Origin of the sequence: Yeosuana marina, from assembly GCF_011762485.1 — a bacterium.
Classification (GTDB): domain Bacteria; phylum Bacteroidota; class Bacteroidia; order Flavobacteriales; family Flavobacteriaceae; genus Yeosuana; species Yeosuana marina.
The window spans coordinates 288,356-346,026 of record NZ_JAAKGI010000001.1 but is presented as its reverse complement, the minus strand read 5'-3'; the positions used below and the strand labels follow the sequence as shown (position 1 = coordinate 346,026).

60 protein-coding genes (2 of these 60 running past the window's edge) are annotated in these 57,671 nt (G+C 32.8%); 23 read left to right on the top strand and 37 right to left on the bottom strand.

All coding sequences use genetic code 11. The features are described from left to right. The 6 genes from G5V56_RS01490 to G5V56_RS01465 all read right to left on the bottom strand — a co-directional run. Positions 1–540, bottom strand: partial view of a sensor histidine kinase gene (locus tag G5V56_RS01490; protein WP_166960197.1) — the 5' portion only. The gene continues 915 nt to the left of window position 1, outside the view; the window shows 540 of its 1,455 coding nt (coding positions 1–540); the start codon lies at positions 538–540; its stop codon lies beyond the left edge, outside the window. Between the two features lie 50 nt (positions 541–590). Beyond that, positions 591–1,139 (bottom strand): CopD family protein, encoded by a 549-nt coding sequence (locus tag G5V56_RS01485; RefSeq protein ID WP_166960194.1) that lies wholly within the window; start codon positions 1,137–1,139, stop codon positions 591–593. 25 nt (positions 1,140–1,164) lie between these two features. Beyond that, on the bottom strand, positions 1,165–2,514 hold the full coding sequence (locus G5V56_RS01480) for an MATE family efflux transporter (RefSeq protein ID WP_166960191.1): 1,350 nt from the start codon (positions 2,512–2,514) through the stop codon (positions 1,165–1,167). A gap of 14 nt (positions 2,515–2,528) precedes the next feature. Further along, positions 2,529–3,542, bottom strand: coding sequence for a ferrochelatase (gene hemH, locus G5V56_RS01475; RefSeq protein WP_166960188.1), 1,014 nt, complete (start codon positions 3,540–3,542; stop codon positions 2,529–2,531). A gap of 78 nt (positions 3,543–3,620) precedes the next feature. After that, complete coding sequence (locus tag G5V56_RS01470) at positions 3,621–3,782, bottom strand: hypothetical protein (protein WP_166960185.1); 162 nt, start codon at positions 3,780–3,782, stop codon at positions 3,621–3,623. Between the two features lie 7 nt (positions 3,783–3,789). Then, positions 3,790–4,713, bottom strand: coding sequence for an AraC family transcriptional regulator (locus G5V56_RS01465; protein WP_166960182.1), 924 nt, complete (start codon positions 4,711–4,713; stop codon positions 3,790–3,792). A 170-nt stretch (positions 4,714–4,883) separates the two neighbouring features. On the opposite strand from G5V56_RS01465, the gene hemA reads away from it, so the two are divergent. From hemA to G5V56_RS01405, 12 genes are all read left to right on the top strand, one after another. Next, positions 4,884–6,143 carry a glutamyl-tRNA reductase gene (hemA, locus tag G5V56_RS01460; RefSeq protein ID WP_166960179.1) on the top strand — a complete coding sequence of 420 codons (1,260 nt, stop codon included), beginning with the start codon at positions 4,884–4,886 and terminating at the stop codon, positions 6,141–6,143. Further along, on the top strand, positions 6,136–7,713 hold the full coding sequence (gene hemC / locus G5V56_RS01455; RefSeq protein WP_166960177.1) for a hydroxymethylbilane synthase: 1,578 nt from the start codon (positions 6,136–6,138) through the stop codon (positions 7,711–7,713). Before hemA ends, hemC begins: the two co-directional genes overlap by 8 nt. Before the next feature lie 15 nt (positions 7,714–7,728). Next, entirely contained in the window at positions 7,729–8,757 is a 1,029-nt protein-coding gene (hemE, locus tag G5V56_RS01450; protein ID WP_166960174.1) for a uroporphyrinogen decarboxylase, read from the top strand. A 108-nt stretch (positions 8,758–8,865) separates the two neighbouring features. Next, positions 8,866–9,405, top strand: coding sequence for a GNAT family N-acetyltransferase (locus G5V56_RS01445; protein WP_166960171.1), 540 nt, complete (start codon positions 8,866–8,868; stop codon positions 9,403–9,405). Continuing rightward, entirely contained in the window at positions 9,395–10,297 is a 903-nt protein-coding gene (gene hemF / locus G5V56_RS01440) for an oxygen-dependent coproporphyrinogen oxidase (RefSeq protein WP_166960168.1), read from the top strand. The genes G5V56_RS01445 and hemF overlap by 11 nt, the downstream gene beginning before the upstream one ends. Positions 10,298–10,362: 65 nt before the next feature. Then, entirely contained in the window at positions 10,363–11,355 is a 993-nt protein-coding gene (gene hemB / locus G5V56_RS01435; RefSeq protein ID WP_166960165.1) for a porphobilinogen synthase, read from the top strand. A gap of 85 nt (positions 11,356–11,440) precedes the next feature. Next, entirely contained in the window at positions 11,441–12,736 is a 1,296-nt protein-coding gene (locus G5V56_RS01430; protein ID WP_166960162.1) for a serine hydrolase domain-containing protein, read from the top strand. A 74-nt stretch (positions 12,737–12,810) separates the two neighbouring features. Next, positions 12,811–13,899, top strand: coding sequence for a CNNM domain-containing protein (locus G5V56_RS01425; protein ID WP_166960159.1), 1,089 nt, complete (start codon positions 12,811–12,813; stop codon positions 13,897–13,899). After that, positions 13,899–14,372, top strand: a complete 474-nt coding sequence (locus tag G5V56_RS01420; RefSeq protein WP_166960157.1) for a methylated-DNA--[protein]-cysteine S-methyltransferase — start codon at positions 13,899–13,901, stop codon at positions 14,370–14,372. Before G5V56_RS01425 ends, G5V56_RS01420 begins: the two co-directional genes overlap by 1 nt. A 70-nt stretch (positions 14,373–14,442) precedes the next feature. Further along, positions 14,443–15,594, top strand: a complete 1,152-nt coding sequence (locus G5V56_RS01415; protein WP_166960155.1) for a serine hydrolase domain-containing protein — start codon at positions 14,443–14,445, stop codon at positions 15,592–15,594. Further along, positions 15,591–16,304, top strand: a complete 714-nt coding sequence (locus tag G5V56_RS01410) for a 3'-5' exonuclease (RefSeq protein ID WP_166960153.1) — start codon at positions 15,591–15,593, stop codon at positions 16,302–16,304. Before G5V56_RS01415 ends, G5V56_RS01410 begins: the two co-directional genes overlap by 4 nt. 521 nt (positions 16,305–16,825) lie before the next feature. Further along, positions 16,826–18,790 (top strand): acetoacetate--CoA ligase, encoded by a 1,965-nt coding sequence (locus G5V56_RS01405; RefSeq protein ID WP_166960151.1) that lies wholly within the window; start codon positions 16,826–16,828, stop codon positions 18,788–18,790. On the opposite strand, the gene G5V56_RS01400 is transcribed toward G5V56_RS01405, so the two are convergent. The 6 genes from G5V56_RS01400 to trhO form a co-directional block, all read right to left on the bottom strand. Beyond that, on the bottom strand, positions 18,787–21,126 hold the full coding sequence (locus tag G5V56_RS01400) for a penicillin-binding protein 1A (protein ID WP_166960149.1): 2,340 nt from the start codon (positions 21,124–21,126) through the stop codon (positions 18,787–18,789). The two genes, G5V56_RS01405 and G5V56_RS01400, sit on opposite strands and share 4 nt — an antisense overlap. Positions 21,127–21,189: 63 nt before the next feature. Continuing rightward, complete coding sequence (locus G5V56_RS01395) at positions 21,190–21,690, bottom strand: gliding motility lipoprotein GldH (protein WP_166960147.1); 501 nt, start codon at positions 21,688–21,690, stop codon at positions 21,190–21,192. Next, positions 21,680–22,861 (bottom strand): PSP1 domain-containing protein, encoded by a 1,182-nt coding sequence (locus G5V56_RS01390; protein ID WP_166960145.1) that lies wholly within the window; start codon positions 22,859–22,861, stop codon positions 21,680–21,682. The genes G5V56_RS01395 and G5V56_RS01390 overlap by 11 nt, the downstream gene beginning before the upstream one ends. A gap of 120 nt (positions 22,862–22,981) precedes the next feature. Further along, on the bottom strand, positions 22,982–23,212 hold the full coding sequence (locus tag G5V56_RS01385) for a ferredoxin (protein WP_166960142.1): 231 nt from the start codon (positions 23,210–23,212) through the stop codon (positions 22,982–22,984). Next, on the bottom strand, positions 23,212–24,456 hold the full coding sequence (locus G5V56_RS01380) for a peptidase U32 family protein (RefSeq protein WP_394366198.1): 1,245 nt from the start codon (positions 24,454–24,456) through the stop codon (positions 23,212–23,214). The genes G5V56_RS01385 and G5V56_RS01380 overlap by 1 nt, the downstream gene beginning before the upstream one ends. A gap of 7 nt (positions 24,457–24,463) precedes the next feature. Continuing rightward, complete coding sequence (trhO, locus tag G5V56_RS01375) at positions 24,464–25,540, bottom strand: oxygen-dependent tRNA uridine(34) hydroxylase TrhO (RefSeq protein ID WP_166960135.1); 1,077 nt, start codon at positions 25,538–25,540, stop codon at positions 24,464–24,466. Positions 25,541–25,821: 281 nt separating this feature from the next. On the opposite strand from trhO, the gene recA reads away from it, so the two are divergent. The 4 genes from recA (at position 25,822) to G5V56_RS01355 (ending at position 29,401) form a co-directional block, all read left to right on the top strand. Beyond that, a complete protein-coding gene (recA, locus tag G5V56_RS01370) occupies positions 25,822–26,829 on the top strand; it encodes a recombinase RecA (protein ID WP_166960132.1) in 1,008 nt (335 codons plus the stop codon). A 96-nt stretch (positions 26,830–26,925) separates the two neighbouring features. Next, complete coding sequence (locus tag G5V56_RS01365; protein WP_166960129.1) at positions 26,926–27,333, top strand: hypothetical protein; 408 nt, start codon at positions 26,926–26,928, stop codon at positions 27,331–27,333. Positions 27,334–27,368: 35 nt separating this feature from the next. Next, positions 27,369–27,914 carry an RNA polymerase sigma factor gene (locus G5V56_RS01360; RefSeq protein WP_166960126.1) on the top strand — a complete coding sequence of 182 codons (546 nt, stop codon included), beginning with the start codon at positions 27,369–27,371 and terminating at the stop codon, positions 27,912–27,914. Beyond that, the gene (locus tag G5V56_RS01355; RefSeq protein WP_166960123.1) at positions 27,911–29,401 is read left to right on the top strand and encodes a hypothetical protein; all 1,491 of its coding nucleotides are present in this window, start codon (positions 27,911–27,913) and stop codon (positions 29,399–29,401) included. The genes G5V56_RS01360 and G5V56_RS01355 overlap by 4 nt, the downstream gene beginning before the upstream one ends. A gap of 87 nt (positions 29,402–29,488) precedes the next feature. Here G5V56_RS01355 and G5V56_RS01350 read toward each other — a convergent pair whose 3' ends face one another. After that, on the bottom strand, positions 29,489–30,217 hold the full coding sequence (locus G5V56_RS01350) for a lysophospholipid acyltransferase family protein (RefSeq protein WP_166960120.1): 729 nt from the start codon (positions 30,215–30,217) through the stop codon (positions 29,489–29,491). A 64-nt stretch (positions 30,218–30,281) separates the two neighbouring features. Between G5V56_RS01350 and G5V56_RS01345 the strand changes: the two genes are divergently transcribed. From G5V56_RS01345 to G5V56_RS01335, 3 genes are all read left to right on the top strand, one after another. Then, positions 30,282–30,524 (top strand): GlsB/YeaQ/YmgE family stress response membrane protein, encoded by a 243-nt coding sequence (locus G5V56_RS01345; RefSeq protein ID WP_166960117.1) that lies wholly within the window; start codon positions 30,282–30,284, stop codon positions 30,522–30,524. Between the two features lie 89 nt (positions 30,525–30,613). Then, entirely contained in the window at positions 30,614–31,582 is a 969-nt protein-coding gene (gene trpS / locus G5V56_RS01340) for a tryptophan--tRNA ligase (protein WP_166960114.1), read from the top strand. A 91-nt stretch (positions 31,583–31,673) separates the two neighbouring features. Next, positions 31,674–32,837: an ATP-grasp domain-containing protein gene (locus tag G5V56_RS01335; protein ID WP_166960111.1), complete on the top strand. Its 1,164-nt coding sequence runs from the start codon at positions 31,674–31,676 to the stop codon at positions 32,835–32,837. A 248-nt stretch (positions 32,838–33,085) separates the two neighbouring features. On the opposite strand, the gene dprA is transcribed toward G5V56_RS01335, so the two are convergent. Beyond that, a complete protein-coding gene (dprA, locus tag G5V56_RS01330; protein WP_166960108.1) occupies positions 33,086–34,189 on the bottom strand; it encodes a DNA-processing protein DprA in 1,104 nt (367 codons plus the stop codon). A gap of 104 nt (positions 34,190–34,293) precedes the next feature. On the opposite strand from dprA, the gene G5V56_RS01325 reads away from it, so the two are divergent. The 3 genes from G5V56_RS01325 to G5V56_RS01315 all read left to right on the top strand — a co-directional run bounded on the left by G5V56_RS01325 (position 34,294) and on the right by G5V56_RS01315 (position 36,114). Then, the gene (locus G5V56_RS01325; protein WP_166960105.1) at positions 34,294–35,232 is read left to right on the top strand and encodes an HU domain-containing protein; all 939 of its coding nucleotides are present in this window, start codon (positions 34,294–34,296) and stop codon (positions 35,230–35,232) included. Positions 35,233–35,341: 109 nt separating this feature from the next. Further along, positions 35,342–35,851, top strand: a complete 510-nt coding sequence (locus tag G5V56_RS01320) for an acyl-CoA thioesterase (RefSeq protein WP_166961096.1) — start codon at positions 35,342–35,344, stop codon at positions 35,849–35,851. A 50-nt stretch (positions 35,852–35,901) separates the two neighbouring features. Continuing rightward, positions 35,902–36,114, top strand: a complete 213-nt coding sequence (locus tag G5V56_RS01315) for a DUF6515 family protein (protein WP_166959330.1) — start codon at positions 35,902–35,904, stop codon at positions 36,112–36,114. 9 nt (positions 36,115–36,123) lie between these two features. Here the strand turns inward: G5V56_RS01315 and G5V56_RS01310 are convergent, their stop codons facing one another. The 23 genes from G5V56_RS01310 to G5V56_RS01200 form a co-directional block, all read right to left on the bottom strand. Beyond that, the gene (locus tag G5V56_RS01310) at positions 36,124–37,350 is read right to left on the bottom strand and encodes a murein hydrolase activator EnvC family protein (RefSeq protein WP_166960102.1); all 1,227 of its coding nucleotides are present in this window, start codon (positions 37,348–37,350) and stop codon (positions 36,124–36,126) included. Then, positions 37,350–38,129 carry a DUF4292 domain-containing protein gene (locus tag G5V56_RS01305; protein WP_166960099.1) on the bottom strand — a complete coding sequence of 260 codons (780 nt, stop codon included), beginning with the start codon at positions 38,127–38,129 and terminating at the stop codon, positions 37,350–37,352. Before G5V56_RS01305 ends, G5V56_RS01310 begins: the two co-directional genes overlap by 1 nt. 10 nt (positions 38,130–38,139) lie before the next feature. After that, the gene (locus G5V56_RS01300) at positions 38,140–39,501 is read right to left on the bottom strand and encodes a tetratricopeptide repeat protein (protein ID WP_166960096.1); all 1,362 of its coding nucleotides are present in this window, start codon (positions 39,499–39,501) and stop codon (positions 38,140–38,142) included. 55 nt (positions 39,502–39,556) lie between these two features. Then, positions 39,557–40,576 (bottom strand): sugar phosphate nucleotidyltransferase, encoded by a 1,020-nt coding sequence (locus G5V56_RS01295; RefSeq protein WP_166960093.1) that lies wholly within the window; start codon positions 40,574–40,576, stop codon positions 39,557–39,559. A gap of 132 nt (positions 40,577–40,708) precedes the next feature. Continuing rightward, a complete protein-coding gene (dut, locus tag G5V56_RS01290) occupies positions 40,709–41,143 on the bottom strand; it encodes a dUTP diphosphatase (protein WP_166960090.1) in 435 nt (144 codons plus the stop codon). A 1-nt stretch (position 41,144) separates the two neighbouring features. After that, positions 41,145–42,605 carry an oligosaccharide flippase family protein gene (locus tag G5V56_RS01285; protein ID WP_166960087.1) on the bottom strand — a complete coding sequence of 487 codons (1,461 nt, stop codon included), beginning with the start codon at positions 42,603–42,605 and terminating at the stop codon, positions 41,145–41,147. Between the two features lie 97 nt (positions 42,606–42,702). Then, entirely contained in the window at positions 42,703–43,176 is a 474-nt protein-coding gene (locus G5V56_RS01280) for a hypothetical protein (protein ID WP_166960085.1), read from the bottom strand. A 117-nt stretch (positions 43,177–43,293) separates the two neighbouring features. Further along, on the bottom strand, positions 43,294–44,154 hold the full coding sequence (gene atpG, locus G5V56_RS01275; protein ID WP_166960082.1) for an ATP synthase F1 subunit gamma: 861 nt from the start codon (positions 44,152–44,154) through the stop codon (positions 43,294–43,296). Between the two features lie 69 nt (positions 44,155–44,223). Next, positions 44,224–45,804: a F0F1 ATP synthase subunit alpha gene (atpA, locus tag G5V56_RS01270; RefSeq protein WP_166960079.1), complete on the bottom strand. Its 1,581-nt coding sequence runs from the start codon at positions 45,802–45,804 to the stop codon at positions 44,224–44,226. Positions 45,805–45,811: 7 nt separating this feature from the next. Further along, the gene (atpH, locus tag G5V56_RS01265; RefSeq protein ID WP_166960076.1) at positions 45,812–46,348 is read right to left on the bottom strand and encodes an ATP synthase F1 subunit delta; all 537 of its coding nucleotides are present in this window, start codon (positions 46,346–46,348) and stop codon (positions 45,812–45,814) included. Between the two features lie 6 nt (positions 46,349–46,354). Continuing rightward, positions 46,355–46,855, bottom strand: a complete 501-nt coding sequence (locus G5V56_RS01260) for a F0F1 ATP synthase subunit B (protein ID WP_166960073.1) — start codon at positions 46,853–46,855, stop codon at positions 46,355–46,357. Between the two features lie 84 nt (positions 46,856–46,939). Then, complete coding sequence (atpE, locus tag G5V56_RS01255) at positions 46,940–47,134, bottom strand: ATP synthase F0 subunit C (protein ID WP_166960070.1); 195 nt, start codon at positions 47,132–47,134, stop codon at positions 46,940–46,942. A gap of 74 nt (positions 47,135–47,208) precedes the next feature. After that, complete coding sequence (gene atpB / locus G5V56_RS01250; protein WP_166960067.1) at positions 47,209–48,312, bottom strand: F0F1 ATP synthase subunit A; 1,104 nt, start codon at positions 48,310–48,312, stop codon at positions 47,209–47,211. A 116-nt stretch (positions 48,313–48,428) separates the two neighbouring features. Beyond that, positions 48,429–48,815 carry a hypothetical protein gene (locus G5V56_RS01245; protein WP_166960064.1) on the bottom strand — a complete coding sequence of 129 codons (387 nt, stop codon included), beginning with the start codon at positions 48,813–48,815 and terminating at the stop codon, positions 48,429–48,431. Then, positions 48,815–49,045 (bottom strand): AtpZ/AtpI family protein, encoded by a 231-nt coding sequence (locus G5V56_RS01240; RefSeq protein WP_240911191.1) that lies wholly within the window; start codon positions 49,043–49,045, stop codon positions 48,815–48,817. Before G5V56_RS01240 ends, G5V56_RS01245 begins: the two co-directional genes overlap by 1 nt. Beyond that, complete coding sequence (locus G5V56_RS01235; protein WP_166960061.1) at positions 49,005–49,424, bottom strand: bactofilin family protein; 420 nt, start codon at positions 49,422–49,424, stop codon at positions 49,005–49,007. The genes G5V56_RS01240 and G5V56_RS01235 overlap by 41 nt, the downstream gene beginning before the upstream one ends. Before the next feature lie 12 nt (positions 49,425–49,436). Continuing rightward, entirely contained in the window at positions 49,437–52,001 is a 2,565-nt protein-coding gene (gene porW, locus G5V56_RS01230; protein ID WP_166960058.1) for a type IX secretion system periplasmic lipoprotein PorW/SprE, read from the bottom strand. Positions 52,002–52,118: 117 nt separating this feature from the next. Further along, positions 52,119–52,814: an ABC transporter ATP-binding protein gene (locus tag G5V56_RS01225; protein ID WP_206285854.1), complete on the bottom strand. Its 696-nt coding sequence runs from the start codon at positions 52,812–52,814 to the stop codon at positions 52,119–52,121. Positions 52,815–52,839: 25 nt separating this feature from the next. Next, positions 52,840–54,312: a DUF5687 family protein gene (locus tag G5V56_RS01220; protein WP_166960055.1), complete on the bottom strand. Its 1,473-nt coding sequence runs from the start codon at positions 54,310–54,312 to the stop codon at positions 52,840–52,842. Between the two features lie 177 nt (positions 54,313–54,489). After that, positions 54,490–54,897, bottom strand: coding sequence for a DUF2059 domain-containing protein (locus G5V56_RS01215; protein ID WP_166960052.1), 408 nt, complete (start codon positions 54,895–54,897; stop codon positions 54,490–54,492). Positions 54,898–54,967: 70 nt separating this feature from the next. Then, entirely contained in the window at positions 54,968–55,657 is a 690-nt protein-coding gene (locus G5V56_RS01210; RefSeq protein ID WP_166960049.1) for a hypothetical protein, read from the bottom strand. Continuing rightward, a complete protein-coding gene (locus G5V56_RS01205) occupies positions 55,654–56,370 on the bottom strand; it encodes a hypothetical protein (RefSeq protein WP_166960046.1) in 717 nt (238 codons plus the stop codon). The genes G5V56_RS01210 and G5V56_RS01205 overlap by 4 nt, the downstream gene beginning before the upstream one ends. Then, complete coding sequence (locus G5V56_RS01200) at positions 56,370–56,708, bottom strand: PadR family transcriptional regulator (RefSeq protein ID WP_166960043.1); 339 nt, start codon at positions 56,706–56,708, stop codon at positions 56,370–56,372. The genes G5V56_RS01205 and G5V56_RS01200 overlap by 1 nt, the downstream gene beginning before the upstream one ends. A 109-nt stretch (positions 56,709–56,817) precedes the next feature. On the opposite strand from G5V56_RS01200, the gene G5V56_RS01195 reads away from it, so the two are divergent. Next, positions 56,818–57,671: the 5' portion of a ferredoxin--NADP reductase gene (locus G5V56_RS01195; protein ID WP_166960040.1), read on the top strand. It continues 205 nt past the right edge of the window; 854 of the gene's 1,059 nt are visible here — the first part of the coding sequence; it begins with the start codon at positions 56,818–56,820; its stop codon lies beyond the right edge, outside the window.

Here is a 57,671-nt window from a genome sequence, read left to right as displayed (position 1 = left end):
GTTTAATTCATTAGATAGAAAATTGTCATTCTCTAAAAAAGGCAGATTTAATATGGCTATAGGTTTAAACTTTTGATCTAATATATACGAATATGAAGATTGAAATGTTTCTCCGTTTTCTTTACTTTTTTCAATATACCGATGCTCTGCTTTATTGGAAAGTTCGTTTAAAACCTCGGTACGCATACATATTTGTAAAGTATCTAGCGTAAGTGTGGCTCTTGATGTTTTTAAAAGAGATCCATCTAAATCATAAATATTTAATTGAAGTGAATGAACTTCGGCAATTTTATAAATCTCGTCTTTAAATATTAACGGAATTTTTTCGGTAGTAACCGGATAGGATGTCTCTCTTAAAACATAGTTAATATGCCTTTGTATAGCTATTTCTTTACGCTCAAGTCGCTGTTTATGATAATCTTCTGTTTCCCCTTTATATTGATATATGGCAACACCTGCAATAAGAATGGAAGCTAAAAGCACCAAAATAATCATCCCTAAAAAAATACGTGTACGAAGCGACAACTTTTTTAATTTCATGCTTTAAAATGTAAAGAGTATTAAATATAGCAATAATCAAACCAATATTATCACGCATCAGGATTTTTAGCTCTTATAGTTTTATAGAGCTTAAAACCTATCATAATTAGGAGTGCTAAAAGGATAAGACCAATAAGTCCATAAATCCAATTAATAGCATTTTTTAAAATTACCAAAAAGACAACTGCAAATAAAATAAAAGTGGCCCCTTCATTCCAAATACGCATAAAACTAGATGTTTTTTTAACCACATCATTTTGTAATTGTTTAAAGTATTGATGTGTTTTAAGATGATACAGTATAAGAAGAATAACAAATGCTAATTTAACATGCATCCAAGGTTGTTGCAACCAATACGGTTGTAAAATAAGTAACCAAATAGCAAAAATAGTTGCTAAAATCGCTGAAGGCCAAGTAATAATATACCACAACCGTTTGGCCATAAGTTTAAGCTGTTTTCCTAAAATTTCCTTCTCTGGTGATGGTTTATGAAACGATTCTATTTGGTAAACAAACAATCTGGGAATGTAAAATAAGCCAGCAAACCATGTAATAACAAATATGAGGTGAAACGATTTTATATAATTATAAAACTCCATATAGTCTCCGTTTTTACAATATAAACTAGTCCTTATTGATTAACTCTTTTCTCACTTCTTTATTTAAAAAGTAGGCTGTCACCGCTGTAGATAATACATCTGAAATGGGGAATGACATCCAAACACCTAACTCTCCGTAAAATTTTGGCAGAATTAAAATTAAAGGAATAAAAAATAGTCCTTGACGCAATAGCGTTAAAAGTAGAGCAGGTATAGCTTTTCCTATAGCTTGAAAATAAGCAGCCCCAATAAGTTGAATAGCTATAATAGGAGTTGCAGCAAAAACCCAACGCATATCGCTTGGTGTTTTACTTAAAACAGCTACATCAGACGTGAACATTCTAGTTATTTCTTCAGGGAAAATCATTAACAAAATAAATACCAACGTAGCCATAATCATAGCGTATTTGATGGCAATATTAATGGTGTGCCTCACTCTAGTAAAATTCTGGGCCCCATAATTAAATCCTGCAATGGGTAAAAATCCTTGTGTTAAACCTAACACAGGAAACATTGCAAACATTAACATTCTTCCCACTATGGCATATGATGTTACTGAGGTTTCTCCGCCTAAATCATATAAGATATTATTCATAAATAAATAGGTAATACTCACTACAGCTTGTCTAGATAAGGTTACAAACCCAAGTGATCCTATTTCTGACACAATAGACTTACTTAATCCAAAATGCGAAAAGCTTATTTTTAACTCAGAATATTTGGATAGAAAAAACCAAACAATAAAACCCAAACAAAGCACATAGGAAATTGAGGTTGCCCAAGCGGCACCTTCCATTCCAAAGTCTAATACATTAATTAGAATATAGTCTAAAAGCAAGTTACTAACAGACGGAATCATCATGGCATACATCGCAAATTTGGGTTTGCCTTCTGCTCGAATAACCGTGTTTCCCATCATGCAAAGTGCTAAAAAGGGAACACCATAAAGGACAATAGTGTAATAAATTTTAGCAGGATTGAAAATAGCTCCTTTACCACCAAAAGACAAAATAATGCTGTCTCTAAACGTTAATCCTATAACAACCAAACTAATGGTTAGCAACAACGTAAGAGTTATTTGATTGCCAAAAGTTTTTAATGCTTTTTTATTGTTATTAGCCCCTAAAGCTCGCGAGATAATTGACGATCCTCCAATACCAATTGACATCCCTAACGCTGCAATAAAAAAGGATACTGGTAGCACAACATTAATGGCGGCTATAGCAATAGAACCTATCCAATTTCCAACAAAAATAGTGTCTACTAAAATATTTAGAGACATCACTAAAATCCCTATTGATGCAGGAACAGCTTGCTTAATAAGTAATTTGCTTATTGGTTGAGACCCCAAGTCTTGGGAAGATATTTTTGCCATTTATTATTTGTGGTTTAAACCCAGTTAGTAATCCATTTTGATACTAATGATACCCATTCGGCATCATCATTTAAGCATGGAATCGTGGTAAAATCTTTGCCTCCCATTTCGTGAAAAATTTCTTGTCCTTCCATAGCTATTTCTTCTAAAGTCTCTAAACAATCGCTAACAAAAGCAGGAGTTACAATAGCCATGTTTTTTATGCCTTGTTTTCCTAAACGCTCAATGGTTCTATCTGTATACGGTTGCAACCAAGGATCAAAACCTAGTCGCGATTGAAACGACGTAGAAAACGTTCCTTCTTTTAATTTTAAGGTTTCACCAACTAATCTAGTGACCTCATAACATTGATGTCTATAACAAAATTCATGCGCTTTTGAAGGTGTTGAACAGCAACTTCCATCTATTTTACAATGCGATTTAGTAATATCACTTTTTCTAATATGTCGTTCAGGAACTCCGTGATAGGAAAACAATAGATGTTCATAGGTTTTTCCTTCTAAGTGTTTTTTTATAGAATTTGAAAGTACTTTGATATAATCTGGATTATTATAAAAAGCTGGTAGTGATTCTATTTTTAAATTGGGAAACTGTGCTTTTTGAATCTCATCTGCCAACACAACAATGGTCTCGGTAGTTGCCATGGCAAATTGCGGATATAACGGAATTAGTAACACTTCTTCTACCCCTTTATCTACTAAATCCTGAAGTCCTTTTTGAATAGACATACTTCCGTAACGCATGGCTAAACCAACTGGAACCTCTACTTGTTTTTCAACTTTTTCCTGTAATCGTTCTGATAACACAATTAGCGGAGAACCTTCGTCCCACCAAATCTTTTTGTACGCCGCGGCCGACGCTTTGGGACGTGTTTTTAATATAATGCCTTTAACGAGTAATGTTCTTGCCCAAAGCGGCAGGTCAATTACACGTTCATCCATTAAAAATTCACCTAAATAGTTCTTAACATCTTTTGGTTCTGGACTATCTGGAGAACCAAGGTTTACTAGTAAAACACCCTTTTTCATTAACAATATTATTTTTTATTACGAAGATAACGCCATTACGTGTTATTTTGATTTATTCTTTATTTCTTTTCAAAAAGATTAACTTTTAGCTTGTTCTGTTTTTTGTTGATGGTATAATTTAGGTCGTTCTTCATTATAATCACAATCTTGAAAAATTCCGCAAGACACATTAGAACGCACTAAAGATTTCGAATTTTCGTATTTAGATAATGCCTCGATTTCTGGAGTTAGATATTTCATTTTTAAATTAATTTAAAGACATAATATATTTCTTTGGTGTTGTACCATACTTCTTTTTAAACGCTGCAATAAAATGACTCGATGTACTATAGCCCACTCTAAGACCAACTTCATTAACATTATTATCTCCAGACTCCAAGAGCTTTCTGGCTACTTCCATTTTATAATCAAATAAAAAACTAAAAACCGAGTCTCCATAAATTTGTTTAAATCCGTCTTTTAATTTTTTTAAACTTAGCCCAATTTCATCAGCCAATTCCTGTAAACTTGGAGGTTCGGCCATTCTAGAAATAATAATATCTTTAGCTTTCTTTATTTTAGTTACATTAGTTTCATCAACTAAAAAAGGGCACTGTTCAATATTGTAAGTATCTTCATTTCTATTGAAATACAAGCTTAAAATTTCATAAGCTTTTCCTCTAAAATATAATTGTTTTATAGATTGATTTAGGTTGTAATTGATTAATTGATTTAAAACAATAGCCATTGAGGGAGATATTTCTCCATCCTTATAATATTTTTTTTCTTTATTATCCTCGTTTAAAAACGAGATATAATTGGCTTCTAAAGAAAATAAGGAATGAAACTTTTTGATAGAAATTAAAACAGAAACAACCCATGAGTTTGGATTTATTTCAAGATTAATTGGTAAGCTCTTTTGTGGGTTATAAAGTAATAACGAATTTTCTTCAAGTATGTTTAAAATATAAGCGCCCTCATTAAAGACAAACTTACTTAGACCCTTTAAACAAAAATGAAACTGTATAAAATTATTTTGAACGCTTCGCTCTAAATTTATAACCCTTTCCTCATCATTCTTATAGGCTAGAACAAAAAAATCATCATCAACTGCCGTTTCTTCAAAATACCCTTTAGCGACATTTTTTTTGTTATTTTTATCTTGTAATAGATTGCTGTTATTTGGATTCATTCTAAATTACGATATAAAAAGTACGTTATTTGCCCCCAAAAATATGATAAATATCATTTACTCGTTAAAAAAACAGTTAAAAACCTCAAATCGACACTAAAAGTTCTTTTGGCGTTGTTTTTTTACATTTGAGCAACATACATTTGTTAAAAAAAAATTGAAAGCTATTTATGCATCAATATAATGTTTCTAAAAGTAGTTCTTTTTATGCCATTGGTTTAAGTTATAAAAAAGCTGATGCCGACATAAGAGGACACTTTAGTTTAGATGAAAATTCAAGGATAAACTTACTCAATCAAGCTAAAGAAGCCGGTATTGAAAGTTTGGTTGTTACATCTACTTGTAATAGAACCGAAATTTATGGATTTGCTCAACATCCATTTCAACTCATCAAATTATTATGCGATAACACTAAGGGAACTGTAGAGGAGTTTCAAAAAGTAGCATACATTTATAAAAACCAAGAAGCTATCTCACATTTATTTCGTGTTGGTTCTGGTTTAGATAGTCAAATTTTGGGCGATTTTGAAATTATTAGTCAAATAAAAAAGAGTGCCATTATTTCAAAAAAAATGGATTTACTTAATCCGTTTATAGAACGACTTGTTAATGCCGTTATTCAGGCCAGCAAGCGTATTAAAACTGAAACAGACATCTCATCTGGAGCTACATCAGTGTCTTTTGCTTCCGTACAGTATATATTTCATACCGTTGAAGACATATCACACAAAAACATCTTGCTTTTTGGTACAGGAAAAATTGGAAGAAATACTTGCGAAAACCTAGTCAAGCATACTAAAAATGAGCGCATTACACTCATTAATAGAACTAAAAATACAGCAGAACATATTGCTGGAAAATTTAACTTAGTTGTTAAGGATTATACCAATTTACAAGAGGAAATTAGCAACTCAGATATTTTAATTGTCGCTACAGGAGCACAAAGACCGACCATTGATAAGCATCTTATCCAGTCCGATAAACCATTATTAATTCTAGATTTATCGATTCCAAAAAATGTGCATGACAACGTTGAAGATTTACCTAATGTAATGCTGGTTCATTTAGATGATTTATCTAGAATTACAGATGAAACTCAAGAAAAAAGAAAAGAGCACATTCCTCTTGCTGAAACCATTATTGAAGAGGTAAAAAAAGAGTTTAATGACTGGTTAGAAACCAGAAAATTTGCTCCCACCATTAAAGCGTTAAAAAATAAGTTAATCGACTTTAAAAATGCTGAATTAGAATTACAACGCAAAAAAAATGCTGATTTTAATGAAGAACAAGCCGAATTAATTAGCAATAATATTATTCAAAAAATAACAAACCACTTTGCTCATCACTTAAAGGACGATAATATCTCTACAGATGACAGCCTTGAGCTTATAAAAAAAGTGTTCCAATTAGAAACTTTAATCGATGTCTGAAATCATACGAATTGGTACTCGCGATAGTGAATTAGCATTATGGCAGGCTAAAACTGTACAACAACAACTTGAAAATTTAGGCTACAAAACAGAATTAGTTCCTGTTAAATCAACCGGAGATTTAGTTCTAGACAAACCTTTATACGAACTAGGAATTACTGGTATTTTTACCAGAACCTTAGATATAGCTATGTTGAACGAAGATATTGATATTGCCGTTCATTCACTTAAAGATGTTCCAACCATCTTACCAAAAGGCATTATTCAAGCCGCCGTTATAAAAAGAGGTAATATTAACGACACCTTGGTTTTTAAAAATAACGAAGAGTTTTTATCGCAAAAAGAGGCCATTATTGCAACAGGTAGTTTACGAAGGCGCGCACAGTGGCTTAACCGATTTCCAACGCATACCATTGTTGATTTACGTGGAAATGTAAACTCGCGTATGCAAAAACTAAAAGACAATGACGATTGGAATGGTGCTATTTTTGCTGCCGCTGGTTTAGGTAGAATTGGTATACGACCGGAGGAAGCCATTAACTTAGATTGGATGATTCCTGCTCCTGCTCAAGGAGCAGTGATGATTACATCTCTTAAAGAAAATGAATACGCGGTAAATGCCTGTGCTGAATTAAATGATGAAGAAACCGAGATTTGCACTACTATAGAGCGTGAGTTTTTAAATCGGTTAGAAGGTGGATGCACTGCTCCTATTGGAGCTTTAGCTAAAATTAAAAACGAAGAAGTTTCTTTTAAAGGTGTTTTATTAAGTAGAGATGGCTCTAAAAAAATTGAGGTGACTCGTGTTGAAAAATTAGGTTCTCATCATACCATCGCAAAATTCTGTGCCGACTATGTTATAGAACGTGGTGGCAAACGTTTAATGGATGAATTGCTAAGATCGGAAAAACAAACCATGGTTTACTCTACAAAAACATTAACCGAAGATCAAAGGCATTTATTAAATCATAAAATATCTGTAAAAAGTGCTGACTTCATTAAAGTGAGCATTAACCGAATTCCAAAAACAATTTTAAAATCAAATCTTAAAAATATTATAATCACTAGTAAGAATGCTGTTGAATCTCTAATAACAAATTTTTCAGCAGAAGAGTTACAGTTTAATAGTATTTATTGCGTTGGAAGGCGGACAAAAAAATTAATAGAACAAAAAATTGGCAGCGTAACCCATTCAGAAAATAACGCTAAAAATTTAGCTAATTATTTAGTAGATTATATTGAAGGAACCGAAGTGACTTATTTTTGTAGCAATTTACGTTTAGATGAGTTACCAAAAATTTTAGAAGAAAATAACATCACTGTTAATGAAGTGGAAGCGTATCAAACAGTCTATTCATCTATAAAAGTTGATGACTCTACAGAAGGAGTTATGTTCTACAGCCCATCAACAGTGGAAAGTTATATATCTCAAAATAAACCAAAGAAAATAGCTTTTTGTATAGGTGAAACTACCGCAAAAGAAGCAAAAAAACACTTTAAAGATGTTCGTACAGCTAAGGTACCAACTGTTGAAAGTGTGATTGAATTAGTGAATGAATATTACGTGTAAAACACAACAACCAATATGATTAAGAACGATTTATTTTTAAGAGCTTTAAAAGGAGAAACTATTGAACGCCCACCAGTTTGGATGATGCGTCAAGCAGGCCGTTATTTACCAGAATTTATAGCTATTCGTGAAAAATATGATTTCTTTACACGCTGCAGAACTCCTGAGTTGGCTAGTGAAATTACAGTTCAACCTATTCGCCGATTTGGTATGGATGCTGCCATATTGTTTAGTGATATTTTGGTGATCCCACAGGCAATGAATATAGAAGTCCAAATGAAACCCAATTTTGGTCCGTATTTACCAAATCCCGTTCGTGATCAAAAAGGCGTAGATGCTGTTGTTGTTCCCGATGTAAACGTAGAACTAGGCTATGTAATGCAAGCTATAAAAGCAACTAAAGAATTGTTGAATGATGAAGTTCCACTTATTGGTTTTGCAGGCTCGCCGTGGACTATTCTTTGTTACGTTGTTCAAGGTCAAGGAAGTAAGACTTATGATAAAACCAAAGAATTTTGTTTTACAAACCCCATAGCAGCACACCAATTATTACAAAAAATTACAGATACTACGATTGCTTATTTAAAAGCTAAAGTAAAGGCTGGTGTTGATGCCGTACAGATTTTTGATTCTTGGGGAGGTATGCTATCTCCTGTTGATTATCAAGAGTTTTCTTGGCAATATATCAATCAGATCATAGAAGCTTTAAAAGACGAAGCACCCGTTATTGCCTTTGCAAAAGGATGTTGGTTTGCGTTAGAAGATATGGCACAATCGAATGCTTCTGCATTAGGGGTTGATTGGACATGCTCTCCAAAAATAGCGCGTGAATTAACAGGCGGAAACATTACTCTTCAGGGTAATTTTGATCCTGCGAGATTATTATCGCCACCATCAGAAATCAAAAAGATGGTACATCAAATGATTCGTGAATTTGGTAAAGACAAATACATCGCAAACTTAGGTCATGGTATTTTGCCTAATATTCCTTTAGAAAATGCCAAAGCTTTTATTGATGCTGTAAAAGAATATAAAGAAGTCTAGAGCTTTTAAATAAGCATGAATATTTAAAATTAAAAAGTAGGTTTATTGAATCTATTTTTTAATTTTAACATTCAGTCTTTAAACAACTTATAGACCAATTGCTATTAAATGAATTACCGTTCAGATACATTTTTTATTGAATACTTAAAACCCGAAGACGCTCTTAATCTTAATAAATTATTAGTATCAAATACTGAGCGTTTTAAACGCTATTTACCTAAAACACTGTCTGAAAACAGAACTCTGGACAGCTCCAAATCTTACATTGTTAAGCGTATTGATTTAATGGCTTCAAAATCAGAATATACCTTTACCATTAAAGACACTTTAACTAAAAACATCGCAGGCTTAATCATTTTAAAGTCTATCGATTGGAACAAAAATAAAGGCGAGTTTGCGTATTGCATTGGTAAATCTTACGAAAAAAATGGCTGGATGAGCCAAGCCATACGTGCAGTTTCAAAATTTGCATTTCAAGAACTAAAACTTGAAACACTTCAAATCATTTCGCATAAAACCAATAAAGCCAGTGTTAAGGTGGCTGAAAGAAACAATTTTGTTTGGAAAAAAACATTAAAACACGAATTTATTCCTTCTGGACAACCACCTCTGGATATGGAATTATACGAGTTGACATATGAAAGATAAATTTTACCAATATATTCAAGATTTACAAGATACCATTACTTCAAAACTTGAAGCTATTGATGGTAAAGCAACGTTTAAAGAAGATCTCTGGCAACGCCCTGAAGGCGGTGGCGGAAGAACTCGAGTGATTGAAAATGGAGATGTATTTGAAAAAGGAGGTGTGAATATTTCTGGTGTTCACGGAAAACTTCCAAAATCGATGCAATCCTATTTTAAAGTTGGTGATGTTGATTTTTTTGCCTGTGGATTAAGTTTGGTCTTGCATCCAAAAAACCCAATGGTGCCAACAGTTCATGCTAATTGGCGCTATTTTGAAATGTATGATAAAAACGAGAATATTATTGACCAATGGTTTGGTGGCGGACAAGATTTAACGCCCTATTACTTGTTCGAGGAAGATGCGAAACACTTCCATCAAACTTGTAAGATAGCTTGTGATAAACATCATCCTGATTTCTATACCGATTTTAAAGAAAAATGTGATTCGTATTTTTACAATACGCATCGCGAAGAAGCTCGTGGTATAGGTGGTTTATTTTTTGATTACTGCAAAGCATCAGAAGATATGAGCATGCAAAATTGGTATGATTTTGTAACTGAAGTTGGTGATAGTTTCCTTGAAGCTTATGTTCCTATTGTTGAAAAACGTAAAAATTTACCCTATTCAAAAGAGCAAAGAAATTGGCAAGAAATACGCCGTGGGCGTTATGTAGAATTCAATTTAGTTCACGATAAAGGCACGCTTTTCGGATTAAAAACGAATGGTCGTATTGAAAGTATTTTAATGAGTTTGCCACCACATGTACAATGGGTTTATAATCACCATCCAGAAAAAGGTAGCGACGAAGAAAAATTAATTCATGTATTAAAACATGCTAAAAATTGGGTTTAAATTATGACTTCAATAAGGTTTTAAAACCTTTTTACTTTGTATTTTTAACCTCCTAAAATAAGACTATGTATCCACTTAGAAGAAATAGACGTTTAAGAGCCAATGAAGCTATTCGCTCTTTAGTAAGAGAAACCATTATTACACCCAATGATTTTTTAGTACCGCTTTTTGTAGTTGAAGGTAAGGGTGTAAAAGAAGAAATTCCTTCGATGCCTAATTACTTTCGTTATAGTTTAGATTTGTTAGAAAAAGAAGTGAAGGAGCTTTGGGCAATGGGCTTGAAATCGGTTCTATTATTTGTAAAAGTGCCCGATAATTTAAAGGATAATAAAGGTACCGAAGCTTTAAATCCTAACGGATTAATGCAACGCGCTATTAAAACTGTAAAAAATGCTTGTCCAGATATGTTGGTGATGACCGATGTAGCAATGGATCCCTATTCATCTTACGGTCATGATGGTATTGTTCAAAATGGAATGATTTTAAATGATGAAACTGCTGATTTTTTAGCCAATATGAGTCTGTCACATGCCAAAGCAGGTGCTGATTTTGTAGCGCCAAGTGATATGATGGATGGTCGTATTATAACGATTCGCGAAGCTTTAGAAGATGATGGCTTTTTAAATACTGGCATTATGAGCTATTCTGCTAAATATGCCTCAGCTTTTTATGGGCCTTTTAGAGATGCTTTAGACTCTGCTCCTGTGGATATGGTGGATGTTCCAAAAGATAAAAAAACCTATCAAATGGATTATGCGAATCGCATTGAAGCCATTAGGGAAACAGAAATGGATATTGAAGAAGGCGCCGATATTGTGATGGTAAAACCAGGTTTGTGTTATTTAGATATTGTTAGAGAAATAAAAGATGCGGTCGACGTTCCTGTAGCTGTATATCAAGTGTCTGGTGAATATGCCATGATAAAAGCCGCTTCAGAAAAAGGTTGGTTAAATCATGATGCCGTGATGATGGAACAGGTTACTGCAATAAAGCGTGCTGGTGCCGATATCATTGCAAGTTATTTCGCTAAAGATGTCGTTAAACTTTTAAATCGTTAACGACTATCAAACAAACCTTTATGTTTTATCACCCTGAGCGCAGTCGAAGGGTCGCCAAAGATGTTGCAAAATTAATTCTGTACTTATGATGTTTAAGAGTCTTTCTTTTAAAGTTTCTTGTTTGTTTCTTTGTGTTCAATTAACGCAAGCACAATTACAATATGATACCCCAGAATCCGTAGGATTAGACTCTAAAGTTATTCAAAAAAGCGTTGATTCCATCATGCAAAAAGGCATCGAGGAACACGCATTTCCTGGCGCACAACTTTTAGTGGCTAAACAAGGAAAAATTATTTTTCATGAAGCCTATGGTTTTCATACCTATGATAGTATTCAAAAAGTTGGCTTAGATGATATCTATGATTTGGCATCGGTGACTAAAATAACGGGGCCACTTCCTGCTTTAATGAAATTGTACGAAGAAGGAAAGCTAGATTTAGATAAACCGTTTAGCTATTATTGGAAATCTTGGCGACATAAAAAAGACAAAAAGAATATAACCCTCAGGGAACTCCTGGCGCATCAATCTGGTTTGCAGCCTTATATTGTATTTTTAAGTGATGTTATAAAAGATGGCAAAATAAAAAGACGTTTTGTTAAAACTCAACCTAATAAACGGTTTTCAAACGAAGCTTTTCCAAATATTTACGTGAAAAACAGATTTAAAAATAAGGTTTTTAGACAAATAAAACGATCAAAAGTCAGCAAAGAAAAAGTATACAACTATTCTGGATTAGCCTCCTTAATATATCCGCAACTTATTGAAAATATTACGGGTGTTCCCTATCAAACTTATTTACAAGACAACTTTTACCGCCCTTTGACTTGTTATACTTTAGGGTATACACCTAGTTTAAAACACTTTAAAAATCCTATTGTCCCCACAGAATACGATTCTATTTTTAGAAAAACACTTACTAAAGGTTGGGTGCATGATGAAAATGCAGCCCTTTTAGGAGGCGTTTCTGGGAATGCGGGACTCTTTGGTACCGCTACAGATCTAGCAAAACTCATGCAAATGTATATGCAGAAAGGGACGTACGACGGCAAACAGTATTTAAAAGAATCAACCCTTAGTGAGTTTACTAAAATTCAATATCCTAAAAATGATAATAGGCGTGGTTTAGGGTTCGATAAGCCTTTAATTGGGAACGATACGCTTAGTTTAAAAGAAGCCTACCCGGCTCCAGAAGTGAGTGCTGAAAGTTTTGGTCATGCGGGTTTTACAGGAACATTTCTTTGGGCAGATCCCAAAAACGAGTTGGTTTTTATTTTTCTATCAAATCGTGTATATCCTACACGAGCAAACAGAAACTTATATAGTCTAAATATTCGTCCAGCTTTACAGGAAGTATTTTATACCGCATTAAAAAAAGATTAAGTTCTATATAGCTACTAGCTTTTACAAAGTGTTGTGAATTTAATTTTGTATTTTCACAATTAAAATAAGTTTTAATGAATGCACTAATTTTCTGGGCAACCATATCTATTTTCTTTTCCTTTTTATGTTCTATTCTTGAAGCTGTTTTATTAAGTATTACACCTACATTTATAAACGTAAAAAAACAAGAAGGAAAAGAGTATGCATTAACCTTAGAAACTTTAAAAAAAGATGTAGACAAACCTTTAATTGCGATTCTCACTCTAAACACCATTGCCCATACTTTAGGAGCTATGATGGTTGGTATAGAGGCTGAAAAACTACCGTATAAAATTGAACTTTTTGGTATTAATACCGTAGGCATAGTGTCGGCAATTATGACCTTTTTAATTTTAGTGGCCTCTGAAATTATTCCAAAAACCATTGGGGCAACCTATTGGAAATTCCTGGCTAATTTTACTTCAAAAGCACTAACCATTTTAATTTTTCCATTAAAATATACGGGGCTTTTATGGTTGCTTCAGCTAACCACAAAACTTATTGGAGGCAAAGGGCATCATGGCAGCGCCCTTAGTAGAGAAGATTTTCAAGCTATGACGAATCTTGCTGAAGAAAAAGGAGTGTTCTTAAAATCTGAAAGTAAGGTGATTAAAAATATGCTTACTTTTAAAGATGTTTTGGTTAAAGACATTATGACTCCGAGACCCGTCATGAAAATTGAAAATGAGAACGAATCTATTAAAGTCTTTTTCGATAAAAATTCAAACATTCGCTTTTCCCGAATTCCTATTTTCGAAAACGATTATGATAATATTACAGGATTAGTTTTAAAAGATGATGTTTTTAGAGAAATGGCTCTTGGGAACGGTCATAAAAAACTAGCAGATATTAAAAGAACTATTATTATTATTAATAGAGACATCCCCATTCCTAGCCTGTTTGAAGAACTGATAGAAAGTAAAAACCATATGGCTTTAGTAGTCGACGAATATGGTTCTGTAAATGGATTGGTAACTATGGAAGATGTTATTGAAACCTTATTGGGAATGGAAATTATGGATGAAAGTGACAATGTTCCCGATCTTCAATTATTGGCAAGACGGAGTTGGGAAACACGAGCCAAAAAGTTAGGATTAATTGAAGATGAAACTACCGAAGATTAATGGAAACCTGTATCATTAAATCACCTTTAGGTTTTACCAAAATTGTTGGTGATTTTAATGGTATCAGCTCTGTAACGGTTTTAAATTCTGAAGAAAAAATTACCGATATTATTCCTGTTGAACTTGAAGATTGTGCCATTCAACTTAAAGAATATTTTGAAGGAGAACGGAAACAATTTGATTTAAAATTAAACCCACAAGGTACTGATTTTCAAAAAAAAGTATGGGACAAACTTCTTGAAATTCCTTACGGAAAAACAATGTCATATTTAGAATTATCAAAACAATTAGGAGACGTTAAAGCTATTCGCGCCGTTGCCAATGCCAATGCCAAAAATCCTCTTTGGATTATTGTTCCTTGTCACCGCGTTATTGGTTCTAATGGCACTTTAACAGGTTATGCTGGTGGGCTACATAGAAAACAGTGGTTGTTAGAACACGAAAGTCCTTTCAAACAACAATCGCTTTTTTAAATTTCAAACCTTTCAAAATCAAAAACACATAAAATTTTTCCTATATTTATTTCAACTAAACTTTTTAAAAATGAAATTCTTAAAAAAGCTCTTTAAATGGATTGTTATTCTCATCGGATTACTAATTGTTGTCTTATACGCAACAGATACTGATTATTTAATAAAAGCAGTAAGAACTATTTATCTTACAGGACATTCCACTGCTTATTTAGAAGATTATAAAAAATTTGATAATGAACCTATTGCTATAGGAACCCCACAACCTTGGCCCGAACATAAAGATTATAACACGGTTGAAGAAACAGAAACGTTAAAAAAAATAAACAAAGCCAATGGTACTATTGCATATGTAATTATAAAAAATGACAGTATTTGGTTTGAAAACTACTATGATGGCTTTGGAGAAAATTCGAAAAGTAATTCATTTTCCATGGCAAAAAGTTATGTGTCTGGACTTATGGGAAAAGCAATTCAACAAGGGTATATTAAAAGTTTAGATCAACCAGTAAGTGATTTTTTACCCACTTTTAGTGAAGGCTTAGCAGCTAAAATGACTGTCGGCGACTTATCTAGTATGTGTTCTGGAACCAATTGGGATGAAGCATACTACTCTCCATTATCTATCACGACACGTGCTTATTTTGATGACGATTTAGAAAAAGTTATGTTAGGCTTAAAAGTAGTTGATGAACCAGGAAAAGTTTATAAATATGCCAGTGGAGACACTCAACTACTAGCCATGGTTATTGAAAAAGCCACTGGTAAAAAAATGTATAAATACTTAGAAGAAAGTTTTTGGAAACCTTTAGGTTGTGAAAACTCAACGCTTTGGCAAGTAGATAGTAAAGAAAATGATTTAGTAAAAGCGTATTGCTGTATAGCAAGCAATGCTAAGGATTTTGCTCGCTATGGAAAACTTTTTAAAGACCACGGGAAATGGAATGGCAAACAAATCTTAGATTCTGCTTTTGTAGCAAAGTCTATAAAACCACGCTTTAAAGAAAGTCCGGAGTATGGTTACGGTTGGTGGTTAAAACATCAAAATGGAAAAGACTTTTTTATGATGCGCGGGCATCTTGGGCAATATGTAATTGTAGAACCAGAGGACAACGTTATTATTGTAAGACTAGGGCATTCAAAAGGATCAAACGTTGAAGTAGCTTCGTTTACTGAAGATATTACTACCTATATTAATGAGGCTTATAAAATGCTTGAAAAATGATTTCAAAACTGAACCTAGAAAATATTTTGTTTTTGGATATTGAAACAGTTCCAGAAACACAATATTTTTCTGATTTAGACGAAACCAAACAACTACTTTGGGAGCACAAATCGCAATACCAAAGAAAAGACGAGTTTACTGCCGAAGAATTTTATGACCATGCTGGCATATGGGCCGAATTTGGCAAAATAGTCTGTATTTCGGTCGGCTATTTTACCTTTAAAGGAGACCTAAGAAATTTTAGAGTTACCTCTTTTTATGGTGATGAAATTTCCATTTTAATGGACTTTAAAAACCTCCTGATTTCTCATTTTAGTGAAACAAAACATCTATTGTGCGCGCACAACGGTAAGGAATTTGATTTCCCGTACATAGCGCGACGAATGATTATTAATAACATTGAATTGCCTTATAAACTAAATTTATTTGGTAAAAAACCATGGGAAATTCCGCATCTAGACACCTTAGATTTATGGAAATTTGGTGATTATAAAACTTATACTTCTTTAAAATTACTAACCAATGTTTTAGGCATTCCATCTCCTAAAGATGATATAGACGGTAGCGAAGTCTACAGCGTATTCTACGAAGAAAATAATATTGATAGAATTGTTATTTACTGTGAAAAAGACACCATTGCCGTAGCTCAAATATTTCTGCGCTTAAGAGGTGATGACATTCTTCATGAAAACGAAATAACTCATATATAAAAATACTTTGTATTGTATTTTATATATGAGTTATACTTGTTTACAAAAAAATTGTTAGTACTTTTTAAAAGTATCAAGAGTTAAATAACTTGACTAGTATACCTATTAAAAAAAGTTTTTATGCTGTATTACAGCATAAAAACTTTTTTTGTTAAATACAATACACTCTTTAAAAATCGCAAATTCTCTTTAAGTGTTTCTTTGAATTTGCTTTCAGTACTATTAGTAGGTTGTTCAGGTAGATTTGTTGCAATATTCATAAGTCGTAAGTTTATGGTAAATTTGGGATTCTATTAAATTAATTCAGTTTGTTTTGGGGATTATAAAAGTAGCAAAGTTTTTCAATTTATCGTCTAAAAAACATCAATAATCGACGAAAAGCATATATTTTTAACTTTTAGATGATATGTACTACAATTATTATGTATTTCAATTATTTATTAATTCTATATTTCCATTAAAAACATACACGTTCATTATTTATAGATTGCTTATATTTAAGAATCTTAAATTTTACAAAAATGTCTGATAATAAACTATGGGAAGGCTCAACATCTTTTAAAGAAAATAGTCACTTATTCAACTACCAAAAATGGTTAGCAGACAATCATAATTTGCATTTTACTACCTACGAAGATATATGGCAATGGTCGGTTACTAATGCCAGTGATTTTTGGAAAAGTATTTGGGACTATTTCAATGTTATTTCTCATAGCCCATATGAGTCTGTTTTAAAAATGACTACCATGCCAGATTTTGAGTGGTTTCATGGCGCACAACTCAATTATGCCGAACATATATTTAGACAGTCTCAACCTAATCAAACAGCTATCATTTTCAGTAACGAACAAGGTGAATATATAGAATTATCTTGGGCCGATTTAAAGCAAAAGGTAGCTTCAATGGCTGCTTATTTAAAATCAATAGGTGTAACAAAAGGTGATTGCGTAGTGGCTTTTTTACCAAACGTTCCAGAGGCAACCATTTCATTTTTGGCTGTAAACTCAATAGGCGCCATTTGGTCAAGTACGTCTCCAGATTTTGGAACCGAAAGTGTGATTGACCGCTTTGCTCAAATTAAACCCAAAGTTTTTATCACTACGGATGGCTATTATTATAACGGCAAACCTTATGATAAAACATCAGTCGCTGTTAATATTTCCAAGGCATTACCCACACTAGAAAAGGGTATTGTTCTACCTTATTTAAACAAAGAAGATATTTCAAAATTTCCAGAAGACTTTATAAATATTAACGCAGTATTTAAGACTATAGCAGATCAATTAGTTTTTGAACCTGTAGATTTTAGTCACCCTATTTGGGTTTTATATTCATCGGGCACTACAGGATTACCAAAAGCAATTGTCCACTCGCACGGAGGTATTTTATTGGAACATTTAAAATACATGGCATTTCATAATGATGTGCATCAAGGAGAACGCTACTTTTGGTATAGTACCACAGGATGGATGATGTGGAACTTTTTACAATCTGCTTTACTAATGGGAGCAACCATTGTGTTGTATGATGGCAGTCCAACCTATCCAAACTTCAACATGCTTTGGAAGTTTTCAGAAGATTTAAAAATCAATCATTTTGGAACAAGTGCGCCTTTTTTAGTGGCTAGTATGAAAAACAATATCAGACCAAAAAATGAATACGCCTTAACATCTTTACGTTCTATAAGTTCAACAGGAGCTCCTTTACCCCATGAAGCCTTTGAATATGTTTATAACAATATAAAATCTGATGTATGGCTATGCTCTATGGCTGGAGGAACCGATGTTTGCACCGCTTTTGTAGGCGGTACGCCGCTATATGCAGTTCACCCAGGTGAAATACAATGTAAAGCGCTAGGTGTGTCTCTTTATGCTTATGATGATAATGGACAAGCTGTTGAAGATGAATTAGGTGAAATGGTGATTGATAAACCCATGCCTTCAATGCCTATCTATTTTTGGAACGATGACAATAACCAGCGCTATAAAGCCAGTTACTTTGAACAATTCCCCCATAAATGGAGGCATGGTGATTTTATAAAAATCAACTCAAAAACGCATGGGATTGTTATCTATGGAAGATCTGACGCCACGTTAAACAGACATGGCATACGCATTGGCACCAGTGAAATTTACAGATGTATCAACAAAATAAATACTATCGAAGATTCTCTTATTGTTAATTTAGAACTTGAAGGCGGCCAACACTATATGCCTTTATTTGTAAAAATGAAACCATCATACAAGTTGACTGACGATGTGAAAACAGCCATTAATCAACAACTCAAAAAAGAATATTCGCCCAGACACGTACCAGACGATATCATTGAAGTTGCAGATATTCCGTATACTATTAGTGGTAAAAAAATGGAAGCTCCTATTAAAAAGATATTACTAAAAATGCCTTTTGAGAAATCAATTAATGTTGATTCTATGAAAAACCCGGAATCGGTAGATTTCTTTATTGAGTTTGCAAAAACGATTTAAAAATTCAAATCATCTGGGATTTCTTCAGGTTTTGAGGTGTTACTATTAGTATTTGTATCTGTATCATCAGAACAGTCTACCCTAATAGTAAGGTCTTTAGGAACATCAAAATCTTCTTGAGATATATTTAAGTCTTTATCAGCATAGCAACTTTTCATATATAAAGCCCAAATAGGCAATGCCATAGCAGCACCTTGTCCATAGGTAACAGTTGCAAAATGCACCGATCTATCTTCTGCACCTACCCAAACTCCTGTTACTAAATTGGGTACCATACCCATAAACCAACCATCACTTTGATTTTGAGTGGTTCCTGTTTTACCAGCAATAGGGTTTGTAAATTTATACGGATAACCAGTTACTATTTCTCTATAGTCAGCTCTGTAAGTCTCTGCTCCTGATGTTCTTAAGCGCACTCCTGAACCTGATTGCGTAACGCCTTCCATAAGTTTAACCGTTACATAGGCGGTTTCATCACTTAATACATCTCTAGTTTCAGGTTTTACTTGATATAGTACCGTATTGTTTTTATCAGTAATACTAGTTACCATAACTGGTTTTGTATACACTCCTTTATTGGCAAATGCCGAATAGGCTCCTACCATTTCATATACGCTCAAATCTGCTGTTCCTAGAGCAATTGAAGGAACTGGCAACACTTCAGATTCCACACCTAGTTTTTTCACTAAATCGACAACGGGCTTTGGTCCTACTTTATCCATAACTCTAGCCGTTACCGTATTTACAGAGTTTGCCAACGCATCTTTTAACGTCATATAACCTCCATATTCACCACCATTATTTTTTGGCGACCAAGGTTCTGGGTTTCCAAATTTACCGGCTTCAATAGTAATTTGAGAACGCGGAAGAGTATCACAAGGAGACAAATGCAATTGATCAATAGCTGTAGCGTACACAAACGGCTTAAAGGTTGAACCAACCTGACGTTTTCCTGTTTTCACATGATCATACTGAAAATATCTATAATTAATACCACCAACCCAAGCTTTTACTTGCCCTGTTTGAGGATCCATAGACATAAGTCCTGTATGTAAAAACGACTTAGAATAACGCATAGAATCAATAGGCTTCATAATAGTATCTATTTCACCTTTCCATGAGAAAACCCGCATTTGAATAGGTTTATAAAACGTTTCTTTAATTTCTTTATCAGACTTTCCTAAATCATATTTCATATGTCGCCAACGTTCTGATTGTTTCATAGAACGATTCATCAAGTCATCAATTTCACTTTTATCAAGTTCTAAAAAAGGCGCTGTGGGGTTTCTATCTGGTGTATTTTGATGAAAAAATTCAGCTTGTAACCTAGGCATGTGCTCTTGTACGGCAGCTTCTGCATATTGTTGCATTCTAGAATCTATGGTTGTATATACTTTTAAACCATCGCTATTTAAATTATAATAGGTGCCATCTGGCTTTGGATTGTTTTTAATCCAATCTTTCATAAATCCTCTGAGATATTCCCTGAAATAGGTTGCAAGACCTTCTCGATGTGATTCTGGTGAATAGTGTAAATCTAACTCTGTTTTTTGGAGTGAATCTTTAACTTTCTCTGTTATATATCCGTATTTTTTCATTTGAGCCAACACCACATTACGTCTGTTTCTCACTCCAACGGGGTTTCTGTCTGGCAAAGGGTTATACAGAGATGAATTTTTAAACATCCCAACCAACATAGCTGATTCTTTTAAATCTAAATTTTTAGGTTCTTTGCCAAAATAAATTCTTGATGCGCTACGAATACCGTCTGCAAAATTCCCAAAATCATAAATATTAAAATACTGAGCTAAAATTTCTTCCTTGGTATATTGGCGTTCTAAACGGATAGCAATAATCCATTCTTTTACTTTTTGCAATATTCTTTCAAACATATTAGTAGACCCTTCACCATGAAATAATTGTTTTGCTAATTGTTGTGAAATGGTACTAGCACCCCCACCACTACCTAATTTCACGATAGCTCGAAGCGTTCCTCTGGCATCAATTCCAGAGTGTTCGTAATACCTGGCATCTTCTGTTGCTACTAACGCATCAATTAATTGTTTTGGTAAGTCATCATAACCAACAGGGGTTCTGTTATCGTTAAAATAAAACTTACCTAAGGTTACTCCATCCGAAGAAATAATTTCGGTTGCTAAATGTGTTTCGGGGTTTTCAAGTTGTGTATGGTCTGGAAGCTCACCGAAAGCGCCCCAAGATGCTAACGAAAAAATTAATATTACAAAAAGAATACCTGCTGAAAAAAGTATCCAAAACCAACGCACGTATTTATCAAACTCTTGATTGTTGTTTTTAACTTGTTTTGTCTTTGCCATTTAATTTTAATATAAATTCATTTCGAGATTGTTTTTACAACTATTAAAAAACACTCGATAAGACTACTCCTTTAAATTTTTTTTGGTGTTTTCTATTCTAAACCCAACATCTGTAATTCCTTCAAGAGAAACAACACCATGTACCTTACCATTTTCTCTCATGGCATGTTGAATATTTACGGTATATTCTCCTGCTTCTTTAAACACCACATCTTCTTTATACCACAATTTATTTTCTTTAACATCCATAAGTCCCGTTCCTAAAAACTTACCACTTGGATCTGTCATTCTGTACTCTAACGTATCTTTTATCGTTCTACCATGTGGGAATACCATTTCAACAATTAAAAAGATATTACTATACTTATATTCATTTGTATTTCTTAAATCAACAAATAAATTATACGGTTTTATAGAATCTGGTGGATTTATTTTAAACGTAATTATTGAATCTTTATTCCATTCATTAGGAACGGATTTATATTCGTCATAAACTCTTTTTGAGTCACATGAAACAACTATTAAAAAGAGACCTAAAAAAAATAACAATAGATTATTTCGCATTATTTTTAGCGTTTTGTGAGTTTTGAGGTTTTCTTCTGTTTTTATTGTTCCTTCTCTTTTTACGTTTATTTGCGGGTTTTGGACTATCAAAGCGTGTTAAACTATCTTGACCCACAACGTTTTCAAACTGGTTTTTAGTATCCTCAACAATGGTAGCGGCATATTCTTCAAGGCTCGCCACCTTTGTTCTTTTTTTATTGAGACTGATAATTTCGTTGGCTTGATCGGTTGTTATTTTGTGCCAATTCATCCATTCGCCTTCGTAAGCATACCACATATGGCCTTTGAAAATATCTGTTTTTTGGCACACAGCAGTTCCTTTCTCGGTTTGCAGTTTTATATCTGTTGAAGGGAAACTTTTTAAGGCATCCAGATAGGTGTCTAACTCATAATTTAAACAGCATTTTAATTTTCCACATTGTCCTGCTAATTTTTGAGGATTTAGGGATAATTGCTGATATCGTGCTGCCGATGTGCTTACAGAACGGAAATCTGTTAACCATGTTGAACAACACAACTCACGTCCGCATGATCCTATACCGCCAAGTCTGGAGGCTTCCTGACGAAACCCTACTTGTTTCATTTCAATACGGGTTCTGAATTCTCTTGCGAAAACTTTTATAAGTTCACGAAAATCTACACGTTCTTCAGCTGTATAATAAAAAGTAGCTTTACTGGCATCACCTTGAAATTCGATATCCGAAATTTTCATTTGTAACTTTAAGTCAATTGCAAATTGGCGAGCTTTTACTTTCATTGGCTCTTCTTTGTCTCTTGCTGCCGACCAAATATCGATATCCTTTTGACTTGCTTTTCTGTAAATTTTTAAAATTTCTTCTCCTTCTTGGTCGATATTTTTACGTTTCATTTGAACGCGTACCAATTCTCCAGTAAGCGTCACCATACCAATATCATGTCCAGATTGAGCTTGTGTTGCCACAACGTCACCAATACTTAACGTTAGATTTTCGGTGTTTTTATAATAGTGTTTGCGTCCGTTTTTAAAACGAACTTCTACCCAATCAAATGGTTTTTCTCCACTAGGAAGCGACATATTTGCCAGCCAATCAAAAACCGTTAGTTTGTTACAACTATCGGTACCACAAGTACCATTGTTTTTACATCCTTTTGGTTGACCGTCTTTTTCAGTTGAACAACTGTTACAACTCATACATTTTATATATTGAATTCGTTAATAAAACTATTACGAATGAAGGTTTATAATTATTTTAAAAGGTAAAGATAAGATTATTATGTTTACTTTAAAATAGAAGTGTTATTATCATGAATACTAAATCATTTTAACACTTATAATCTTAACGGGGCACGCCTTGGAGGCATTATCGCACTCATCAAAAATGGTGTTTTCGTTTGATTTTAAAGTAAAAAATCCTTTTTTATCTTTGGAATGTAGCAAGACCGATTTCCCGTCTTTTTTTGACATTTGAAATTGGTTTGGCGCCAACTCAACACAATAATTACAGCCAATACATTTTTGGCGTTGCAAGGTTACAATCACCATTACGCCTCTACTTTATTTTCTACGATTTTATACAACTTATCAGATGGTCGTATTCTAAAACCTAACGGAATGGTTACAGAATCGCCTTTCTTTCCTTTTGAAGAATTTTTATCGTTTACCATCATCTCATTCACCTGCATTTCTTTTACCCCTGTGGTTGGTCCCGTAATTAAAATGGTATCGCCAACCGAAACATCATACGCTTCAATTTGAAACTCGCCAATTTTTGGTTTTGGAAAATAGTGAACACCTTTACCAATATACACTTTCTTTTGGGTAGCGTGCGACCCAGAACCTTCACTCCATTCTCCTAATTTCTGACCTAAATAATAGCCATTCCAAAACCCGCGATTATATACTTTTTCAAGGTCTTGCATCCAAGAAATTACTTTTTCTTTTTGGTAGGTTTTAGTTTCCAAACTATCAATAGCTGCTCTGTAACAGGAAATGACTTTGGCAACATATTCTGGCGCTCTTCCGCGTCCTTCTATCTTCAAAACCTTAATTCCAGAATCTGCCACTTGATCTAAAATATCAATCGTACACAAATCTTTTGGAGACATGATGTATTCATTATCAATCTCCATTTCAAAACCCGTTTCCTGCTCAATAACCGTATATTTTTTTCTGCAATTTTGTTTACAAGCACCTCTATTTGCAGACGAGTTATACGAGTGCAAACTCATATAGCACTTGCCTGAAACCGCCATACACAAAGCTCCATGACCAAAAATTTCAATTTCTATGAGTTTCCCCGAAGGTCCTTTAATTTGCTCTTTTTCTATTTGCTCGGTTATCTTTTTTACTTGTCTTAAACTAAGTTCTCTACTTAACACCATGGTATCAGCAAACAACGCATAAAATTTAACCGTTTCAATATTCGTGATGTTAATTTGGGTTGAAATATGAACTTCCATACCTACTTCTCTGGCGGTCATAATCACCGCTTGATCCATGGCAATAACGGCTGTAATATTTGATTCTTTAGCTTTGTTAATTAAGGCTTTTACAATCGATAAATCATGGTCGTAAATAATGGTATTTAAAGTTAAATAGGTTCTTACGCCTTTAGCCTGACAGCGTTTGGCTATTTCTGGTAAATCATCTAAGGTAAAATTAATAGATGCTCTCGCCCGCATATTAAGTTGTTCAACCCCAAAATACACAGAATCCGCGCCATTATCTAAAGCGGCTTGTAAGGATTCAAAATTTCCGGCTGGCGCCATTAATTCAATGTTCTGCATCATCAGCTTATTCTTTCTTATTGAGTTTTAGTGTCTCAAAAATATTTCTTAAATCCTTTTTATAAGACAAATGATCGGCACGTCCTTTTTTAAAAATATCATTGCTATTACCCTGCCCTTTTCTTAGTGCTTTCTGTTCTTCATACGGTAAGGCGTGAATCTCTTTGCAGGTTGTTGAACAGCAATTATCCATTTCCTCCTTACAGGCATCACATTGAATAAACAGTAAATGACAGGCATCATTAGCGCAATTGGTGTGCACATCAAAAGGGGCACCGCATTGGTGGCATTGTGCTATTACATCCTCACTAATACGTTCTGCTCGTCGATCATCAAAAACAAAATTCTGACCCAAAAATTTGTTTTCTAAATTCTTCTCCTTGACTTGTCTGGTATATTCAATAATACCGCCTTCAAGCTGATATACATTTTTAAAGCCTTTATGTTTAAAATAAGCGCTGGCCTTTTCGCAACGAATGCCTCCAGTACAATACATGACCAAATTTTTATCTTCCTTATGATCTTTTAAATCGGCTTCAATAATATCTAATGAATCTCTAAACGTATCTACATCTGGCGTAATGGCATTTTTAAAATGCCCTATTTCACTTTCGTAATGATTGCGCATATCAACCAAAACCGTTTTTTGGTCTTCAATAAGGACATTGAATTGCTCTGCGCCAAGATGAATACCTTTATTGGTTACATCAAAAGTGTCATCATTTAAACCATCGGCAACAATCTTATCGCGAACTTTAATTTTTAGTTTTAAAAATGATTTGTTGTCTTGCTCAATAGCTATATTTAAGCGAATCCCTTGCAGAAAAGAAATGCTATCAAGATGTTCCTTAAATTCATTAAACCTATCTGCAGGCAATGATAATTGCGCATTAATACCTTCATGAGCCACATAAATTCTGCCCAGAACGTCTAAATGATTCCAAGTTATAAATAAATGATCCCTTAATATTTGAGGATTTTCAATGTTGGCATATTGATAAAAAGAAAGTGTTAATCGATTTTTTCCTGCTTGATCGATTAATTGAGCTCTTTCTTTGGCACTTAATGTATTGTACAGTTGCATGCTATACTAATGTTTTAAGATTAAAGACTATTTAAGCGGCAAAGTTATGTTTTTTTTAAAAACCCGAGAATATAATGCATAGAAAAAGCACTTTACAAGTTGCAAAGTGCTTTCCCACTAGTTTGAGTTAGTCAACTTAAATGTTTTCTTAAATTTTATAGCAAAATTTTTCCCACTTTATTAAGTAGATGCAAAAAGAGCAAAAAGGTTGCGTGATAAAATTGTATTGTGACAAAAGAAGTATTAATTTAGCATACATAACTTCAGAAATAAAAAATTAGATGAGCAACGAAAAAGACGCAAAATTAAAAGCACTAAAACTTACTTTAGATAAATTAGACAAGGCTTACGGCAAAGGAACCGTAATGAAAATGAGTGACTCTGCTGTTGTGGATGTAGATGCAATTTCATCAGGTTCATTAGGATTGGATATTGCTTTAGGTGTTGGTGGTTATCCTCGCGGACGTGTTATTGAAATATATGGACCAGAATCTTCAGGTAAAACAACCCTAACATTGCACGCTATTGCAGAAGCGCAAAAGGCAGGTGGCATTGCTGCCTTTATTGATGCAGAACATGCATTTGATAGGTTTTATGCACAAAAATTAGGTGTTGATATAGATAACTTGATTATATCGCAACCAGATAATGGAGAACAAGCTCTTGAAATTACAGATAACTTAATTCGTTCTGGTGCTATTGATATTGTAGTTATTGACTCGGTAGCAGCTTTAACACCAAAAAGCGAAATAGAAGGTGAAATGGGCGATTCAAAAATGGGCTTACATGCCAGATTAATGTCTCAAGCCCTAAGAAAGCTAACCGGTTCTATTAGTAAAACAAATTGTACCGTTATTTTTATTAATCAATTACGTGAAAAAATTGGCGTTATGTTTGGAAACCCAGAGACTACTACGGGTGGTAATGCTCTAAAGTTTTACGCATCTGTGCGCTTAGACATCAGACGTTCAACTCAAATAAAGGAAACCAATGGAGATGTAATGGGTAACAAAACAAAAGTTAAAGTGGTGAAAAATAAAGTAGCCCCTCCTTTTAAAACAGCTGAATTTGATATTATGTATGGTGAAGGTATTTCGAAAGTTGGTGAAATATTGGATATTGCTGTGGACTTTGAAATTATCAAAAAAAGCGGCTCTTGGTTTAGTTATGATGACACAAAACTGGGGCAAGGGAGAGACGCTGTTAAAGCCCTTATAAAAGATAATCCAGAACTTCAAGATGAACTTGAAGTTAAAATAAAGGCCGCATTAAAAGCCGCCAAAGAATAAATTAAAATCCCGATGTTATCGGGATTTTTTCTTTTAATACGCAACCTTTTAAAAGTCTTCGCATCTTAAAGGAAAAACGTATTAAAAAAAATTGTAATGAAACGATTAATTATTCTCAGTTTAACATTAATTTTATTTGCCTCGTGTAGTGTTGATAATGGTGTAAATTATAATTTAGATATATTACCCATTGAAAGTGTTGATATGCCAGATTCTTTTACTTTAGGCGAAACCTATCCTATAACGGTTACCTATTTAAAACCTTCAACCTGTCACACCTTCAAAGAGTTTTATTATTTAAAAAATAATAATGAACGTACAGTAGCTGTTATAAATTATGCCTATACTGATGATAACTGTACCAACCTTGACAATGAATTGGTTGAAGCCACCTTTAATTTTATAGTTACTAGCAATGGTAGTTATATATTTAAGTTTTGGCAAGGTACAGATGAAAATGATGTAGATCAATATCTAACTATTGAGGTGCCAGTGACAAACTAAACTTAGTATTAATTAATTAATTCGGTTTTAAGAATTTGGGTTTAAAACAACTCATAGAAAATTGTAAGAATAACAATACTCAAGCTCAAAGCGAACTATATAAACTCTTTTCGGGTAAACTATTTTCGATTAGCTTAAAGTATTCCAGAAATTATGTGGAGGCGGAAGATAATTTGCAGGATGCCTTCTTAACTATTTTCAAAAAAATCGAGCAGTATAAACACAAAGGTTCTTTTGAAGGTTGGTTAAAAAGAATTACTATAAATACCGTTTTACAACGGTACCGAAATGAAAAGGTTTTTGACATTATTAACGAAGATATTACCGAAGATATTGAATTAGATATTGATGAAGATGATGTCTCTATTGATTATCTTTTAAAGATTATTCAGGAATTACCAGACCGTTACAGATTGGTTTTTAACCTGTATGTTTTGGATGATTATTCTCATAAAGATATTGCTGAGATGCTGAAAATAAATGTAGGTACCTCAAAATCGAATCTAGCACGAGCTAGACAGATATTGAAGAAAACCATTGAAGATTATAAAGTAACAAGACATTTACAATCGTTACAATGAAAGAGAAAAAACATATAGACAGAGTATTTCAGGAACACTTTAAAGATTTTGAAGTTGCTCCTAGTGATGCTGTTTGGGATACCATTGAAGCTCAATTAAACCAAAAGAAGAAAAAAAATAGAGTCATTCCTATTTGGTGGCGCTATGCAGGTGTTGCTGCACTATTGCTATTATTTCTAACAATAGGTGGTATTTATTTTAATGGCACAACTACTGTTACACCAACAAATCAAGTTGTAGATACTAAAGAAGCAACCCCAACAAAAACGAACAGCGCAGATGATTTTAAGCAAGCTGAACAAGAACATAATAATAATAATGATGATGCTAACACGAAAAACAATACGAAAGAAGCTGTTAAAAACATTAAAAAAGAACAAAATACACCAACTAACTCAGCTTCATCATCAGCAATTGCTCATACCTCATCAAAAGCATCAAGTTTAAATACAAACAACTCAAATACTGAAAAACCAAAAAAAGATGTAAATCAAGCACCTTTGATTGATAAAAACAATTCTATAGCAGTTGCTTCTAAAGAAAAAAGCAAGACAGAACCTAGCGTTGATAATTCAAATAATAGTATTGACATCACGACTAAAAAACAAGAAGTTATTACTAATAGCGTCTTAATTGCTGATGCAAAAAATAATCGTGTAGATTCTGCAACCGTTACAACTCCAGAAACAAAAACACGTTCAATTGAAGAAGTCTTAGCTGAAGTAAAAAACAGCGTTGAAGAAGAAAATCCATCAAATAATAAATGGAGTTTAACCCCGAATGCAGCACCTGTATATTTTAATAGCCTTGGAAAAGGATCGTCTCTGGATTCTCAATTTAACAACAACTCTAAAAGTGGTGAAGTTAACATGAGTTATGGCGTTATTGCTGGATATACTATTGCCAAAAATTTAAAAATTAGGTCTGGTATAAACAAAGTCAACTTAGGATATAATACAAATGACGTGGTTGTATTTGAATCTATTGGCGCCATAAGATCAAGTTCTTCAATTAAAAATATCGCACCTGCTGAGCCTGCTCTCTCTAACGATGGGGCTCCACAATTATCTATTGTTAGTGAAGAAAGCCTTAACGCTTCTAAAAGCAACTCATTTATTAAAACGTCCAATACGTCAATCAATCAATCATTAGGATACATAGAAATTCCTTTAGAAATTGAATACACTTTAATCAATAAAAAAATAGGCGTTAATGTTATCGGTGGATTTAGTTCGTTTTTTCTGAACAACAACAAATTATATTCAGAATTTAATGGTGAACGCACACTTATTGGTAAAGCAACTAATCTAAACACTATAAGTTATAGTGCTAATTTTGGTTTAGGACTTAATTATAAAATGACAAAAAAGTTTGAATTGAATTTAGAACCTTTGTTCAAATATCAAATCAATACTTTCAATAATACATCTGGTAACTTTAAACCTTACATTATAGGAGTTTATACTGGTATCGGATTTAAATTTTAGGTTTTTGGTTAGGCCTCGATATTTTTTTGAGTAAGTTCTTGAGAAATATCTAGAAAACTGCTCTCCCCAAAGAGCAGTTTTTGTTTTTTAAACTTTTAATTGGTTTAAAATAATCATTCTTGCTTTACTGTTTAAGATTTTTGTATCATTAACAGTTAAGTTTCCTGTCTCTAAAAATTTATGAATTTTCACGCGCATTTTTCCTGGTCCTCCACTAAAAAACGTATAGGAAAAACGTTTTTTATTATCTAAAAACACTAAAGGTACAACAGGAATATGGTGATTTATAGCCAATCTAAAAGCACCGTCTTTAAAGGTATCTAATTCAATATGTTCTTCAGGCACGCCTCCTTCAGGAAAAATACAAATGCTCAATCCTGATTTTAAGCGCTTTTGAGCTCGCAAAAAAACAGCTTGTCTACTTTTTGCGGAACTTCTATCAACCAAAATACAAGTACGCTTATAAAAAAAACCAAAAAGAGGAATTTTACCTAGCTCTTTTTTTCCAACAAATACAAACGGATTTTTTATTACAGCAAGCATGAGCATAACATCTGCCATAGAGGTATGGTTAGCTATAAACATATAGCTTTTGTCTTTTTCAGGAATTTGATGCGCTTCAACTTTAACCTTAAAGCCCATACCTATTAAAATAAATTGAGCCCAAAAACGCGCTAATTTAAAAAAGTAAGGATACCATGTTTCTTTTAATATAGAAATAAACAAAATAGGAAACAAAATTATAATCGGAATTATAACAAGTATATAAAACCAAACTCGGTATAGAACCCAAAATATGTATTTAAATATCTTCATGCCTCTCAAAAATACTATTATAAATTGATTATCTTTAATAGATATTAATTTTATAATTTTAAATATGGGTTTACTTTATTCGTTATTAATAGGTGCAATTACTGGTTGGCTAGCAGGTAAATTAATGAAAGGCGGCGGTTTTGGTCTCCTACTAAACATTATTATTGGTATCATTGGAGGTATCGTAGGAAACTGGTTGTTTGCTACCTTAGGTATTTCTCTTATGCACGGTCTTATTGGAGATATTTTAACGGGTGCTATTGGTGCATCGTTAATATTATTTATAGCAGGTTTGTTTAAAAAATAATCCTTTTTTATCTTTTTTATAAAAGTGGCTCATGCCACTTTTTTTTATTGCATAACTTATCTTTAAATTTGCGCATTATATAAAAAATTATGGCAAGAATACTTACAGGTATACAAAGTACAGGAACACCACATTTAGGAAATATTTTAGGCGCAATTCTTCCAGCTATTGAAATGGCTAATACCCCTGAAAATGATTCGTTCCTTTTTATTGCAAACCTTCATACACTTACACAAATAAAAGATGCTGAAACATTAAGATACAACACCTATTCTGTAGCTGCAACATGGTTAGCTTTTGGTCTAGATATAGAGAAAACAGTGTTTTACAGACAAAGTGATGTGCCTCAAGTAACGGAACTATCTTGGTATTTAAGTTGCTTTTTCCCATATCAACGTTTAACGTTAGCACACGGTTTTAAAGATAAAGCCGATAGATTGGATGATGTTAATGCAGGCTTATTTACCTATCCAATGCTTATGGCTGCAGATATTTTATTGTATGATGCTAATATTGTCCCCGTAGGGAAAGATCAATTGCAGCATATAGAAATGACACGAGATGTAGCATCTCGTTTTCATGCTAAAATGGGCGAAACCTTTGTGCTTCCCGAAGGAAAAATTCAAGAAAACACCATGCTAATTCCAGGAACAGATGGTGAAAAAATGAGTAAAAGTAGAGGAAACATCATCAATCTCTTTTTAGATGATAAAAAACTACGCAAGCAAATTATGTCTATTCAAACAGACAGTACGCCTCTTGAAGAGCCTAAAGACTGGAAAACGTGTAACTGTTTTGCTATATACAGTTTGTTGGCTAACACAGAACAAATTGAAACGATGAAAGCCAATTATGAAAACGGTAATTATGGTTATGGTCATGCTAAACAAGCGTTATTTGAGCTAATAGTTGAAAAATTTGCAAAACAACGTGAGCGTTATAACTATTACATGAATAACCTCAACGAAATTGATAAAGCCTTGACTTTAGGGGCTGAAAAAGCAAAATTAGTTGCTGATGATGTTTTAAAAAGAGTAAGAGAAAAAGCTGGCTATTAACATGTTGCTATCATTTTGGTAATTCCTAAATGACGTTTCCTAAAAACGACATATATTTTGTCGGAAAAATAACTACAAGCCTTAATAAAACATGATACTTATAGACAAACCATATATTTCAGATTTTCTTTTAAAAACTATTAAGGACAATAATTTCGAAATTATTTCTACTAAAGAAGCAAAGTCAATGATTAATGATGATGCTTTGAATTGGATTTCTGAAAATGATGCGAAACACAAAATTATAAACAATTCAAACCCTCTTATTTATACAAATTCTGAAAATGCATTAACATGGGTTTTCAACAATCTAAAAGAAACTAAGCTACCTAACCAAATAAGATTATTTAAGGACAAACTTAAATTTAGAGAACTAACTAAAGAGCTGTTTCCTAACTTCTTGTTTAGAAAAATTAAATTAGATGATATTCAAACCTTAGATATTGATGACTTAAAACTACCATTTGTTATTAAGCCATCATTAGGGTTTTTTAGTATCGGCGTGCATATAATACATAACAAATCCGATTGGTATGCCGCCCAAAAAGAATTAAACTATGATAATCTAAAAAGCATTTACCCTAAAGATGTTATGGATGCTTCTACGTTTATTATAGAGGAATTTATAGAAGGAGAAGAATTTGCCATAGATGCCTATTTTAATGCTAGTGGAGAAGTCGTTATTCTAAATATTATGCATCATGTATTTTCTTCTAGTACTGATGTAAGTGACCGCATTTATTCCACCTCTCAAAGCATCATTCGCAAGTATAAAGAACCCATTGAAACGTTTTTAAAACCTATAGGAGAAAAAGCTGATTTGAAAAACTTTCCTTTGCATGTTGAAGTAAGAATTGATGAAAAAGGAGTGATAAAACCTATAGAAATAAACCCACAGCGATTTGGAGGTTGGTGCACCACTGGAGACCTTTCGTGGTATGCTTTTGATTTTAACTCTTATGAATATTTTATTCAAAATAAAAAACCGAATTGGGATGAAATTTTCAAAACCAAGAAAGATAAAATTTACAGCATTATTTTGTTAGATAATAATTCAGGTATTAAACCCTCCGAAATTTCATATTTTGATTTTGATATGCTTCAACAAGATTTAGAACATGTTTTAGTTGTTAGAAAATTCGATTTTAACACATATCCTGCATTTGGATTGTTATTTACTGAAACAACTCTAGGAAATGAAAAAGAGCTAAAAGAAATGCTGAATTCTGATTTAAAGAAATATATTAGAGGTTAGAAATTACATAGGCTAACAACTAATTAATTATCAATACTACCCTCGTCAATAAATTAAATGCCTAACCACTTTCCAAACCATAAACAACTATGAAAAAGCTCGTTTGGTTTACCGTTTTAATGATTACCTCACAACTATTTATGATTATATCTCAGTTCCTTTCAGATAAAGGCAATAATTGGATTGTGATAATTGGATCTCTAATCATTGTCGCCTTGATCATTAACTTTTTTCTTGAGTATAAAAAGTTAAATAAGCTCAAATAGTTTACCCGGTAACGGCCTAATAACACCTTTAAGTTCCATATTCAATAACACGCCCGCTACTTTAAAAATAGGCATATTGCAATTTAAGGCAATGGTATCCAACTGTTGTTTATCATGCTCTTTAAGATACTTGTAAATCACCTTTTCTTGGCCGTCTAACTCCACAAACAATTGCTTTTGAACGCTCGGTTTTTGTTTATCTTCCAACTGCCAATTTAATATATACGGTACATCTAACGCATTGGAAAGTAAATGTGCTTTTTGATATTTAATGAGGTTATTACAACCTATACTTTGCGAATCTGTTGTTCTACCTGGAACAGCAAACACGTCTCTGTTATACGAATTAGCGATATCCGCAGTTACTAAACTGCCACCTCTTTCAGCAGATTCAATAACAATAGTAGCTTCACTCAAACCTGCAATAATTCTATTTCTTTTTAAAAAATTATTTTTATCGAACACATCACTGCTACAAAAATCTGTAAAAAATCCGCCGTTGTTTTCAATATCAGCCACATACTTTTTATGCACTTTGGGATATATTTGATTAAGACCATGTGCTAAACAACCAACGGTTTGAAGATTGTGTTTTAAAGCTGCCTTATGAGCGGCAATATCTGTTCCGTAGGCAAATCCAGATACAATAACAGGATTATAAGGTGTCAGTTGTTCAACCAAATTTTCGCAAAATGCGATGCCTTGCGTCGTTATTTTCCGTGTTCCGACAATACTTATTATGTGTTGTTGTTTTAAATTAATATTTCCCGATTGAAATAATACAACAGGTCCATCAATACAATGCTTTAATTTTTCAGGATAATCGTCGTCTTCAAAATAGAGCACTTTAATTTGATTCTCTTTAATATAATTTAGCTCATCATTTGCTACTTTTTGGTGATTCGATTCAAATAAATCATTAATCAATATGCTTCCAATGCCATCAATTTTTAAAAGATTTTGTCTTTTCTCTTTAAAAACTGCTTCTGCCGTACCACAATGTCTAATAAGTTTTTTGGCTGTAATATCACCAATTTTAGAAACATTTTGCAAAGCCAATGTATAAAGTAAATCGTTTTCTGTCATCCTAACATTTTCATTTTAAGCATACAAGTAAGTAATTTTTGCGCTGTTAATAAATAGTTTTGCTAAAATGTTATCTAAAAGTATAATTTTTTAACTTTGTTTCTATGCAACTAGAAACCTACATCAGCGATTTATTATACAGATACGAATGTGTTACCGTCCCAGAATTTGGTGCTTTTTTAACGCAACGCGTCTCTGCAAGTATTAATGATTCTACCCATGCGTTTTATCCGCCAAAAAAAACAATTTCTTTTAATGAACAAATTCAAAAGAATGACGGTTTACTAGCGCATTATATAGCTGATGTTGAAAAAATACCTTTTGAAGTCGCCTCTAAAAAAATTCACAAGCGCGTTAAAACATTAAAAGCTCTTTTAGCACAAGGCGAAACACTTACCTTTAAAAATATTGGTGATATTGTTTTGAATAGTGAAGGGAAAATTGTGTTTGAACCGTCTTATAATCTTAATTATTTAACGGATGCTTTTGGTTTATCGCAATTTGTATCACCTGCTATAACTAGAGAATTTTACAGCGACACCGTTGAAACTATTGAAAAAGAAACTACTATTGCGTTTACACCCGAAAAACGTAAATCAATTCCTTATTTAAAATATGCAGCCGTAGCTGTTATTGCTTTATCACTAGGCGGTTTTGCAGCGTCTCACTATTATGTGAATCAAATTGAAACGCATAATCAATTAGCCCAAGAGGAAGCCTTTCACCAATTAGATAATAAAATCCAGGAAGCCACTTTTGTTATTGATAATCCACTTCCAGCAGTTACATTCAATGTAAAAAAGCAAACAGGTAATTATCATATCGTAGCGGGAGCTTTTAGAATTGAAGAAAATTGCGATAAAAAAATCGAACAATTAAAAGCAGAAGGCTATAACCCTAGAAAAATTGGTGTTAACAAATATGGCTTGCATGAAGTTGTTTACGCTAGCTATGAAACTGGTGAAGAAGCACTTGTTGCCATCCGAAAAATTAGACAAACCAGTAATAAAGATGCTTGGTTGCTTGTTAAGGAATTAGATTAATCCTTCTTTTTCTTTTTTAAGGAAATTAGTTGCTAGCAATACTAGACTCCTTATAAATTATATTAAATCCTAAAATCGTTTTACCTTTGCACCAACATAAAAAAACATGATGCACGTAAAGACACCTGAACAATCCAAAACTATAATGACCGATTTGGTTCTTCCAGGAGAAACGAACCCTTTAAATAATTTATTTGGTGGCGAACTATTGGCTCGCATGGATAGAGCGGCTAGTATTTCAGCCAGAAGACACTCCAGACGCATAGTGGTTACAGCCTCAGTTAACCACGTAGCATTTAATAGAGCGGTTCCCTTAGGAAGTGTGGTTTCTGTTGAAGCTAAAGTGTCTCGTGCTTTTAAAACGTCTATGGAAATATTTATTGATGTTTGGATTGAAGATAGAGAATCTGGTGCCAGAACCAAAGCCAATGAGGCTATTTATACGTTTGTGGCTGTTGATGAGACTGGAAAACCAGTAGAAGTCCCAGAAATAACTCCTGAAACTAAACTTGAAAAGGAACGTTATGAAGCTGCCCTGCGCAGAAAACAATTAAGCTTGTTATTGGCCGGAAAAATAAAACCAAATGATGCGACAGAACTAAAGGCATTGTTCGTATAATTAAACTTTTTTATTCCTTAGAAGTCTTATAGTTAAAAATATTTAAACCTATGAGAACACTTCTTATTTTATTATCAGCTATTTGCATGATTAGTGTATCGTCATGTGCAACCAGAGTAGTTACTAGACCAGAAACCGTAACTGTTATTAAAACACGTCCTGCGAATTATAAAATTGTAAAAGTACGTGGAAAACGGTATTACTTTTGGAACGGAAACCACTATAGAAAAACACGCAGAGGATACGTGATAGTTAAACCCTAAACTTTAAAATCACATTTTATAAATCCATTCTGCTGGATTTTGTGGATCAACATTTTTGTAAATAATAAAGTTTAAAATGGTATCGCCGTTGGATGGGTTTGTAAAAACTTCGCCTATGTCTTGTTTTGTGCTCACCATATCACCTTCTTTCACATACACTTTAGATAGATTTTTATAAACCGTGATATAGTTACCGTGTTTAATCATCACCATAGGATTTGAGTTTTTTATAACGATAATTTTACTCACTTCGCCATTAAAAACAGCACGAACTTTGGCGTTTTTTTCGGTAGCTATTCGCACGCCGTTACTTTTTATGGTTAAGGACCTATCAATGGGAGAGGGTTGTGTACCATATCTAACAGTGACATATCCCTTTTCAACCGGCCATGGTAATTTGCCTTTATTTGATATAAAGTTTGATGCCAATTTTTCTTCTGCAGGCGTTAAAGCAAAATTTGAAGACGATTTTGAATTTCCTGCTTTTTTATTAGATTTAGCAATAGCTTCTCTAATGATGCGTTCAATTTCCCTGTCAATTCTATTGGCTTCTTGTTGTTTCTTGCTTATTTGAGCGGAATAAATATTGATGTTTTTCTTAATAGATGCCATCAAAATTTCATGTTCTTTTCGCTCTTTCTCTAATGTTTTTTGTACCTCTCTATTTTCTGCAACTAGTTTTTGTTTTTCTGCTTTTTGTTTTAATAGGTTGGCATTTATTTTTTGTAACTCCTCGCTTTTAGCCTTGATTTCCTGCCCTTGTTCCCTTTGATGATCGGAATACTGCTTCATGTACTGTAAGCGCTTATACGCCTGCTTAAAATCGTTTGAAGACAATAAAAACATAATCCTACTCTGCTGATTTTTGTTTTTATAAGATTTAACAATCATGGCAGCATAATCTTCCTTAAGTATGGTAAGATCTTCGCGAAGTTTAGTTATTTTCTTTTGGTTTGAATTAATTTCTCTTGTGATAAGATTCGCCTGTTGGTTGGTAACCGAAATTAAATTATTAAGAACACTAATTTTATAATTATAGTTTTCAATTAAGGATAATTGCGATTTTTGTTTCGATTTATTCTCTTGTTGTAATTGATTTATTTTCTGAATTTCTTGTCGCAACTCTTGTCTGCGCTCTTCTAATTCTTTCTGCTTATTACTTTGAGAGAAACTATTAGACACACATAAGAGCAGTGTAAAAACTACGAATTTAAATATGTTTTTTTTACTCGTCATTACAACTTAATTTCATGATATCCTGAAGGTATTTTAAAAGGAAAACGTAAATCTTCGTTCAAAGATACTGCTTTAAATTCCATCTCTAAAATCATTTCCTCTGCTCCTTCAACAGCTATTACTTTTATCTGTTTTGGTAGAATTTCCTTTTCAACTTCCTGATAAGACAAATAGTCTATTTGAAGGTGTCTTTGCTCCTGTGGCTGTGACAGTTGTTGGGAACTTATTTTAAAATGTGATGGGTTTATCAAATAAAATAGTTCAAAAAGTGGGTTTTGTTTTTTGGGCTGAACTACATACTCATTTTCATTAACTGAAACGGTAACGGATTCATTTTTTAAACCGTACAAAGCTTCGCCTAACAATAAATTTTGAACCTTCTGAAAATCTAAATCAGTTCCTAATAAATCACTTAAATAACTAAAATCGCCTTCAAAATAGGTGTTATCTAATTTATTATAAAAACTAACCTTCTCGGGTGTGATTAATGCTTTAACCACAGAAATGGGTGTAGACATTAACAGTATTTGTTTGTCTTTTTCCATTCTTAGATTAACCGTATAGCCACTTACTTTATCTTCCTGTGAAATATCAAGCTTTACGCGTGCCGATAAGGTTTTGAATTTAGGTTCTGTTTTAGTAGTTTCCCGAATAAGCTGTTTGGTAGACAACTTTAAATTTGCTTCATCTGATTGTAATGTTTTAGATGATTTACAGCCTATCATAAAAACAAGGCATAGGTTTAAAATGATACTTAAATAGCGATTTTTATGAGGCATATAGATGTTTTTAATTGGAAGTTTTTAATTGTTTTGCCTTATCATTAAAGAGTTTGGCTTTTGCTGCGTTGTTTAACAAGGTGTAAGACACACTTAATTGGGTATAAAAATCGGATTCCATTTTGGTGTCATCAATAATATAATCTAGTCCAGCTTCTAAAATATCAATGGCTTCATTAGCTTTTTTAACTTCATTTAAAGCCACGCCATTTATTAAATATATTATAGGCTGTGCCGGATATTTTTGAAGCGCATTATTGGATTTATTTATAGCCAATTCATAGTCTTTTAAATCTATGTACAATAACAAACTATTACGTAAAACCGGAAAATTATCAGGTTCTATCTGTAAAGCCTGCTCATAATATTTTAAGGCTTTGGCTTTATCGCCTTGTTTTAAATAGTACTGAGCAATCTCAACGATTGGTGTGGCATTATTAGTATTACTAGCTAAGGTTGTAGCCTCAACCAAATCTGATTCATATTGCGGATGATTACCAACAAATTTTACAAAGTCGGAAAGTACTTTAAGTTTGGCATCTGGTTTTATTTGCGGACTTTTAATAACAATCTTCATAGATTCTATAGCCTTATCCGTTTCATTATCTTCTAAATAAAACTTGTATAGGGCTAAATGAACTAATTGTGAATTTGGATTTGCTTTTAATAATTCCTTTGCTGTTTCAAAAGCTTTATCCTTTTCATTGTTCTCACTATACCGATAAATTAAAGCCAAATAGTTTGATTCATTATCAGGATTATTATCAACACGTTCCTCCAGATTTTTAATTTGGTCCTTTTTCCGGCCAGTTGCTTCATAAATTTGATTCCGCATATAGTCTCTGGATGCAGAGATTCCTTTTTCGGCATCTAATTCATCTAATACTTTTAAGGCATCATTAAACTTTTTGTTGGTCATATAAAGCTCAACTAAGCCTTCCTTATAAGCTGGGTGATATTCTACAAGTTGCTTGTATGTTTTTAAAGCCTTGTCGTTGTCATTTTCTAATCGGTATAAACTATACAGAGCATCTAAGTACCATTCATTCTTTGGTTCTTTATCAACAGCTGTTTTTAAAGCGCCTTCGGCAGCTCCAAAGTTTTTAAGTTCCACATAGTTTTTTCCTAATTCATAGTATAAAACCGCTTTAGAATCATCTAATTCGATGCACTTTAACAGCGCTGTAACAGACCTATCATAGTTTTCAATACCTTTTTGTTTTAAGGCTTCAAAAAACGATTCTTGAAATTTGTCTTCTAAATTACCTAGATCGTCATTAGGTTTTTTATTGAAATCAACTTGAGCATACTGATTTTGCGGACATAATAATATTCCGAAGAAAAAAAATAGTATGTATATGTTGTGTTTCATTTATATAGAGACCTTTTGACTGCGCTTAAGGTGACATTTTTTATTTTTACAATATCTATTCCAAAACTGAATAATCTCCTATACTAACTGTTTTAAAATTACCGTCGTAGTTTACATGATTGCCAATCATGGCATCTTCTAAATCAGCATTTTTAATAGTTGTATTGGTTTGAATTAAACTGTTTTTAATACTTGAATTTTCGATAATACAATGGTCACCAATAGATACATTAGGTCCTATAGTTGCATTATTTAACACCACATGCTCACCTATAAAACAAGGTTCGATGATTGTTGCATTATTTTTTTTAACTGAGGAAGCAATCATTTGTTCTTCACCATCTGTTTTTAAAAACCCTAGCATTCTAGTATTAGTTTCTACGGTCACCGCTTTGTTGCCACAATCCATCCATTCATCTACTTGTCCAGTTTTAAAAACGTTTCCTTTAGCCATCATTCCTTTAATACCATCATTAATTTGATATTCACCACCGTTTACAATATTATTATCCAAAACATGCTGTAACTCTTGCTTTAAAACGCTCACATCTTTAAAGTAGTATATGCCAATAACTGCTAAATCGCTCACAAAGTCTTTTGGTTTTTCTACCAATTCTACTATTTCATTGTTATCATTTAGTTTAACCACACCAAAAGCCTCAGGTTTATCTACTTGTTTGACCCAAATAACGGCATCTGCTGCTGGATCCAATTTAAAATTAGCTCTTATAAGCGTATCAGCATACGCAATAACAGCAGGCCCTGAAAGTGATTCTTTAGCACACATAATGGCATGACCTGTTCCTAGTGGTTGATCCTGACGGTAAATAGACGCTTTGGCTCCTAAACTAGTGGCTAATTCTTTTAAACTTGTGACGACGTCGTCTCCAAACCAAGCTGGATCTCCTAATACAAAAGCAATCTCATCAATAGGTTGGTTTAAAACTTTAACGATATCTTTAACGAGTCTGTGAACAATAGGCTGTCCTGCAACTGGAATTAATGGTTTTGGAACTGTTAAACTGTGAGGTCTTAAACGAGATCCTCTTCCTGCCATTGGTACTATTATTTTCATTGAAATTTTTTATTTTCATTTCCACGAAGGTAGAAATCTTTAAAATTAAACTTTATATTATTTTACTTTTGCCACGAATACACGAATATTTCCTTCTTCAGAAATTAACAATCGTTAATCATAATTCGTTAATCATTTAGTTCCCGTACTTCCAAAACCGCCTTCTCCACGAGACGTTTCAGATAATTCTTCGACAGAAATCCACTCAGCGCGTTCGTGTTTAGCAATCACTAATTGAGCAATACGCTCACCATTTTCAATGGTAAAATTTTCATTCGAAAGATTTACTAAAATCACCCCTATTTCACCTCTATAATCGGCATCAACAGTTCCAGGCGCATTTAAAACAGTAATTCCTTTTTTAGCTGCCAATCCGCTTCTTGGTCTTACCTGTGCTTCTAAACCTATAGGCAATTCAATAAACAAACCGGTCTTTACGATGGTACGTTCTAAAGGTTTTAAGGTGATTGCTTCTGAAATATAAGCTCTCAAATCCATACCTGCTGAGGCTATGGTTTCGTAACTTGGTAAATCATGATTTGATTTATTAATGATTTTTATTTGCATACTATCGTTTTAATAATTGCTTTAATTGGTCTTTCTCTGAGAAAAAAATAATGGTTAAAAATACAATTAACATTGAAATCCCAATAGTATAATGTTCTCTAAATTTATAAAATGAAAGTATAGAAAACCCTATTGAAAGAATTAAGTACAATCCTATTTTTTTTAAGTTATACGGAATAGGATAATACTTTCTTCCATAATAATAGGATAAAAACATCATAATAGCATAAGCAACTAATGTTGCCACAGCTGAAGCTTTGTAGCTATACTCTTTTATAAATAAAATATTTATTACTAGGGTAATAATAGCTCCTACTATAGATATGTATGCGCCAAATTTGGTTTTATCAGTAATCTTATACCAAACTGACAGATTGTGATAAATACCCAAACAGAAATTTGCTAATAAAATTATTGGCACAACCCACATAGCCTCCCAATAATCTTGGCTCCTTACTATATATGGTTTTAAAACATCTGCAAAAACTACAACTGTTAAGAGTATTATAGAACCAAAGGCAACAAAAAACTCTAAAATTCTTGCATAGTTTTTTTGAGGATTTTCACTTTTTGCATGACTAAAAAAGAATGGTTCTATTCCTAACCTATAAGCTGTTGCAAATAGCGTCATAAACAACGCTATTTTATAGCAGGCTGAGTACATACCAATATCTGTTTCTGCTATATTAGATGGAAGCAATTCTTTTAAAAGGATTCTGTCAAATGTTTCATTTATTGAAAAAGCTATACCTGCAATCAATACTGGAAAAGCATAGCGCATCATAGACTTCCAAAGTACTTTGTTAAATTCAAATTTGGTTTTTAGATAAAACGGAATTAATAGAAAAAGTGTTAGACCACTTGCTATTAAGTTTGCAATGAAAATGTAACTAATTTCGAAATTTGGTTTGTAAATACTTTCAAAAAAGTTTGATTGTAGGGAAAGGTTCTTTAACGCTAATAGGAAAAAAAGATTTAATCCTAAATTAATTACAACATTTAAAATTTTTATAACCGCATAGCGCATAGGCTTTTGAGTAGCTCGTAACCATGCAAATGGAATGATAGCTAAAGCGTCCAAAAGTAAAATCCAAATAACCAAATTGATATACTTAACGTTAATATCAATAAATAAGGCAATTTGTTTTTGAAGAACTAATGCCAGAGCAAAAAAACCTAGTGATGAGATTATTAATGAAATGGATGCGGTTCCTATCACTTGACTTTTATTATCCTCTTTATTAAAAAACCTGAAAAAAGCAGTTTCCATTCCATAGGCTAAAACCACATTGAAAAGCACAAAATATGAAAAAATAACAGACACTTCACCATATTCTGCAACAGAGGATAATACACCTTTAGTGGTGTAAAGTGGCACTAAAATAAAGCTTAGCATTCTTGGTAAAACAGTTGCTAAACCATAAATAAATGTTTGTTTAAATAATGTTTTAAGTGTGCCCAATAGTAGGTTATTTAAAAACCTAAAATTACGTTTTTAGCTATTCTAAACCAAACATACACTATGACTTCTTATGTAATGAAATTTGATTGGCAAGGAATTACTTTTTTATAACTCCTTCAATCATAAAGTAACTGGTTTTGTTACCTTCTTTATAACTAATAACGCATTGCGTGTTATTTAATTCAAAGGGGATATCGTCTGCTTGTTTTGGCTTTTGAAAGGTATTCCCATACTCTTCATGAGGATTGCTACTCATAATTAAATCGGGTTTTTGGCTAGTATTAGTTTTAAAGCGCCCTAAGAATAATGACTCAGTAATCCGTTCAATTTTAGCAACTTGACCTTGAAAGTAAACACTGTCTAGAATAATCGCATTTTCGTTTGAAATAACAGGTATATATAGACTTTTTTCAGAGCCTCTGCTGTCATCACCTGGGGTCCATTGGTAATACACCTGACCTAGCTCCAAAGGTAGTTTTGTTTTAATTTTTTTAGCACTAGCACATTGATAGGTGGTTATAAGTAACAAAACTAGTCCGATAAAAGTTCCTGTTTTTTTTAAATAATTCATAAATCAATTATTAAAATTTAAAGATACACTTTCAATTTTAATGCCATAAAAAAAGCCTCACAAATAAGTGAGGCTTGATGTTATATAAACCCTTCGACTACGCTTAGGGCGACAAAATTAATTATTCAATGCTTCAGCACCACCAACAATCTCAAGGATTTCATTAGTAATAGCTGCTTGACGTGCTTTGTTATATGTTAATTTCAATTGATCTCTAAGCTCTGTTGCATTATCGGTTGCTTTATGCATAGCGGTCATACGAGCACCATGTTCACTTGCAAACGAATCTCTAACACCTTTGTATAATTGCGTTTTTAATGACTTTGGAATTAATTCTTTAACAATTTCTACTTTTGAAGGTTCAAAAATATAATCTGTATTCGTATTAGCTTGTCCCTCGGCTGGAACTATTGGTAAAAACTGTTCAGTTGTTATTATCTGTGTTGCCGCATTTTTAAAACTGTTATAAACAATATCAATTTTATCAAACTCTCCAGCCACAAACTTTTCCATTAATGTTTCAGCAATAGCAGCAACATTTTCAAATGTTAAATCGTCAAAAACATGGCTTTCATTTGCAACAACCATTTTTTTCTTAGTAAAAGCATCATTAGCTTTTTTGCCAATTGCAAAAACAGATACTTTTTTACCAGCATATTTCGTATCAATTAATTGCTGTGTTTGCTTTATAATGTTTGAATTAAAAGCACCGCACAATCCTCTATTAGATGTTATAGAAACAATTAATACATTATTTACGTCTCGTTGGATTGAATATTTGCTTCCAGAATCAGCATCTAACGTTGCGCTTAAACTTTGTAAAAGCTCCGTTAACTTATCAGCATAAGGACGCATTGCTGTAACAGCATCTTGCGCCTTTTTTAACTTTGCAGCCGATACCATTTTCATGGCACTGGTAATCTGCATCGTTGAAGATACCGATGCTATTCTGTTACGTATTTCTTTTAAATTTGCCATCTGTTAGTGTTAGTATTGAGTATTCAGTAGTGAGGTTTTTAGTCACTACTCAACACTAAAATCTAATAATTATGCTCTATATTTTCCTGATAAATCCTTAACTACTGCTGTTAAAGTATCTGTAACTTCATCAGTTAATTTACCCGCTTTTAATGTACTAAGTACATCGGCATGTTTTGCTCTTAAGAATTCTAAATAATCTCTTTCAAATTCTTTAATTTTTTCAACAGGCACATCTCTTAATAAGTTTTTAGTCCCTGCATAAATAATAGCAATTTGGTCTTCAACTTTAAATGGATCGTTTTGTGCTTGTTTTAATATCTCAACGTTACGTTTTCCTTTTTCAATTACATTCAACGTAACCGCATCTAAGTCTGAACCAAATTTAGCAAACGCTTCTAATTCACGATATTGAGCTTGGTCCAATTTCAACGTACCAGCCACTTTTTTCATAGATTTAATCTGAGCATTACCACCAACACGAGATACCGAGATACCTACGTTAATTGCTGGACGTACTCCAGAGTTGAATAAATCTCCATCCAAGAAAATCTGTCCGTCTGTAATAGAAATTACGTTTGTTGGAATATATGCCGAAACGTCCCCTGCTTGTGTTTCAATAATTGGTAAGGCTGTTAACGAACCGCCTCCTTTTACCATAGGTCTTAAAGCCTCAGGAAGGTCATTCATGTCTTTAGCAATATCATCATCATTAATCACTTTTGCAGAACGCTCTAATAATCTTGAGTGTAAGTAGAAAACGTCTCCAGGATACGCCTCACGCCCTGGTGGACGACGTAATAATAAAGATACCTCACGATACGCTACGGCTTGTTTAGATAAATCATCATAAATGATTAATGCTGGACGACCAGTATCTCTAAAGTACTCCCCAATTGCTGCACCAGCAAAAGGAGCATATACTTGCATAGGAGCAGGATCAGATGCATTTGCAGCAACAATAGTTGTATAGGCTAAGGCTCCCTTATCTTCTAAAGTTTTAGCAATTAAAGCCACTGTTGATGCTTTTTGACCTATAGCTACATATATACAATATACAGGTTCACCTGCATCATAAAATTCTTTTTGATTTAAGATGGTATCTATACATACAGCCGTTTTACCAGTCTGACGGTCACCAATAACCAACTCACGTTGTCCACGTCCAATAGGAATCATCGCATCAATTGATTTGATACCTGTTTGTAATGGTTCTGTTACTGGCTCACGAAAAATAACCCCTGGTGCTTTACGCTCTAAAGGCAATTCGTATGTTTTACCAGAGATAGGTCCTTTCCCGTCAATAGGACTTCCTAGTGTATCTACAACACGTCCTACAATCCCTTCTCCGACATTTATAGAAGCAATACGTTTTGTACGCTTTACAACAGATCCTTCTTTAACACCTATTGAAGCCCCTAACAATACAATCCCTACGTTATCTTCTTCAAGGTTAAGTACAATCCCTTCTAAACCTCCTTCAAATTCAACTAACTCACCGTATTGAACATTTGAAAGTCCGTAAGCGCGTACAATACCGTCACCAACAGTTAACACTGTTCCTACTTCGTCTAATGAAGCTGATGCTTCAAACCCCGCAAGTTGTTGTTTTAAGATTGCTGATACTTCAGCTGGTTTTACTTCTGCCATCTTATTTTTAGTTTAATGTAAATTCTCTTTTTAATTTGTTAAGGTTATTGGATATACTTGCATTGTATTGCTTGTCTCCAACTCTTAAGATGAAACCTCCTAAAATGCTTTCATCTACTATATTTTCGAGGGACACCTCTTTATTTGTAAGCGTTTTTACTTTTGTAAGTACTTTGGCTTCCAACTCTTTTGTCATAGGAACCGCTGTTGTTACTTTTGCGATTTCTTTACCATTAAAAGCATCAAACAAAATACTGTATTGTAATACGATATCGTTTAAAATAGTCATTCTTTTGTTAGAAATCAATACATCAAACAAACCTGCACTAATTGAATTAAGCTTAGGAAACACAGCTAATAGAGCTGCTTTTTTTGTTTCAGATTTTATTACTGAATTGTTAAGCATGTTGCTTAACTCTGTGTTTTCAGCAATTGTATTGGCCATTAACTTCATGTCATTATTAACAGCATCTGCCTTTTTCTGGTCAGTTGCCAAACTTAATAGTGCCTTTGCGTAACGTATTGCTGCTCTTGCTCCTGCCATTTATAATTAGTTTAATTTAGCGTCACCTAACATAGACTCCACTAACTTTTCTTGTTTGTCTTTATTAGATAATTCTGCACGAACTACTTTTTCTGCTATTTCAATTGATAAGCTAGCTACTTGTGATTTTAATTCGGCAATTGCTGCTTTCTTTTCTGCTTCAATAGATGCTTGTGCTTGAGAAATAAGTTTACCTGCTGCTTCGTTAGCTTCATCCTTCGCATCTTCAATCATCTTGTTTTTCATATCTCTAGCATCCTTCAACATAGATTCGCGTTCTGCTCTTGCTTCCTTTAACAGTTTTTGATTATCTGCTTGAAGGTTTTGCATTTCTAATTTTGCTTTTTCAGCAGATTCTAAGGCGTTCTTAATCCCTTCTTCTCTATCGTTAACTGAATCTAAAATGGGTTTCCATGCAAATTTTTTAAGCAATAAAATAAGTGCTATAAAAAGTATTGCCTGCCAAACAAACAACCCTAAAGAAAATCCTCCAAATAATTCTTCCATAATAAATTATATTTCTAAAACAACTTCTGTTTAATTTAAAAAAAGCAGCTATAACCAACCGTTATAGCTACTCTTTAGTGTGTTTTACTTTGCAAATAAAGCTGCAAAGGCAATACCTTCAATCAACGCTGCTGCGATAAGCATAGCGGTTTGAATTTTTCCAGTAGCTTCTGGTTGACGTGCAATAGCTTCCATAGCAGAACCACCGATTCTTCCGATTCCAATTCCAGCTCCTATTACGATTAAACCTGCTCCTACAATTTCAGGAATATTTCCCATAATATATATATAATTAAAAATTAAACATTCAATTTAGATTCCCATCTTCATAGGAATAATAAAATTTTTATAAACTAGTGTGCTTCATCATGATGTTCTTCAACAGCCATACCAAAGTATAAAGCCGAAAGCACTGTAAAAATATAAGCTTGTAACACGGCAACTAATAACTCTAATATTGCCAAAACAAACGCTAATACAAATGATAATGAACTCCCTATCCAATTATTAAAAATAAACATCATCCCTATGATGCTCATTAATACAATATGTCCTGCCGTAATGTTGGCATACAAACGAATCATCAACGCAAATGGTTTAATAAACGTTCCTAACAATTCAATAGGTGCTAATATAATTTTCATTGGGACAGGAACTCCTGGCATCCAAAAAATATGTTTCCAATAATTTTTATTTCCTGAAAATGTGGTAATAATATAAGTAATCAATGCTAAACATAAGGTTACAGCAATGTTATTAGTAACGTTCATCCCGATAGGCGTTAAACCAAATAGGTTAACTATCCAAACAAAGAAAAATACCGTTAACAAATAACTCATGTACTTTTTATAATGTTTTTCACCAATGTTTGGTATCGCAATTTCATCTCTAACATATAGAACAATAGGCTCTAATATACGGCCTATTCCCATAGGTAAATTATTGTTCTTTTTGTAAGATTGCGCCATGCCTTTAAACATAAAAAACAAAATAACAAATACCATGAAAATCAGCGCAACGTTTTTGGTAATAGAGAAATCTAATGGTTTTGCATTAGTGGCATGATGGTGTTCATCTAAGTTAATCGTTCCTTTAGGACCATCTACTTTATAAATTTTTGCATGATACACTTTATAATAATCACCTCCAACTTCAGCTACTTCTTCTCCATGATGGAATTTAGATGACATAAATAATTTTAAACCGCCATCCCAAAGAATTACTGGCAAAGGAAAGCCTACATATTTAGTTTCGCCGTTATCTGTATCGTAAGAATACAAACCAAAATCATAAGAATCTTTTAAATGATGTAGAATATATTCTTTCATTTCTGTCTCTTTATCAGCTTTTGACCCTTCAAGTAAGTGGTCTTCTGAATGACCTTCTTGTCCGTACGACATAAAGGTTAATAAAAACAGTAATAATGTAATTGGTTTTAAATATGATTTTATACGCATATTACTCTAACTAATAGTGGCTTAAAAATTGCTGCAAAGGTAGGTTTTTATCTCAAAAACAAAAATAAATTTTTATTTTATTTATAACGTTTGATTTGATAGATATAACGTATCTTTTAATCTAACTTATTTAGCCATTTAACGAGGCTAAATGTTTCTAAAACAAGGCCTAATCCATACGGTACAAAAAATGAGGCAAACTCTAATTTAGAAATCTGTCCGTCGAGTTTAAATAACGGATAAAAAACAACAAAAAAGACTCCAAATTTTAGCGCGCTTCCTGCGATAAATAAAAATCCTAATTGATCTTTAAACTTTTTTTTAGAAACATATAAAAATCCAAAAATAAGAACAACCAAGACTAAGTTTACTACATAGGATAATACTATTTTGTTTTCAAATAACGGCATTTGAAAACTCTTTAATAGTGCTATATGAATACAAAAAGCAACTGCTAAAACAGTAGTTGCTTTGATAGTAAAACGTGTAAAAGGATTACTCATTAATATTTTATTCTATTGACTTGCTTAATAACGGCATATAACGAAATGGCGACTCCTAAAAGTGTCATAATGATAAGAAATAGCTTATCACCGTAATTAAATTTTGTATCTAACCACTTGCCTAAAATTACAAACAAATAGATGGTAACACCCATTTGTATAGCAATACCAGACAGTACGGCAACGTTTTTAAGCTGTTTTCCCGGTTTTTTGTCCTTGTTGTTCTCCACTTTTATTCATTTCTTTCACAGTGCCTTTCATAACACAGGTTACGTTGAAGGTTGCTCCTGGCTCTACTGATAGTTTCCCAACAACAACTTCGCCTTCAATAAAGGCTGTGCTTTTTAATGTTAGTGTTCCTGATAAGGTTAACTTTCCAGAAAACTTTCCTTCAAAATGAGCATCTGTTCCTTCTAAAGATCCTTTTACAAAACCCGATTTTCCTACTACAACTTTTCCTGTGGTTTTTATATTACCTTCAACAGTTCCGTCTATTCTAAAATCGCCTTCGCTATTAAAGTCTCCAACCATTTTAGTTCCTTGAGAAATAATATTTTGGCTTGATGTAACTTCTTCCATTTTTTTAATTTTTTTGTTATCCGTAAACATTCTATTATTAATTTAATTATTGTCAATACTTAAATAAGCATCTAGATTTTTGTGAATTTGTATCGTTTGATAATTAGGTGACGATATTACAAAATATGTTTTATTTATTTTCTTTATATCTTCTTTGGTTAATAATTGATTAAACGTTTTTGCAACCACTTTGTTTTTTAACCCATGCACGATTACAAAGGTAGTGTTTGTATTATACACATCAACAGATGTTGTTAAATCATAATACTTAATGGTTTTTAAAACCTCATCCAACATTTCTTGAAAACTTGCTATGTTAGAAGCATCAGCAGCATCAAATTGATACACTACATTGTAATTATTTGCTATAGTGTCATCAAACACAAATTCTTTGCTTTGTATTTTAGGAAGCGTGTTTGTTTCAATAGCTTGAGCTTGCTTTCCTTCTTCTGTATTTGCATAGGTAACTGCTATATAATTAATCGCTTTACTATAGGGTTCAAAACCGAATAAACGTCCAGTTGCGGTGGCTTTTAATAATTCAAATTTAGGAACAATGGGGTCGCCATCAAATGTATTTATATAGTTATCGCATTTAGAGATAACCTCTGTGTATTGTTGGTTTTCATGTAATTCATAAATGCTTTCATAAATACTTTCTGGACTATTATCATCTTTTTGTGTTGCTAACTCCGGATTTTTTAATATGGTTGCATATCTAGAATTTGGGAAGCTAGAAATAATATCATTTTTTGCTATAGATGCTTCATCTGTTTGTCCTAACTGCGTATAAATTTTATATAAATTGTATTTTGAAGGCAGAACGAGTCGTTCTTCTGGATTGCTATCAAGCACTGCTTCAAATTTGCTTTTAGCCAATTCAAATTCCTTAAACTTTTCTTTGTAAATCAATCCTAATTGGTAGTATGCATAATTACGTTCTTTGGATATACTATCAATTACTTTTGTGTCTGAAGGGATTTTAGAAATATAATATTGAGGATCAAACAACTCATCTTGAGTTGCATCAGCTAACACTTCATTATTTAAAATAGTTGCGCTGTTATTTGATTTTCCTTTGCTAGACCATCTCCAATTATCTTCTAAAGGTCTATTGCCCCAGGTTTTTATAAATTCATTTTTTCCAAAAGCAACCGTTGTTGGATTGTAAAAATAAAATGTAGCGGCTTGCATTGGTAAACCACCACGTGAAGGTGAGGCGTTTATACCAGATATGTTATTATTAACGGTTTTTAAACCATTGTTACGTTCTGCTACTTCTTGCTTTTCTTTTTCTTCTTCGGCTTTGGTTTTAAGTTTGTCAATAATAGAGTCAAAAAAGATAATTCTTTTATCGTCTGGTAAATGTACCAATCGTAAAATACTATCGTTAACTTGAGCTATCTCTTCGTAATAAATTACATCTTCAAGGTTGTCTCGTTTTCGTTTAATAATGCGATATGGTTTCGAGTTAAGCTTTAAATTAGTCATCGTGCTATCATAATAGGCACCTGCTTGTTTATAAACCGAATTTTTAAAATTGATATCGCCAAGTATTTGATAATTCCTTGCTTTTAATTCTTTATCTGTTGACGCTGCCCGTAATGATTTGTTATAATTTTCTACAGCTAATCGTTCTGAATTATTGTTTAAATGAAATTCACCAATTTGGTGGTATATTTTATCAAGAAATGGCCTGTTTTCTCTATTTTCAGCTAGTTTAGTTAAGTGTTCCAAACAGGCTATTTTATCGCCGTGTTCGTAATCAAAATTCTTAACTTTTTCTAATTGAGCGCTGATTAAATAAATTCTTGGTGTTTTTCTGTTTAGCTCAATAACATCATCAAAAGCTATATTAGCACTATCTTTTTTACCTAAAATATTATACAATTGCCCTTGAATAAAACGATACCTGCCGCGTTCCTCGTTACTTTTAGTATTATTTGAGGCTATTTCTAATTGCGTAATCGCACTATCAACCGATTTTGTATTTAAATAAGCTTGTGCTAACATAGAAGTCGCATCAGCTAAATCTTGATTGTTTAATTCTTCTTGCTCTAAAAGACGCTTTAAGTTTTTAATAGCTAGTTCGTCATTATCAAGTCTGATATTGGTTTTCTCTCTCCAAATTTTAGCCTGGTTAATCTTATCGCTTGCAGGATATTTATAAAGAATGTAGTTAAAAGCTTCTAAAGCGGGCACAAAACGCTGGTCAAAATATCTTGACTTTCCCAATAACAAATAAGCTTCATCAATTTGAGGGTTTTTTTCTTTACCCTCAATATTCATGCTGTGTTGTTGAATAGCTTTAACGGCTTTTTCTTCAGCTCGGTTAAAATTTTCGTTTTTGGATTGCCCGGGAAGCATAATCTCTTCGCGTATCTGCATTCGTTCAATGGGCAAAAGATCCCAATAGTTATCCTTGTAATCGTCATTAAGACTTTTTCTGCCTTGTTCTAAAGCTAAATAACCATTATAAAGTGTATTGTATTCTGCTGTTACGGCATGGAAATTCCTATTGATAAACTTGTCCTTTTTTCGTGAACAACTTGTAATCAATACTAAAGAAAAAACTACAACTACTATTACTTTTAAAGATGCTTTCAATACCTCTTTATTTTATCTAATAAATAACTATAAAGTCTTACATATATTATGCAAGTAGGTAAAAATAAACATCTTTTTTGATTAACCTATAAAATGAAATGACTTTTGGATGAAGTACTAACCCGCAAAATGAGCTTCCAACTCTTTTAAAGTAGCTGCACTTGTAGCAAGGTCTTTAATTACCTCTCCTTTTTCAAGAACAACAATACGTTCGCAAACATCGGTGACGTGCATTAAATCATGACTTGAAATAAGCACCGTTACGCCTTTTTTTTCAGCTAAATCTTTAATGATTTGTTTTAATCTAATTTGTGTTGTTGGGTCTAAATTAGCAAACGGTTCGTCTAAAACAATAACCTCTGGGTTGCCTATTAACGCCCCTACGATTCCCGCCTTTTTTTGATTTCCTTTACTCAAGTCGCGCAAGTATTTTTTCTGATTTAAAATTTCACCATGAAAAAAGTCTTCAAATTGTGCTACTAATGCATCAACATCTGCTTTATTTTGGTTACGTAATTCACCAATAAAATAAAAATATTCTTCAGCAGTTAAGTAGCCTATTAAAAAACTTTCATCTATAAAAGAGGATGTAAAGGGTTTCCAGTCTTCACTCTCATTAACCAACACTTCATTATTTTTTATAAATCCTGTTGTTGGCTGAATTAAATCTAATAATAAACTAAAATAGGTTGTTTTTCCAGCACCGTTATTGCCAACCAGACCAAAGCTTTGTCCTTTAGGAATTTCAAGAGATTCGATACTTAAAACCAGATTATCGTTATATTTTTTTGAAAGATTTGATGTTATAATCATAACTTTTATGAATTTTTACTATTGTTTATTTTTTTTCGGCAAATGCTACGACTGTTTTGTATTTCCCTTTTTGATAGAGGTTTTCAATCTGGCTTAAAAAGAAGTTTTTAAAGACAATTCCTAAAACACCACTTAAGGCCAACACGATAAGACCGACTTCAAAATTTACCAATTTATAAGGAATATAAAACAACAACATAGGAAGTCCTAATTTAGGTAATGCAATAAGCATTTGAGTAGGGTTAAAACCATTGGTATTGCTAAACGCTTTTGCTTTAACATTAAGCTCTATCGGAACTCTATTTAAGGCCCCTCCAAATAAGGTAATAAACGAATTCAAACCAATATTAAATAAGGCTCCAGCCGCTATCATTCCAAATATTTTCCATCCAAAATAGAGATAAGGCGTACTTAAAATAAACGATATACCCACAGCTACAACCATTAAATACCATTTTGACTCTAGGTATTTTCTGTAGGGGATATTCTGGCTCATAAGAAGTTTATAATACTCGCTATCCCACGACGGAACTAATTGCCCAAAGGTCATTAAAAACCCGCCGGTAACAAACATAGATGCAAAAGCTAAAAAGGCCGGCATTTTTTGATAGGTTGGTTGCGTATAAAACACCAATCCATAAAACAAAAAGAGAAACGACATCATGAGCACTTGCTTAGGACGTGCATTACGCCAAATTAAACGTAAATCGTTTTTAAGAAATACGGCAACACTTCCAAAACGGTCTAACCAAGACAAATCGGCTGTATCAACTTTTTCTACTTTTTTTGAAATAGTTCCATCTAAGTAAAATCCGTTTCTTATATCATTAAAATTGATACGATATAAAGCAATCAATAATGCTATGGGGATTACAACAAAATAAGGCTGATTATATAACGCATTAAAAGCAACACCTATCGGCTCGGAAATTTTAAAAATTTGATAGACTTCCAATCCTATAAAAACAGCCAGAACACCAACAATAACATAGAAAAAAGTGTTGTTTTTATTAATTAAAAAATTGGTAAAATTAACACAAAAGGTTAAAATCATTACCGATACAAACCAACACAGCACATTAACAACGGGATACCCATGCGCTAACAGTACAATGCTAAAAGGTAAAAAGATAAATAGTGGTAAAAAATTAAAGAATGAGATGGCTGTCTTTCCTAATAAATAATGAATAACAGTTTTTCGTTTGATAGGAATAGTCATTAACGGTTTTATATTCATAACTGGTAATTGCTGCATGAAAAACCTAATAACCAAGTCGAATAAAAACCAATAGATTAAAAAGTTATTAATTGTAATTATTGGATCCACATCAGGCAGCACTTCTTTCAATATAAAAAACACTCCAATACCCAGAAAAATGGCAGCTCCTCCAAAATAGATGGTGGCAAAAAAGAGCAGTATTTTTATAGCAATTCCTTTTTGAAAATACGAGGCTCTTGAAAACTGTTTCCACTCTAAACTTAAAAAACGTTTAATCATAATTTTAAATTAGACCTAGATAAATAAAAATAAAGGCTGTCTGAAAATTAGATAAACATCGTCATTACGAACAAAGTGAAGTAATCTGTTGATAACGCACTAATAATTTACAGATTGCTTCGTTCCTCGCAATGACCAAAAATAGACTTTTTAGACAGCCTCTTTTAAAGGTAATTACTAGTTGTATTTTTGAGCAATTGTTTGCACTTCCATACCCCAAGACTGACCAAACATCATGGCTTTTTGAGCAAGCGTTGTTTGTTTTGAAGCTAATTTTTTTCCTAAATCTGTGTTATAAAAGGCAACCAATTCTTTTATTTCGTCTTGTGTGAATTCTGCCATATACAAGTCTGCCATCTTACTATACAATCCATCTAAAGTTCCATTTGCTTCTTTGGTATAAGCCTCCTTCTTATCGTCTGGCACCATCGCACCAATTTGAGCAATAGCGTTATCAAAAGCGGATGTAGCTCCTGTAATTTTTATAAACTCTATGGTTTCGTTTTTAAATTCTGAATTGTCTTGAGCTTTAACTTGAGTTGCAACAGCAATCATAAACAAACATGCTAATACGATTTTTTTCATTGTTTTTTAATTTAATAGTTAATGTAAATATATGGTATAAGTAAGATTTTATTGCTAAATGTTACAGATTTTATAAAAGTTTATATTCTGGATGTTCTTTTGATAATTTTTCCTTTAGCCTTGGCGTAACGACTTTAATAGACACAAACAATAATAAAATATATACAACAAAACATGTAGAGAAAGATAACAGCGCTAAGGTGTCCCATTGTCTGTCAAAATTTATAAGAGGCATATAGATCCCTATATTCAAGAAATGAATAAGTCCTCCTAATTGTGCTATAACATTTTCAAACAGCCATTTTTTTCCTGTCTGTTTGTTAATTTTCTTTATTCGTTTTAATTCTTTTAATATGTAAAAAAAATAAACACAGGCAACCCCAATCATAAGAAAAACGACAATATATTCCTTATTATTAAACAGTTGAAGTATTTTAAATAACATCCAAATACTAAAAGAAGTTGCTATTATTTTTGGTAATTTAAAGTACTCCTTTAAAAGTTTCCAAGCTTCTTTTCTATAATATTTTTCTAAAGCGTTTGTTTTCTTCTCTACAATTTCAGAAAAACCAAAAACGCCAAATTTTTTAAATTCAATTTTTAAGGCTTCTTCAAAACTTAAATGAGGTGTTTGTTCCCATTGCTCTTCAATACCATTAGCCAAATGATCAACTAGCTCGGTTTGCACGTCATACCATTCTACAAAATGCTTTCTTGTAAAAGTATAAAGGTCTTCTATTTGCTCTTGATTGACTTTCATGAGGTTAATAATTTGTATCGTTCTTTGGATTTTTTAAGTGCTAATTTAAATATATTCAAACTTTGTCTTAATAAAGGAAACACCGCCAAACAAAAAATGATTAGAAAAACGTACGGTTTTTGGATTACCTCTTCAAAATAGATGTTAAAACCTTGAATGAACGAAAAGTTTATTAATAAAAATACATTGAATCCGATAACAGCTATTTGAACATTCAATGATTTTCTACTAGATTTTTCAAAAACTAAATATCCTAGTTTTAAAAACTCTGGCAGATACATATAACATATAGCGACTATAAAGGCTACTTTTTGATTATAGTTAAAGATTGTGAATACAGTTATAATAATGACCGCAAACTCCAATAAGAATGTTTTAGACATCAGAAACGCCCAAAAGGTTTCCTTGTATTGTTTTCTATATTTTCTTCTTGTTTCCTTTTGTCTTTGTAAGATAAACTTTGTAAATCCTTTATTACTATAGTATAATTTTTGTTCGAATGATGGAGATTTAAAATGACCTAGTTTATTGCCAAAACCTTCATGAACCTCTAATAAGGCTTCGTTAAAAGTTATATTTTTATTGTTTATTTTATCTTCAACAGCTAAAATAATATGATCTAGTAATTCGGTTCTAACATCCCAAAACTTAACATCGCTTTTAATAAGATATTGATCTATAAATTGTATGTCTTCTTTAGAAAGCTTTCGCATTATTCAAGAATTAATTTAGGGTTTACTAAGTTTTGCATGGTTTTAATATAATTTTCAAGTTCAGCTAGTTTGCTAACCGTTTCCTTAGTTCCTTGTTCTGTCAGCTTATAATACTTTCGTAATCTATTATCCACTTTAGCAACCTCAACGTCTAACAGTCCATCAGCCTCCAGTTTATGAAGCGATGGATACAATGCACCTTCGGTTATTTTAAGTTCGCCTTGAGTTAGTTCTTTTACTTTTTGGGTAATCTCGTAACCGTACATTTTATCATGTTCTTCAAGTAGTTTAAGAATTATAGTGGTTAAACTGCCTTTGTATAAATTAGAATTTCCCATACTCAAATATATACATATTTTCTTATACATAAGAATTTTATGTATTAATTTTATTATTTAATAGTTATTAAAGTATTCCTGCTTTACTATTTTTGTAAAAAAAAAACCAATGTCTTCATTTCATAAACTTTCAATACAAGAAATACATAGAGAAACCAGTAAATCAATTAGCATTACTTTTAATGTTCCCGAAAATTTAACCGCTGCTTTTTCTTTTCAAGCTGGTCAATACATCACCTTAAAAAAGACCATTGAAGGTCATGAATTAAGGCGTGATTATTCCATATGCTCTTCTCCTAAAAGTAAAACCCTTAAAATAGCCATTAAAGAAGTAACCGATGGTACATTTTCGGCCTATGCCAATACCCAATTAAAAGTTGGCGATGTCTTAGAAGTAGCCCCACCAAAAGGCCGTTTTGTGTTTACGCCAAACGATTCTAAAACCAAAAATATTGCTGCTTTTGCTGCTGGTAGCGGTATTACGCCTGTTTTAAGTATTATAAAATGTGCGTTAGAAGAAGAAGTTCATAGCAAGGTTATTTTAGTTTATGGAAACAAAACAACGGGTGATACCATGTTTTTAAATGAACTTTTAGACCTTCAACATCAATACAAAGATCGCTTTTCCATTCAGTTTGTTTTTAGTCAAGCTGATGAAGACAATTCTATTTTTGGACGTATTGAAAAAAGTACGGTTAATTATGTGATGAAAAACAAGCACAAACATGTTGAGGTAGACGCTTTTTACCTTTGTGGACCAGAAGCCATGATTCATATGGTAAAAGACGTGTTAACCAGCAACGGAATTGATGAAAACAGAATTCATTTTGAACTTTTTAAAGCGGCGAAATCTGTTGAAATAGAAGACGAAACTACTATTGAAAGTGGAAAAACCGAAATAACCGTTATTGTTGATGATGAAGAAACAACCTTTGAAATGTCTCAAAAACAAACCATTCTTGA

Bases quoted from the DNA above. Each gene is read 5' to 3' on its own strand.
- G5V56_RS01380 (WP_394366198.1), bottom strand. From the start codon at position 24,456: ATGCAGAACATTGAATTAATGGCGCCAGCCGGAAATTTTGAATCCTTA.
- G5V56_RS01400 (WP_166960149.1), bottom strand. From the start codon at position 21,126: ATGGCAAAGACAAAACAAGTTAAAAACAACAATCAAGAGTTTGATAAA.
- G5V56_RS01205 (WP_166960046.1), bottom strand. From the start codon at position 56,370: ATGCGAAAGCTTTCTAAAGAAGACATACAATTTATAGATCAATATCTT.
- G5V56_RS01305 (WP_166960099.1), bottom strand. From the start codon at position 38,129: ATGCCTCATAAAAATCGCTATTTAAGTATCATTTTAAACCTATGCCTT.
- G5V56_RS01410 (WP_166960153.1), top strand. From the start codon at position 15,591: ATGATTTCAAAACTGAACCTAGAAAATATTTTGTTTTTGGATATTGAA.
- hemF (WP_166960168.1), top strand. From the start codon at position 9,395: ATGAAAGATAAATTTTACCAATATATTCAAGATTTACAAGATACCATT.
- recA (WP_166960132.1), top strand. From the start codon at position 25,822: ATGAGCAACGAAAAAGACGCAAAATTAAAAGCACTAAAACTTACTTTA.
- G5V56_RS01345 (WP_166960117.1), top strand. From the start codon at position 30,282: ATGGGTTTACTTTATTCGTTATTAATAGGTGCAATTACTGGTTGGCTA.
- G5V56_RS01220 (WP_166960055.1), bottom strand. From the start codon at position 54,312: ATGATTAAACGTTTTTTAAGTTTAGAGTGGAAACAGTTTTCAAGAGCC.
- G5V56_RS01245 (WP_166960064.1), bottom strand. From the start codon at position 48,815: ATGAGTAATCCTTTTACACGTTTTACTATCAAAGCAACTACTGTTTTA.
- G5V56_RS01280 (WP_166960085.1), bottom strand. From the start codon at position 43,176: ATGAATTATTTAAAAAAAACAGGAACTTTTATCGGACTAGTTTTGTTA.
- atpB (WP_166960067.1), bottom strand. From the start codon at position 48,312: ATGCGTATAAAATCATATTTAAAACCAATTACATTATTACTGTTTTTA.
- G5V56_RS01225 (WP_206285854.1), bottom strand. From the start codon at position 52,814: ATGATTATAACATCAAATCTTTCAAAAAAATATAACGATAATCTGGTT.
- G5V56_RS01430 (WP_166960162.1), top strand. From the start codon at position 11,441: ATGATGTTTAAGAGTCTTTCTTTTAAAGTTTCTTGTTTGTTTCTTTGT.
- G5V56_RS01335 (WP_166960111.1), top strand. From the start codon at position 31,674: ATGATACTTATAGACAAACCATATATTTCAGATTTTCTTTTAAAAACT.
- G5V56_RS01200 (WP_166960043.1), bottom strand. From the start codon at position 56,708: ATGGGAAATTCTAATTTATACAAAGGCAGTTTAACCACTATAATTCTT.
- G5V56_RS01295 (WP_166960093.1), bottom strand. From the start codon at position 40,576: ATGAAAATAATAGTACCAATGGCAGGAAGAGGATCTCGTTTAAGACCT.
- G5V56_RS01385 (WP_166960142.1), bottom strand. From the start codon at position 23,212: ATGGTGATTGTAACCTTGCAACGCCAAAAATGTATTGGCTGTAATTAT.
- atpG (WP_166960082.1), bottom strand. From the start codon at position 44,154: ATGGCAAATTTAAAAGAAATACGTAACAGAATAGCATCGGTATCTTCA.
- hemB (WP_166960165.1), top strand. From the start codon at position 10,363: ATGTATCCACTTAGAAGAAATAGACGTTTAAGAGCCAATGAAGCTATT.
- G5V56_RS01470 (WP_166960185.1), bottom strand. From the start codon at position 3,782: ATGAAATATCTAACTCCAGAAATCGAGGCATTATCTAAATACGAAAAT.
- hemE (WP_166960174.1), top strand. From the start codon at position 7,729: ATGATTAAGAACGATTTATTTTTAAGAGCTTTAAAAGGAGAAACTATT.
- G5V56_RS01420 (WP_166960157.1), top strand. From the start codon at position 13,899: ATGGAAACCTGTATCATTAAATCACCTTTAGGTTTTACCAAAATTGTT.
- G5V56_RS01260 (WP_166960073.1), bottom strand. From the start codon at position 46,855: ATGGAAGAATTATTTGGAGGATTTTCTTTAGGGTTGTTTGTTTGGCAG.
- G5V56_RS01320 (WP_166961096.1), top strand. From the start codon at position 35,342: ATGCACGTAAAGACACCTGAACAATCCAAAACTATAATGACCGATTTG.
- G5V56_RS01355 (WP_166960123.1), top strand. From the start codon at position 27,911: ATGAAAGAGAAAAAACATATAGACAGAGTATTTCAGGAACACTTTAAA.
- atpE (WP_166960070.1), bottom strand. From the start codon at position 47,134: ATGGGAAATATTCCTGAAATTGTAGGAGCAGGTTTAATCGTAATAGGA.
- trhO (WP_166960135.1), bottom strand. From the start codon at position 25,540: ATGCAACTGTACAATACATTAAGTGCCAAAGAAAGAGCTCAATTAATC.
- hemH (WP_166960188.1), bottom strand. From the start codon at position 3,542: ATGAAAAAGGGTGTTTTACTAGTAAACCTTGGTTCTCCAGATAGTCCA.
- G5V56_RS01425 (WP_166960159.1), top strand. From the start codon at position 12,811: ATGAATGCACTAATTTTCTGGGCAACCATATCTATTTTCTTTTCCTTT.
- G5V56_RS01445 (WP_166960171.1), top strand. From the start codon at position 8,866: ATGAATTACCGTTCAGATACATTTTTTATTGAATACTTAAAACCCGAA.
- G5V56_RS01210 (WP_166960049.1), bottom strand. From the start codon at position 55,657: ATGAAAGTCAATCAAGAGCAAATAGAAGACCTTTATACTTTTACAAGA.
- hemC (WP_166960177.1), top strand. From the start codon at position 6,136: ATGTCTGAAATCATACGAATTGGTACTCGCGATAGTGAATTAGCATTA.
- G5V56_RS01235 (WP_166960061.1), bottom strand. From the start codon at position 49,424: ATGTTTACGGATAACAAAAAAATTAAAAAAATGGAAGAAGTTACATCA.
- G5V56_RS01300 (WP_166960096.1), bottom strand. From the start codon at position 39,501: ATGAAACACAACATATACATACTATTTTTTTTCTTCGGAATATTATTA.
- G5V56_RS01315 (WP_166959330.1), top strand. From the start codon at position 35,902: ATGAGAACACTTCTTATTTTATTATCAGCTATTTGCATGATTAGTGTA.
- G5V56_RS01325 (WP_166960105.1), top strand. From the start codon at position 34,294: ATGCAACTAGAAACCTACATCAGCGATTTATTATACAGATACGAATGT.
- G5V56_RS01310 (WP_166960102.1), bottom strand. From the start codon at position 37,350: ATGACGAGTAAAAAAAACATATTTAAATTCGTAGTTTTTACACTGCTC.
- atpA (WP_166960079.1), bottom strand. From the start codon at position 45,804: ATGGCAGAAGTAAAACCAGCTGAAGTATCAGCAATCTTAAAACAACAA.
- G5V56_RS01405 (WP_166960151.1), top strand. From the start codon at position 16,826: ATGTCTGATAATAAACTATGGGAAGGCTCAACATCTTTTAAAGAAAAT.
- G5V56_RS01485 (WP_166960194.1), bottom strand. From the start codon at position 1,139: ATGGAGTTTTATAATTATATAAAATCGTTTCACCTCATATTTGTTATT.
- G5V56_RS01365 (WP_166960129.1), top strand. From the start codon at position 26,926: ATGAAACGATTAATTATTCTCAGTTTAACATTAATTTTATTTGCCTCG.
- G5V56_RS01395 (WP_166960147.1), bottom strand. From the start codon at position 21,690: ATGCGAAATAATCTATTGTTATTTTTTTTAGGTCTCTTTTTAATAGTT.
- G5V56_RS01480 (WP_166960191.1), bottom strand. From the start codon at position 2,514: ATGGCAAAAATATCTTCCCAAGACTTGGGGTCTCAACCAATAAGCAAA.
- trpS (WP_166960114.1), top strand. From the start codon at position 30,614: ATGGCAAGAATACTTACAGGTATACAAAGTACAGGAACACCACATTTA.
- hemA (WP_166960179.1), top strand. From the start codon at position 4,884: ATGCATCAATATAATGTTTCTAAAAGTAGTTCTTTTTATGCCATTGGT.
- G5V56_RS01390 (WP_166960145.1), bottom strand. From the start codon at position 22,861: ATGAGTTGTAACAGTTGTTCAACTGAAAAAGACGGTCAACCAAAAGGA.
- atpH (WP_166960076.1), bottom strand. From the start codon at position 46,348: ATGGCAGGAGCAAGAGCAGCAATACGTTACGCAAAGGCACTATTAAGT.
- G5V56_RS01215 (WP_166960052.1), bottom strand. From the start codon at position 54,897: ATGAAAAAAATCGTATTAGCATGTTTGTTTATGATTGCTGTTGCAACT.
- G5V56_RS01350 (WP_166960120.1), bottom strand. From the start codon at position 30,217: ATGAAGATATTTAAATACATATTTTGGGTTCTATACCGAGTTTGGTTT.
- G5V56_RS01415 (WP_166960155.1), top strand. From the start codon at position 14,443: ATGAAATTCTTAAAAAAGCTCTTTAAATGGATTGTTATTCTCATCGGA.
- G5V56_RS01465 (WP_166960182.1), bottom strand. From the start codon at position 4,713: ATGAATCCAAATAACAGCAATCTATTACAAGATAAAAATAACAAAAAA.
- dprA (WP_166960108.1), bottom strand. From the start codon at position 34,189: ATGACAGAAAACGATTTACTTTATACATTGGCTTTGCAAAATGTTTCT.
- dut (WP_166960090.1), bottom strand. From the start codon at position 41,143: ATGCAAATAAAAATCATTAATAAATCAAATCATGATTTACCAAGTTAC.